The sequence below is a fragment of the Fimbriimonadaceae bacterium genome (assembly GCA_019638795.1).
Classification (GTDB): Bacteria; Armatimonadota; Fimbriimonadia; order Fimbriimonadales; family Fimbriimonadaceae; genus JAHBTB01.
In genome coordinates this window covers 1-45,130 of the sequence record JAHBTB010000015.1, presented here as the reverse complement: position 1 = coordinate 45,130, position 45,130 = coordinate 1, and the positions used below count along the sequence as shown (strand labels likewise).

49 protein-coding genes are annotated in these 45,130 nt (G+C 63.1%); 24 read left to right on the top strand and 25 right to left on the bottom strand.

Annotated elements, in window-relative coordinates:
• Positions 1 to 862, top strand: an 862-nt coding sequence (locus KF857_13035) for an alkaline phosphatase family protein (GenBank protein MBX3112917.1), incomplete at its 5' end; no start/stop codon positions are given.
• A gap of 58 nt (positions 863 to 920) precedes the next feature.
• Here the strand turns inward: KF857_13035 and KF857_13030 are convergent.
• Together KF857_13030 and KF857_13025 are read right to left on the bottom strand one after the other, a co-directional pair.
• Positions 921 to 3,272 (bottom strand): right-handed parallel beta-helix repeat-containing protein, encoded by a 2,352-nt coding sequence (locus KF857_13030; GenBank protein ID MBX3112916.1) that lies wholly within the window; start codon positions 3,270 to 3,272, stop codon positions 921 to 923.
• An 89-nt stretch (positions 3,273 to 3,361) separates the two neighbouring features.
• Complete coding sequence (locus tag KF857_13025) at positions 3,362 to 4,075, bottom strand: outer membrane lipoprotein-sorting protein (protein ID MBX3112915.1); 714 nt, start codon at positions 4,073 to 4,075, stop codon at positions 3,362 to 3,364.
• Between the two features lie 106 nt (positions 4,076 to 4,181).
• Here KF857_13025 and KF857_13020 point away from each other — a divergent pair, with 106 nt between their 5' ends.
• The 5 genes from KF857_13020 to KF857_13000 are packed head-to-tail and all read left to right on the top strand — an operon-like array spanning position 4,182 to position 9,575.
• The gene (locus KF857_13020; protein MBX3112914.1) at positions 4,182 to 5,216 is read left to right on the top strand and encodes a hypothetical protein; all 1,035 of its coding nucleotides are present in this window, start codon (positions 4,182 to 4,184) and stop codon (positions 5,214 to 5,216) included.
• Positions 5,185 to 6,138 carry a DUF4129 domain-containing protein gene (locus KF857_13015; protein MBX3112913.1) on the top strand — a complete coding sequence of 318 codons (954 nt, stop codon included), beginning with the start codon at positions 5,185 to 5,187 and terminating at the stop codon, positions 6,136 to 6,138. Before KF857_13020 ends, KF857_13015 begins: the two co-directional genes overlap by 32 nt.
• On the top strand, positions 6,135 to 7,247 hold the full coding sequence (locus KF857_13010) for a hypothetical protein (GenBank protein ID MBX3112912.1): 1,113 nt from the start codon (positions 6,135 to 6,137) through the stop codon (positions 7,245 to 7,247). Before KF857_13015 ends, KF857_13010 begins: the two co-directional genes overlap by 4 nt.
• A 30-nt stretch (positions 7,248 to 7,277) precedes the next feature.
• Complete coding sequence (locus tag KF857_13005) at positions 7,278 to 7,730, top strand: hypothetical protein (GenBank protein MBX3112911.1); 453 nt, start codon at positions 7,278 to 7,280, stop codon at positions 7,728 to 7,730.
• 6 nt (positions 7,731 to 7,736) lie between these two features.
• Positions 7,737 to 9,575, top strand: coding sequence for a hypothetical protein (locus KF857_13000; protein ID MBX3112910.1), 1,839 nt, complete (start codon positions 7,737 to 7,739; stop codon positions 9,573 to 9,575).
• Here the strand turns inward: KF857_13000 and KF857_12995 are convergent.
• Positions 9,572 to 10,921, bottom strand: coding sequence for a VanW family protein (locus KF857_12995; GenBank protein ID MBX3112909.1), 1,350 nt, complete (start codon positions 10,919 to 10,921; stop codon positions 9,572 to 9,574). The two genes, KF857_13000 and KF857_12995, sit on opposite strands and share 4 nt — an antisense overlap.
• A 102-nt stretch (positions 10,922 to 11,023) precedes the next feature.
• Between KF857_12995 and ilvE the strand changes: the two genes are divergently transcribed.
• Genes ilvE through dnaN form a run of 6 tightly spaced genes read left to right on the top strand, consistent with a single transcriptional unit; the run spans position 11,024 to position 14,972 of the window.
• Positions 11,024 to 11,920, top strand: a complete 897-nt coding sequence (gene ilvE / locus KF857_12990) for a branched-chain-amino-acid transaminase (protein MBX3112908.1) — start codon at positions 11,024 to 11,026, stop codon at positions 11,918 to 11,920.
• Positions 11,901 to 12,161, top strand: coding sequence for a hypothetical protein (locus KF857_12985; GenBank protein MBX3112907.1), 261 nt, complete (start codon positions 11,901 to 11,903; stop codon positions 12,159 to 12,161). The genes ilvE and KF857_12985 overlap by 20 nt, the downstream gene beginning before the upstream one ends.
• Before the next feature lie 13 nt (positions 12,162 to 12,174).
• Positions 12,175 to 12,921: a DUF4397 domain-containing protein gene (locus tag KF857_12980; protein ID MBX3112906.1), complete on the top strand. Its 747-nt coding sequence runs from the start codon at positions 12,175 to 12,177 to the stop codon at positions 12,919 to 12,921.
• Positions 12,922 to 12,981: 60 nt separating this feature from the next.
• The gene (locus tag KF857_12975) at positions 12,982 to 13,563 is read left to right on the top strand and encodes a sigma-70 family RNA polymerase sigma factor (GenBank protein ID MBX3112905.1); all 582 of its coding nucleotides are present in this window, start codon (positions 12,982 to 12,984) and stop codon (positions 13,561 to 13,563) included.
• Positions 13,560 to 13,841, top strand: coding sequence for a hypothetical protein (locus tag KF857_12970; GenBank protein MBX3112904.1), 282 nt, complete (start codon positions 13,560 to 13,562; stop codon positions 13,839 to 13,841). Before KF857_12975 ends, KF857_12970 begins: the two co-directional genes overlap by 4 nt.
• Before the next feature lie 30 nt (positions 13,842 to 13,871).
• Positions 13,872 to 14,972, top strand: a complete 1,101-nt coding sequence (dnaN, locus tag KF857_12965) for a DNA polymerase III subunit beta (protein ID MBX3112903.1) — start codon at positions 13,872 to 13,874, stop codon at positions 14,970 to 14,972.
• 54 nt (positions 14,973 to 15,026) lie between these two features.
• Here the strand turns inward: dnaN and KF857_12960 are convergent, their stop codons facing one another.
• Positions 15,027 to 16,100: a Gfo/Idh/MocA family oxidoreductase gene (locus KF857_12960; GenBank protein ID MBX3112902.1), complete on the bottom strand. Its 1,074-nt coding sequence runs from the start codon at positions 16,098 to 16,100 to the stop codon at positions 15,027 to 15,029.
• Positions 16,101 to 16,167: 67 nt separating this feature from the next.
• Between KF857_12960 and KF857_12955 the strand changes: the two genes are divergently transcribed.
• A complete protein-coding gene (locus tag KF857_12955) occupies positions 16,168 to 16,434 on the top strand; it encodes a hypothetical protein (protein MBX3112901.1) in 267 nt (88 codons plus the stop codon).
• A 22-nt stretch (positions 16,435 to 16,456) separates the two neighbouring features.
• Here the strand turns inward: KF857_12955 and KF857_12950 are convergent, their stop codons facing one another.
• Positions 16,457 to 17,494, bottom strand: a complete 1,038-nt coding sequence (locus tag KF857_12950; GenBank protein ID MBX3112900.1) for a BMP family ABC transporter substrate-binding protein — start codon at positions 17,492 to 17,494, stop codon at positions 16,457 to 16,459.
• 51 nt (positions 17,495 to 17,545) lie between these two features.
• On the opposite strand from KF857_12950, the gene KF857_12945 reads away from it, so the two are divergent.
• Complete coding sequence (locus KF857_12945; GenBank protein ID MBX3112899.1) at positions 17,546 to 18,109, top strand: hypothetical protein; 564 nt, start codon at positions 17,546 to 17,548, stop codon at positions 18,107 to 18,109.
• Between the two features lie 22 nt (positions 18,110 to 18,131).
• Positions 18,132 to 20,480 carry a hypothetical protein gene (locus KF857_12940; protein ID MBX3112898.1) on the top strand — a complete coding sequence of 783 codons (2,349 nt, stop codon included), beginning with the start codon at positions 18,132 to 18,134 and terminating at the stop codon, positions 20,478 to 20,480.
• Here the strand turns inward: KF857_12940 and KF857_12935 are convergent.
• From KF857_12935 to rpsL, 4 genes are all read right to left on the bottom strand, one after another.
• Positions 20,434 to 21,171, bottom strand: coding sequence for a hypothetical protein (locus KF857_12935; protein MBX3112897.1), 738 nt, complete (start codon positions 21,169 to 21,171; stop codon positions 20,434 to 20,436). The two genes, KF857_12940 and KF857_12935, sit on opposite strands and share 47 nt — an antisense overlap.
• Positions 21,172 to 21,178: 7 nt before the next feature.
• The gene (locus KF857_12930) at positions 21,179 to 22,303 is read right to left on the bottom strand and encodes an SLBB domain-containing protein (GenBank protein ID MBX3112896.1); all 1,125 of its coding nucleotides are present in this window, start codon (positions 22,301 to 22,303) and stop codon (positions 21,179 to 21,181) included.
• A 133-nt stretch (positions 22,304 to 22,436) separates the two neighbouring features.
• On the bottom strand, positions 22,437 to 22,907 hold the full coding sequence (gene rpsG, locus KF857_12925) for a 30S ribosomal protein S7 (protein ID MBX3112895.1): 471 nt from the start codon (positions 22,905 to 22,907) through the stop codon (positions 22,437 to 22,439).
• A gap of 3 nt (positions 22,908 to 22,910) precedes the next feature.
• Positions 22,911 to 23,297, bottom strand: a complete 387-nt coding sequence (gene rpsL, locus KF857_12920; protein MBX3112894.1) for a 30S ribosomal protein S12 — start codon at positions 23,295 to 23,297, stop codon at positions 22,911 to 22,913.
• A gap of 291 nt (positions 23,298 to 23,588) precedes the next feature.
• On the opposite strand from rpsL, the gene lysS reads away from it, so the two are divergent.
• Positions 23,589 to 25,178, top strand: coding sequence for a lysine--tRNA ligase (gene lysS, locus KF857_12915; GenBank protein MBX3112893.1), 1,590 nt, complete (start codon positions 23,589 to 23,591; stop codon positions 25,176 to 25,178).
• A gap of 4 nt (positions 25,179 to 25,182) precedes the next feature.
• On the opposite strand, the gene KF857_12910 is transcribed toward lysS, so the two are convergent.
• Positions 25,183 to 25,581, bottom strand: coding sequence for a CBS domain-containing protein (locus tag KF857_12910; GenBank protein MBX3112892.1), 399 nt, complete (start codon positions 25,579 to 25,581; stop codon positions 25,183 to 25,185).
• 15 nt (positions 25,582 to 25,596) lie between these two features.
• Complete coding sequence (locus tag KF857_12905; GenBank protein MBX3112891.1) at positions 25,597 to 26,058, bottom strand: hypothetical protein; 462 nt, start codon at positions 26,056 to 26,058, stop codon at positions 25,597 to 25,599.
• Positions 26,059 to 26,152: 94 nt separating this feature from the next.
• Between KF857_12905 and KF857_12900 the strand changes: the two genes are divergently transcribed.
• Both KF857_12900 and clpB read left to right on the top strand, forming a co-directional pair.
• Entirely contained in the window at positions 26,153 to 26,461 is a 309-nt protein-coding gene (locus KF857_12900; protein ID MBX3112890.1) for a hypothetical protein, read from the top strand.
• Between the two features lie 92 nt (positions 26,462 to 26,553).
• A complete protein-coding gene (gene clpB, locus KF857_12895; protein ID MBX3112889.1) occupies positions 26,554 to 29,154 on the top strand; it encodes an ATP-dependent chaperone ClpB in 2,601 nt (866 codons plus the stop codon).
• A 58-nt stretch (positions 29,155 to 29,212) separates the two neighbouring features.
• Here clpB and KF857_12890 read toward each other — a convergent pair whose 3' ends face one another.
• From KF857_12890 to KF857_12875, 4 genes are all read right to left on the bottom strand, one after another.
• Entirely contained in the window at positions 29,213 to 29,755 is a 543-nt protein-coding gene (locus tag KF857_12890) for a PEP-CTERM sorting domain-containing protein (GenBank protein ID MBX3112888.1), read from the bottom strand.
• A gap of 194 nt (positions 29,756 to 29,949) precedes the next feature.
• Positions 29,950 to 31,101 carry a PLP-dependent transferase gene (locus KF857_12885; GenBank protein ID MBX3112887.1) on the bottom strand — a complete coding sequence of 384 codons (1,152 nt, stop codon included), beginning with the start codon at positions 31,099 to 31,101 and terminating at the stop codon, positions 29,950 to 29,952.
• A 4-nt stretch (positions 31,102 to 31,105) separates the two neighbouring features.
• Positions 31,106 to 32,239 (bottom strand): GNAT family N-acetyltransferase, encoded by a 1,134-nt coding sequence (locus tag KF857_12880; protein MBX3112886.1) that lies wholly within the window; start codon positions 32,237 to 32,239, stop codon positions 31,106 to 31,108.
• Between the two features lie 13 nt (positions 32,240 to 32,252).
• A complete protein-coding gene (locus KF857_12875) occupies positions 32,253 to 32,717 on the bottom strand; it encodes an Lrp/AsnC family transcriptional regulator (protein ID MBX3112885.1) in 465 nt (154 codons plus the stop codon).
• Between the two features lie 122 nt (positions 32,718 to 32,839).
• Here KF857_12875 and KF857_12870 point away from each other — a divergent pair, with 122 nt between their 5' ends.
• From KF857_12870 to groL, 5 genes are all read left to right on the top strand, one after another.
• Positions 32,840 to 33,388 carry a hypothetical protein gene (locus KF857_12870; protein MBX3112884.1) on the top strand — a complete coding sequence of 183 codons (549 nt, stop codon included), beginning with the start codon at positions 32,840 to 32,842 and terminating at the stop codon, positions 33,386 to 33,388.
• A 43-nt stretch (positions 33,389 to 33,431) separates the two neighbouring features.
• The gene (locus KF857_12865; protein MBX3112883.1) at positions 33,432 to 34,454 is read left to right on the top strand and encodes a twin-arginine translocation signal domain-containing protein; all 1,023 of its coding nucleotides are present in this window, start codon (positions 33,432 to 33,434) and stop codon (positions 34,452 to 34,454) included.
• A gap of 181 nt (positions 34,455 to 34,635) precedes the next feature.
• The gene (locus KF857_12860) at positions 34,636 to 35,349 is read left to right on the top strand and encodes a PEP-CTERM sorting domain-containing protein (protein ID MBX3112882.1); all 714 of its coding nucleotides are present in this window, start codon (positions 34,636 to 34,638) and stop codon (positions 35,347 to 35,349) included.
• Between the two features lie 182 nt (positions 35,350 to 35,531).
• Positions 35,532 to 35,849, top strand: a complete 318-nt coding sequence (gene groES, locus KF857_12855; GenBank protein MBX3112881.1) for a co-chaperone GroES — start codon at positions 35,532 to 35,534, stop codon at positions 35,847 to 35,849.
• A gap of 4 nt (positions 35,850 to 35,853) precedes the next feature.
• A complete protein-coding gene (groL, locus tag KF857_12850; protein ID MBX3112880.1) occupies positions 35,854 to 37,455 on the top strand; it encodes a chaperonin GroEL in 1,602 nt (533 codons plus the stop codon).
• Positions 37,456 to 37,527: 72 nt separating this feature from the next.
• On the opposite strand, the gene KF857_12845 is transcribed toward groL, so the two are convergent.
• From KF857_12845 to KF857_12835, 3 genes are all read right to left on the bottom strand, one after another.
• Positions 37,528 to 38,097 carry a DUF642 domain-containing protein gene (locus KF857_12845; protein ID MBX3112879.1) on the bottom strand — a complete coding sequence of 190 codons (570 nt, stop codon included), beginning with the start codon at positions 38,095 to 38,097 and terminating at the stop codon, positions 37,528 to 37,530.
• A gap of 59 nt (positions 38,098 to 38,156) precedes the next feature.
• Entirely contained in the window at positions 38,157 to 38,507 is a 351-nt protein-coding gene (locus tag KF857_12840) for a hypothetical protein (GenBank protein MBX3112878.1), read from the bottom strand.
• Positions 38,508 to 38,654: 147 nt separating this feature from the next.
• Entirely contained in the window at positions 38,655 to 39,128 is a 474-nt protein-coding gene (locus tag KF857_12835) for a hypothetical protein (protein MBX3112877.1), read from the bottom strand.
• Between the two features lie 133 nt (positions 39,129 to 39,261).
• On the opposite strand from KF857_12835, the gene KF857_12830 reads away from it, so the two are divergent.
• Positions 39,262 to 40,287, top strand: coding sequence for a hypothetical protein (locus KF857_12830; protein ID MBX3112876.1), 1,026 nt, complete (start codon positions 39,262 to 39,264; stop codon positions 40,285 to 40,287).
• Between the two features lies 1 nt (position 40,288).
• On the opposite strand, the gene KF857_12825 is transcribed toward KF857_12830, so the two are convergent.
• The 7 genes from KF857_12825 to KF857_12795 form a co-directional block, all read right to left on the bottom strand.
• Positions 40,289 to 41,038: a hypothetical protein gene (locus KF857_12825; protein MBX3112875.1), complete on the bottom strand. Its 750-nt coding sequence runs from the start codon at positions 41,036 to 41,038 to the stop codon at positions 40,289 to 40,291.
• A 32-nt stretch (positions 41,039 to 41,070) separates the two neighbouring features.
• On the bottom strand, positions 41,071 to 41,811 hold the full coding sequence (locus KF857_12820; GenBank protein MBX3112874.1) for a hypothetical protein: 741 nt from the start codon (positions 41,809 to 41,811) through the stop codon (positions 41,071 to 41,073).
• A gap of 26 nt (positions 41,812 to 41,837) precedes the next feature.
• Positions 41,838 to 42,407 carry an RdgB/HAM1 family non-canonical purine NTP pyrophosphatase gene (gene rdgB, locus KF857_12815; GenBank protein ID MBX3112873.1) on the bottom strand — a complete coding sequence of 190 codons (570 nt, stop codon included), beginning with the start codon at positions 42,405 to 42,407 and terminating at the stop codon, positions 41,838 to 41,840.
• 47 nt (positions 42,408 to 42,454) lie between these two features.
• The gene (gene rph / locus KF857_12810; protein ID MBX3112872.1) at positions 42,455 to 43,168 is read right to left on the bottom strand and encodes a ribonuclease PH; all 714 of its coding nucleotides are present in this window, start codon (positions 43,166 to 43,168) and stop codon (positions 42,455 to 42,457) included.
• A complete protein-coding gene (locus KF857_12805) occupies positions 43,158 to 43,892 on the bottom strand; it encodes a 16S rRNA (uracil(1498)-N(3))-methyltransferase (GenBank protein ID MBX3112871.1) in 735 nt (244 codons plus the stop codon). Before KF857_12805 ends, rph begins: the two co-directional genes overlap by 11 nt.
• Positions 43,865 to 44,704, bottom strand: coding sequence for a 50S ribosomal protein L11 methyltransferase (gene prmA, locus KF857_12800; GenBank protein MBX3112870.1), 840 nt, complete (start codon positions 44,702 to 44,704; stop codon positions 43,865 to 43,867). Before prmA ends, KF857_12805 begins: the two co-directional genes overlap by 28 nt.
• The coding region (locus KF857_12795; protein MBX3112869.1) for a J domain-containing protein at positions 44,701 to 45,130 on the bottom strand (430 nt) is incomplete at its 5' end. The genes KF857_12795 and prmA, both read right to left, overlap by 4 nt.

Sequence of the window (45,130 nt, the reverse complement as noted above, 5' to 3'; positions counted from 1 at the left end):
CGCCGACGGACAAAACGTCATCTTCGACTTGACGGAGAAGGCCGTCGTCGCCGACAAGCTCGGCCAACACGCCACACCGGACATGCTGGTCTTGAACCTCGCCTCGAACGACTACGTCGGTCACAGCTGGGGTCCGAACAGCCCCGAGGCCATGGAGATCTGGGCCGTCACCGACCGGCGTCTCTCCCGCCTCTTCAATTTGCTCGACAAGCAAGTCCCCGGCGGCATCGACAATGTCGCGATCGTGGTCAGCGCCGACCACGGGGTCAGCGCGATCCCGTCCGAAATGTCGGATGTCTACAACATCCAGGCGGGTCGGGTGAGTGGCAGCACGATCAAGAAGACGGTGGACGACGCCCTGAGCGCGAAGTACGGTAAGGGCAAGTGGGTCCTCTCCTACAACGGCTGCGACATCTATTTGGACCGGAAGCTGATGGACGCCAAGAAGCTGAGCCATGAGGCGGTCGAAAAGACAGCGGCGGACGCGGCGATGACGGTGAAAGGCGTGTACCGGGCGTTCACCCGCACCGACATCCTTGCCGGCCGTTTGCCTGACATGCGGTATCGGACGTGGATCACGAACGGCCTGAACCCCCTCGTCGGGGGGGACGTCATCGTCCTCGACGGCCCCAACCAGATCGAATCCGGTTCGACCGGCACCACCCACGGCTCAGCCTGGGCCTACGACACTCACGTCCCCATCCTCACCCACTGGGGGGGCCAGAAGGCGCAAAAGGTGGCCCGCCGGGTCTACACCCACGACATCGCCAGCACCCTGTGCACCCTCTTGGGCATCGAGTATCCCAGCGGCAATGTCGGCGAGCCGCTCCGCGAAGCCCTACCCAAGGGCTTCCAACCCTGACCGCGATTGATTCGTCCCCGCCCCCGGCGACCGGGGGCGGGGACGATTCCGCGCGGCGTCAATTCGCGGCGGGTTGCAAATCCACCTGCAACGTTCCGTACCCGTCCAGTTGGAAGTGCCGGACCTCGATCTTGTGCTTGCCTGGCCCGAGTTTGAGGTCCGCCTTGTCGAGTGTCGGGGCATGGTAGGTCCAGTTGTCGATGACGAGCTTCCCGTCGACCCAGACCCTCACGCCGTCGTCACTCGTCACCTTGATCTCGTAGTCACCCGCGGGCACCTCGACCGTACCGACCGCCCACGTCGTCCAATAGACCCCCCTCTGCCCGGGCCCCGGGCGGCGTCCACCGGACAAAAGGAGCTTCTGGGTCTTCATTTCGTAGACCGGAGTTCCGGAAACGGCGTGGTTGAACCCGTCCATGTGGGTCCGGGGGTCCTGCGTGTCGTGGTCAAAGTCGTAGAACTTGACGTCCCAGTCGATAGGCATGAAGAACGCCTTGTAACCAAAGGTGACCGGCTCCCCCTTGTCACGGGCCACACCCCGATAGTCGACGGTCGCCCCTCCTGTGTAGGTCAGCTTCAAATCGACCATCGTGGCTTTGCCCGGGGCGAGTGTTGCGGTCAGGACGCCAGGCACCTGCCCCGATTTGGCGGAGACGGCGGCGACCCCGTCGTCCTGGGCTACCGTCCAAGTGCCCTTCGGCCCGAGGACCTCGAACTCGACGACCCGTCGTCCATCGGCGTCGGTCGTCTGCTTGCGAGGCCACAGCAGCGGCGACTTGAAATCATACGGACCCCACTCGTCGACGAGGATGTAGCGTCGGCCCCGCAACGTGCCGGCCGGAAGGAAGGGGTCCATCCCCCCCTTCAACGGCGGCACACGCTTGGCCAAGACCTGCTTGAGCACGGCGTCGCTGACCGCCGTCGTCGCCCGTCCGCCGATTCCTGGCGACCAATTTGTCTTGAATTGGGCCAGGTAGGTAGCGGTCGGGAGCGAGAGGTCGTCCTTGTTCGCCGACTTCCATTCAGGGGCCTTGATCGTGTTGATCTGCCGCCACAGGTTGTCTTTGCTCCCGGCGGGCCAGGCTTCTTCGGTGCCGTAGCTCTGCACGATGTTGGACTTGGCGACCACCCCGGTCGCCAACTCGCCCAAAGTGAAGACACGCTTGCACAAAAGAACCTTGTTCGCCCGGAAGTCAAAGCCGCTTGTCCTCCGCACTGCGGCGACGGTGTCGCTGACCTGCCTAAACTCGTTGTCGGTCACCACGTAGTCCCGGCTCCGGGTGTCATGACCCTTCGGATAGCCCCAGTTCGGGTCTTGGCTCGGGTTGCTCCAGATGTCAAGGGCCTTGGCGTCTCGGTCGAAGACGTTGCCGACGACATGGTTCGCCTGGCCATGCTCGATCGCCACCCCCACCTCGTTCATGCCGAAGTAGTTGCCCAGGACAGGTGTGTCATAGCTGTAGCCGCCCCAGACTCCGTGCCAGCACTCAAGGACAAGGTTGTTGACGAAGGCGTTCTGGCTGAACGTCGCCTCGATGCCGTTCGTCGGGGCATGGCTGAAGTCGTTGCCATAGAGGAGGTTGTTGTTGCACCCTCCCTTGCCGGTGTCCATCGTCGTCTGACCAGCCCACAGGAAGAAGCCGTCGCCGCCATGGGTCACCGAGTTGTAAGCAAAGGTGTTGTCCATGCACTGCTCGAAAACCAGAATGCCGGCCGAGTCTTGCCCGCGGTTATAGACACCGTGGCTGTAGCCGCGCACACACCAATCGATCTTGTTGTGCATGACCTTGACATGGCTTGTCCGGTACATGCCGACGCCCAATCCGCTGAGGAAGCTGAAGTCGTTGTTCCAGACAAGCCCCCTTTCGCACTTGGTCATCATCAGGCCGCACTGCCCACCGACCGCGGTGCACCCTTTGACCTCGAAATCGGTGACCCGGTCAAGGTAAGCGCCCGCCCCATAACGGAACCACTCGTTGGCTTCGTTGTGGTGGTAACTCATCCAGTCGGATTCGTCCTCTCGCTCCAGCGTCGAGCCCAGGTGCTGCTTCCAGTTGTAGGAGAAGTCGCAGTTGATGAGTTTGAGGCCCTTCACCTGCCGCGCCAGGAGGCCAAGCTTGTAGCCGCGGACGTTGAGGTTCTTGACGGTTATGTCCTCACCTTCCACGATGAGGGCGGTGCCGAGGCGCTTGTCCGGAGGGGTCGTCGCGGGGGTGCCGCGCAGGGTGGCACCTTGGAAATCGATGACGATCCCCTTTCCCTTGACGGTGACGGCCGATGTCCGGCCCGTCTCGTCGTCGTTGGCGAAGTCATATGACCGGCGCACAACGTTGGTCGATTTTGATAGGACGTCACCGGCCTTGAGTTCGTGGTCTTCAAGGACGGCCAGGGCAAGCCACATCACGGGCATGGTGCTATTGTGACGGTTGACTAGGCCGACGGCTCCGTGGCGGCAAGGCTCCAGGAGGAATCCGACCGCCAATGTCCGGAATCGTACGGTCAGCCGATGCGGAACAGGTCTTCGCTCAACCCGCTGTTGGCCCTGACGCCGGAATAGTTGGTCACTCCCGCCACCTTACGCTCGGCGTTGTAGACCGTGGTCTTGGTGGGTATCCACACGCCACCAGACTGCACCGGCTTGTCATAGTGGAAGACGGCCCGGAGGTTGCCTTCTTGGGCGTACCACTCCCTCTTGACAATGTAATGCTTCGACGGGTCGATGAAGACACGCTGGCGCGACGTGTCGTCGAGGGCCTTCGGGAATGTCAGGTCAAAGACGGCGAGCCCAGAATCCCGGTCCATCCTCACGAAGTGCGGGACATAGAAGTCCTTGAACAAACCGGGCGTCAGGAGGCCGAAGTCCAGGAACGTCTGCCGTTTACCGGGCGACCGCGACAAGTTTTGCTTGCCCCCCAGCCCGGCCCGCGGGTAGCGGTACGACTGCGTGGCGCCGTTCAGCACCATGACGATCTTGTTGTCAGGGTCTAGCTCCGATTCGACCCGCAGCTTCATCGGCTCTTTCAGGCGGACGAGGGTCGACTTGATCCGATAAGACTTGGCAAAGTCCTCGTTGATCTTAGCAAGCTCCTTTTGGTTCGCGTCGCCGACCTTGGCGGTGAAAGAAACGTCCTTCAGGTTGGGCTGGACGTAGTCGTAGATCGAGTGGCTCTGTCCCAGGATGAGGCTGACTGCGGCGGTCAATGCGGTCGTCATGGTGGTCGCTTCCCTATAGACGGACGGCACGGCCGCCCTTTGCGCTGGGTAGGCCAAGTTTCCCTCAACCTTTGCGGAGTCCGGCGCGTACAATTGTTCACGAGGCATGGCGGCCCAGACACCCTTTGACCTGTTCCAGGCCCGAATGAGGTCGATTGACAAGCGCCGGCTGTTGAAGCCGATGCGTGACAGCGAGGTCGTCGACGTCGCGACCCGCGTCTACCAGAACCTGGCCGGCCCGATGCTCCGGCAAAGCCTTGTCCCGATGGCGTTCTGCTACGCCGCGATCGTGCAGGTCTATGCCTTCGTCCTCCCCTTGATCTTCCAGACCAAGACCGACCAGCTCGCCGGTCAGGTCGGCGAGGTCGTCGTCGGACTGACCGTGGCCCTGCTGGTCTCCCTCCCGCTCTTTGTCCTCGGGGTGGGCTACACCATGGCCGTGTGCGGCCGCTTGGCCGCTGACTTCGTGATGGGTGACCCGCCGGACGAGAAAGCCGCCGCCTCGTTGGCCATGAAATCCACACCGTCGATGATGCGCCTCATGGGTGACATCACTCTGCGTGCCGCCGGGCCCGTGCTCGCGGGGGTCGCCTTTATGACGGTGAGTGCCGTCATGGGCCAGCGGGCGGGTGACGAGGCGGCCCTGTTGTCGGGCTTTTTGGCCGTCATCGCCTTTCTTTGCTCACTCGTCGCCGTGCCGTGGGCCCTGTACTCATATGCCCTTGCCCCCACCGCCATGGTGTTTGAGGGCGTCAAGGGAAAGGCCGCCCGACAGAGGAGCCGCCTCCTCATGAAGAGCTATCCGTTTCACGGTGCGGCAGGTTCGTCGCTGCTGATCGTCTGGCTGATCATCTTCTTGGTCGGCGTCTCCCTCTTTGCTGGCTTTTCAATCCTCGTCTCTTTGGTCGCGGCCACACCGTTCTACCAAGGCCTCTCATTTTCGGGGACCGGCGGACAGCTGATGAAGACGATGATCGAGATGTTGCCGGCGTTCTTCACCTGCTGGCTCGCCGTACCTCTCTACGCGACCACCACAACCGTCTTATACTTTGACCGTAGGGTACGGATAGAAGCTTTCGACATCAGGACATTGGCCGAGGACATCAAGAATGCAGACCGCAGCACGATTCTTCTTTCTTAGCGCTTGCCTTTGGCTCGCCGCCCTCGTCACGGCAAGCCCGAACACGCTCCGGGACAAGGTGGCGGCGGTCGATTCTGAGGTGGGGTACCGGAGCCTTGTCAACGAACTGAACGAGACGCTTGGGGGTGACTGGTCACCCCACGAGTCCATGGGTGAACACACCGGTGATCGCTCCTGGCGGGAGTGCCGCAAGGAGGCCCTCGTCCAACTCGACAACGTCATCAATGCCGAAAAGGCCGCAAGCGGCCGCTTGCGGGATCCCCAGGCCGAATCGCGAAAGATCTTGTCCAGCCCCGAATACCACGACAATGGGGTCCGGAACGAGAAAAACTGGCTGTCACAAAGTCTAGAGCGAGCCGGACGGTTTATCAGTGATTGGTTCGAAAACTTGCTCAAGAAGCTCTTTGGCAACGCCAAGGGGATGGAGCTGCCTTCGTCTGGGTTCGGGCGGATCAATTTCCAACCTGTAGTCTGGGGAGTCCTCATCTGCGGTCTCCTCGCCTTCGCCGTCTACGCCGTGACCAGGTTCCGCTGGGTGTCGTCCCGGAAGGTCAAAGCCGGCGGGCTACTTGACGATGACGAGCCAGACCGGACGGCAGACGAGTGGGTGGTGCGAAGTGAAGAGCTCACCGCCAACAAACAGTACCGGGAAGCCGTCCGATGCCTCTATTTGGCCAGCTTGGTGCGGTTCGACGAGGCCAATGTCATGAGGTTCCGGCGCGGTGAAACCAACTGGGAGCACCTCCGCCGCTACCAAGAGAGCCCGCGGCGGCCCGAGGGGCTCGACCTTGCCGAAGCGACCCGCGCGTTCGACGTCATTTGGTACGGACAGAGGACACGTGGTCAGGCCGACGTCGATTGGTTCCGCGCCTTCTATGAGCAGGTGATCAAGGTCACCCACCGCACCAAGACTGCCGCATGAAGAAGTTCCCCGGCGGAAAGATCGCTCTCGCCCTGCTGGCCCTCATGGGCCTGTCCTTTGTCCTCCTTGTCTTTGCCAAGGAGGAACCGAGGACGTCCCCGACGATCGAGAGCACGTATCCCAGTGGCCTGGCTGCGTTTGCCGAACTCCTCCGACGGGACGGCTATCAGGTCGTCTTGGACAAGCGTCCTCGGCCCAGATTCACCGCCGGAGACCTTGTCGTGTCGGTCGACATGCCCACTGCCGAGGACATCTTCGGCCAAGGGACGCATGATGACATGACCAAGCAGGCGATCGACACATATCTGGGCGAGGGTGGCGCGGAACTGGTCCTCGGTCTTTCCAATGAGTTTGACTCTGCGTCTCGGCAAATGACTCTGGTGGAGTTGGCCCCCCTCGCCGGTATGGCACCCAAGAAGCTGACGTACGAGAAATCGGCGCTCTACGGCCCAACCTACCGATCTGCATTTGCCGACGCCCACTGGAAGTTTCCCCGTCAGATCACGGTTCCAGAGGCCATTGGAGCGACCAACAGGTTCATCGGCCAAGGACAAAACGCGGAGGTGATGCTGGGATACGTCCACATGTTGGCCGAACCAGGTTCCCGCGTGGTCTTCCCCGAGGCACTGATCGGCAACGCCCAAGACCAAGGGCCCCTCGACACGTTGGGGTCGTGGGCGGTCGCCGGCCGCACCCAGGCGTACATCCTCCTGACCGTCGTGGTCCTGACACTCGCTGTCCGGTTTGGCTCGCCAAGTCAGAACATTGTCCGACAGCGCAGCGCCCGCGACATGCTCGATGCCGTCGCCGAGTTGCTCCGGCGGAGCGGGAAGACGCAGTTCGCCCTCGAAGTCGCCCTGGAAGACGCATACGAGCGGTTTCGCTTAGGCGTCGGGGCGCCCCACGGCACGACTCGGGACAACCTCCGGGAGCGAATGCCTCAACCCCTCCTCAACGCCGTGACGAAAGCAGAAGCCCTGGCGTCGCTCCACCTCGACGACGACTCCCGCCGGGCCCGCGCCAAGACGATGCCGATGGCTCGGGAACTAGACGATAGAGTGACCGACTTTGAGAAGGACACGCGTCTGAAACGCGAGCCCCTGAACTAAGCCTGTCTCAGATGTCGTAATATTTCGTCTATGCGCAAAGGACGATTCCTCTTGTGCGGGCTTTGCGCGGTTCTCGTCGGGGCCTGTGACCAACCAAAGACCGTCGACAAGACGCCGGCCCCGAGTGCCCCGCCCGTGGCCGTCGCGCCGACCAAACCGGCCGACGCGGCCGAAGCCGCGAAGCCAGAGGCGGCCAAGATTCCGGTCGAGGAGCTGGAGAAGGCTTATGAGGCGGCCAAGTCAGCGTACGAAAAGGGCAAGAAGGACGACCAGGCCAACAAGTCGGCCTACCTGAAGGCGACCATGGCCGTGGCCGACGGCTACATGTTCAGCCAGGAAGTCGACACCAAGGTCAAGTACAAGAAGGCCCTCCAGTACTACCGGGAGGTTGTCAAAGTCGATCCCGCCAACAAGCAAGCCCAGGAGAACGCCGACTTGATCGTGTCCATCTACAAGTCGATGGGACGCCCCGTCCCCGAGTAGGCACCCGTGGACACCCTCACCGACGCGACACCAGACCGGGCAGGCCTGATTCGGCGATACACCCTGCTGTTCGCCGGTGCCGCCGTCGTGTTGGCGTTCCTGCCCACCCTCTTCGCCCTGGTCACCGCCCCACCCAACACGCTGTACCTCGGTCACCAGACCAACGTGGACGACCACATGGTCTACGCCGCCTGGATGCGGCAGGCGATGGAGGGCCGAATCCTCTTTGACAACCGGTTCACCACCGACCCTCAACCGGGCCTGACCTTTCACGTCTACTTCCTCTTGCTCGGGTGGGTAGCCAAGGTCACCGGGATCGTCGGGGCGGTCACGTTGGCCCGGGTGTGCTTCTCGTTCCTCTTCGTCTGGCTCTTGGGACGCTGGCTCGAAGCGAGCAATGTCTCGACTTTTGTCGCTAAGTCCGCCCTGACCCTGGCGAGCCTGGGTGGTGGCGTCGGGTTCATGGTCTTCACCTTTTTCGGCCAAGAGATCACGGACAAATCTTCACCAGTTGGCGCCCTCACGGGCGGGTGGTTGCCCATTGACGTTTGGCAACCAGAGGCGTTCGTCTTTCCCTCCATGCTGACGAACTCCTTGTTCATGGTCAGCTTGTGCCTGATCGTGGTGGTCGTCCGGGCGGTCATCGAGGCTAGGGACAGCATGAGACCCGTGCTCGGTGGCGCGCTGGCGTTCGCCGCGCTGATGAACATCCACAGCTACGACGTCTTGCTCGTCACCCTTGTGCTGGTCGGGTTTTTGGCCGCGGCATTGGCCGCCAAGCGGTTCAGCCGCGCATGGGCGGGTCGGGCGGCGCTTATCGGCCTCGGCGCCGTGCCGAGCGCGTTATGGTTCCTCTACGTCCTTGCCAAGGACCCCGTGTTCCAGGCACGGGCCAACACGCTGACCTATTCCCCGACCCTTCAGCAGGTCGTCGTCGGAATCTTGCCCCTGGTGATCCTCGTCGTCCTTGGCTTGGCCTTTAACCGAGACGACGGGCGCAACCGGCTGCGGGCAGGCGCCCTGGCACTTTTCGTCCTTGTCCTCCACCAATGGGCCAATGGCGCCGACCCAGGCAAGATGTTTGCCGGACCGGTCCAGTTTGGGGTGGCGTTCGCCGTGGCTTGCGGCCTGGTCGCGTTCATGGCCGGAGATGACGACTTCCAGAACTTTCTCTGGGCCTGGGCGCTCGTCGGACTGGTCGCCCCCTACTTCCCTGCCCTCTTCCAGCGAAAACTGCTCATGGGTCTGGCCGTGCCATGGGGGCTATTGGCGGCCGTCCAAGCGGGCCGGTGCCTGGAGCGCATGGAGCGGAGCCATCGGAACATCCTCGCCGGAGCGACCCTTCTGGTCTGCTCCCTCACCTCACTCATGTGGCTACAACGGGAGGTCTGGTTTGTCCGGAACGACGTCGCCAGCACGACGCGTCATTCGGTCTACTACAGCCCCGACGTCGTGGAGATCATCAGGCGCCTCAACGAACGGACCGGACGGACAGTGGTGGTCGCCCCTTCGGGCATCCCCTCGCCCAGTGACGTCCCCGGACGGTTCAACAAGCCGCTTCGCAACGATCTGAACGCGATCCTGAGCGGGATGACCGGGGCCTACACCGTGGCAGGACATTGGAGTGAGACGCCGTCCTATTTGGACCGGCTCAAGGACGTCAACACGATCTACTCGTCGCGGGCACCGGTCGAATTGAAGCGCGAGATCATCGCGAAGTACAAGGTGGACTTTGCGGTGGTCCCGGTCGTCCCCGGGGTCAGCATCGCCCCGTTCGACCAACTTGGCGAAGTCGTCTACCTCGGTACGCACTGGGGTCTGGTCAGGCTCGCGGCCGGACGCTAGCCGGCCTTCTTGTTGACCAGGACGACCCTTGGCCCGCCGGTGTAACTGCTCATCCCCAGCGGTTCACGCTTCACGACCTTGCCGTCAAGGGTGACGACTCGCCAACTCATGACCTCGCGCGCGGTACCGCCCTTCTCCATCACGACCTCCTTTCCCGGCGGAAGGTCGGGGTCATGGACGTACTTGACCCCGCGTGACCAAGACCGCACGAGTTTGTTGACGATGGAGACGTCGCCCGGCTCCCTGGTCGCCCCCAGGAGGCGGAACGTCAACTTGCCAGGTTCGTATTCAGTCGTGATCGCCACCGGTTCTTTGCGGTCATTGACAAACTTGAAGTCGGGTTCGGGAAAACTCACCGTCGCGTCTTGGCCGAGAGGCACATAGGCGACGGGAAGCGAGTGCGACGAACGGAGGGCGACCTTGAGCCCAGCCTGGAGCACCGAGTTATAGAGTGTCGTGCTGACTTGACAGATGCCTCCGCCGACGTCGATGTCGTGCCTACCGCTGACGTAGACGCCGGCCTCTTTGAACCCCTTGGCCTTGGTCCGCTGGCCCAGGGTGTCGTTGAAACCAAACGTCTCGCCCGGCATGAGGATGCGGCCGTTGAGCATCTTTGCGGCCAGGGCGATGTTGCTGCACCGGCTCGTGTTCCCCGCGTCAAAGCGCGTCGTGAACTGACCGATCACCGTGCGGATTTGTTCGAGCATGGCGTCGGGCACCTTTTTCGGGCTGGCCTTCAGAGGCAACTCGACATCTGAACCTTCGACCACCGCCTCCTTCCACCGCGCAACCGCCGCGGTGGTGTCAAGGCTATACGCGGCCTGTTCGGGAGTCTTGCTGACGGTCCCATTGGTGAAGGAGACTTTGGCCGGTTGCGGAGGCTTCCGGTTCTTCAGGACCGCCTCTTCCACCGGTTTGAGGCCGCCCCTTTCCAAGAGCAACACCGGCTTCACCTCGCGCTTGGGTGGGCGTTCACCCCGCCATTCGCGGAACATCCGCGGCCAATACGCCTCCTTGGGCAGGGCGGCCACCGTCGCCTCCGAGTCAATCGACATGCCCAGTTCTTGCGGAGTCCACGACCCGGGCTGCCCGGCCAACTCTGAAGAACGGGCCACCATTGGTTTCTGGGCGACGCCCTGCCACCAAGCGTCGACCGCGTCGCGCGCTTGAGGGGCCGTCATTCCGCCAAGGTCGACGCTTGCCACCGTGACGCGGGGCAAAACTGTCGCAGGCATGTTGACGCCTAGATATGCCGCCGTCCCACCACCGGCCAACAAGAGACTCAGGACAGAAACCCAGGCGATCTGGGCAGGCGACACGGCGCCGAGTCGGCTGGGTTTCGGCATGGCTGGCGACGTCAATTCTACTTGCCTGCCTGGACAATTGTCCACCCACATGACTCGGACTGATCCTATTGTCATGACAACCGACCGATGTATTCTTCAGATATGGAAAAGTTGGTCTGGTTCAACGGCAAGGTGACGACCCTGGAAGAAGCGGCCATCCCGGCCGCCGACCACGCCCACCTTTACGGCGACGGCCTGTTCGAGGGCATCAGGATTTATCACTCGAAAGTCTTTAAGCTCGACGCACACCTGGACCGCCTTTACTACGGTTGCAAGATGATGGGCTTCGCCATGGAAGTCAGCCAGGGTGAACTCCGCCAGACCATCCTTGACCTCTGCGCCCAGTCGGGCGTCACCGGCGGCTACATCCGCGTCAACGTCACGCGGGGCACGGGGCTCGGCCTTGACCCACGGGCGGTGAAGACCGCCCCGAACGTCATGGTCATGGTCAGTTCCCTGGCCCTCTATCCGCCCGAGTTCTATGAGACGGGCCTCGACGCGATGTTCAGTTCTGTCCGGGTCATCGCCGCAGACAGCCTGGACCCCCGTCTGAAGTGCATCGGCCGCTACGCCAGCAACATCATGGCGAAGGCCGAGGCCAACCGCGCCGGAGTCGGAGAGGCGCTCCTCCTCAACCACGACGGGTTCCTCACCGAAGGCACCGGCGAGAACATTTTCCTGGTCAAGGACGGCAAGCTCCGCACACCTCATCCCTCTTGCGGCATCCTGCGGGGTATCACCCGGGACACCGTCATGTCCCTCGCCGCCACGGCCGGCATTGCGTGTTCCGAGGAGAATTTGACGCCCTATGACGTCTTCGAGGCCGACGAGTGCTTCTGCACCGGCACAGCCGCCGAAGTCGTCGCTGTCGTCAAGATCAACGGTCAGCTCATCGGCGACGGCAAGCCCGGCCCGGTCTGCCGCAAGCTCACGGACCTCTTCCGTGAACACACCCACACGGGAGTCCCCTTCGCCGCCCATGCCGGCGCGCGTCCGTGACCAACGTGGACTGGAGACGACGGCCGACGGTGACGCCGTCGACCGTCTCACCGGGGTGACCGGTCTCCACCGTCTGCTCCGCCTGATGCGGCCGCTACCCAAGCCGTCGACGGTGTGCCCGGCTTGCGGTGCGACGCTGGAGAAAGTCTTGGCCACGGGCCTGATGGGTTGCGGGCTCTGCTACTCCGTGTTCGCCGACAAACTGAAGCTCACGGGCGGAAGCTCGGATTTGGTATCTTAGGGACGCAATGAAGATGCGCGACGCCGTCACCCTCGTGGCGGCCCTCTTGTTCATGGGTCTGTCCGGTTGCGGCGGCAGCGGCGGCGGATTTGTCGACGCTGACCCGCGGGTCTTCTTCCTGAACGCGTCGACAGACGCAGGGGCCAGCGACTTCTTGGTCGACGACACGGCAAAGGCGACGGGCCTGGATTTCATGGGCAAGTCGGCGGACTGGGTCCAGCTTGGCCTCCAAGACAACACCAGCACGGGTGGCTACGACATCTCTGTCGCCCCCACCGGCGGAGGACTGGACTATGACCGCGTCGCCCAGCAACTGACGGCCAATTCGTCCACCGTCCTCGCCCTCGTCGGCGAAAAGACGCCGGCGGACGGAGACTCGGCGAAGATCCTGCGCCTTGTCAGCTTCACCGTGAACCGCGTCCAACCCAACACGGGCAAGGCGCGCCTCGTCGTTTTCAACGCTTTCAACCGTTCGACGGGCCAAGGCACCCCGGCGATCATCCTCAAGAACCCAGGCGAGAACCCGCAGTTCCAGTCGGGGGCCGTCAATCCCGGCGAGTCGGCGACGATGGAAGTCGACGCGGGGACGTTCACCTGGGAAGCCAAGCGGTCGGACGCTGAAGCGGTCTACGCGACCGCCACGTCGACGGTCGCGTCCGGCAAGTTGTATCTGGTCGTCGTCGCGGGTGTCGAAGGCAACGCCGACGCTGCCAAGCAACCCAAGATCACGTTTGTCCCTCTCTCCGTCAAGACGGACTGACAAGGCGGCCCGGGACGCGGGGAAAACCTCGGACGCCCAGCAAAGGCACTGGGTTATACTTTGCCCCGCGTCCTTTCGGACGCCTTCTCCGTCTCTATGTCGAGCAATCCTCGGGACGACTCGCTTGCTGAAAAGCGTCTGCTGAACGCCCTCACCATGGGCGACCGTAGTGCGCTGACCGGTCTGTACCAGTTGTACGGAGACAAGATTTTCCGCTACACGTACAGAATGCTCGGCAACCGGACCGACGCAGAGGACGCGACGGCAGAGACCTTTTTGCGGGTCGTGCGACGCTCGGCCGAACTTCGCGCCGACGGAGCGTTCCGCACCTGGCTCTTCCGCATCGCCCGAAACCTTTGCATCGACCGCATGCGGCAGCACAAGCTGTTAGAACTTCCCGCAGAGGCGCACTACACAGGGACTGAGGCGCGGTCCGCACTCAAGGTGACCGTCCAACAGGCGTTGGACGAATTGCCGGACGAATACCGCCATCCTTTGATACTCTGTGATCTAGAGGACATCTCCGCCAAGGAAGCGGCAGAGATACTCGGGATCAGTGTGCCGGCTCTGAAGTCGCGGTTGTACCGTGGCCGACGGGCACTGAGGGACCGCTTGGGTGGCTCATTGGAGAAACTGACATGAACAATTCGTTCTATCAAAAGCTGGTGGACATGTATGCCGGAAACGAGCTCACGGAAGAGCTTGTGGCCGAAATGGACGCCGCCGCCACCGCCGACCCCGACCTGCGCCACGATATGGCAAGCCTTAGTCTGACGGTGGACGTGTTGCGAAGCCTGCCCGGCCCCGAGCTCACCGACGTCTGCACCCAAAGGATCTTGCGCCGCATCCTCGACGGCGCCGACATTCCCGCGGAAATCGCCGACCCGGCCGCAATCCGCCAATACCGCCTGTTCCGGTAATCCGACCTGCTAGACTCATCCAGACCCGCAATGAAGGCCACTGTCACTCGCAAGGAACTGTCCGACGCCCTCGCCATCGCCGGCGCGGCCAGCAGCAACCGCTCGTCGCTCCCCGCGCTCATGTCGATCAAGTTGGAGGCAGGAAGCTCGGGCCTCACCTTGACCGGATGCGACGGAGAGATGTGGGCAACGGCGACGTTGCACGCCAACGTCGCCGAACCAGGCTCCGTCTGCGTCCAGGCCCGCCTGCTCGCCGATATCGTCGGCGCCCTTCCTGAGGTGCAGGTCACCCTGGAATTGGCAGGAACGTCGGTCTATCTTCGCGCCCAGCAGTCCGAATGGATGATGCTGGCGATGCCCGCCGAAGAGTTCCCGCCCATCCCCGAGGTCAAGGCCTCGTCGGAGTTGACTTTGCCCGCCGACAGTCTGCGCAACGCCATCGACGGTGTCGCCTTCGCCGTCAGCGAAGACACGAGCCGACCCGTACTCACCGGCGTGCAGTTCAAGTACGACGGCGAGACGCTGACCTTGGTGGCGACGGACACCCACCGCCTTGCCGTGACCCGCGTCCACAAGACCGGGTTAGGCAGTTCTATCGAGGCCGTGGTGCCCGACAAGGCGCTCAGTGCCATCCGGGCCCTTCCCGTCGTGGGTGAGGACCCGCTCACCATCGGATTCGACGAGACTCGTCTGGTCGTCGACATCGGTACGGCCAAGATCGTCAGCCAAGTCCTGAGCGGGACTTATCCGAACTGGGAGAGGGTCGTGCCCAGCGAGTACACCCGCACCTGGACCCTGAACAAGAAGGAGTTCCACGACAACGTCAAGCGGATCATGATCCTCGCCAAGGACAACGCCAACCGCGTGAGGTTCGCCGGAAGCGGCGACCGTATCGTGATCAGCGCCCGGAGCGAGGACAAGGGAGAAGCCAAGGAAGAGGTCGAGGTCATCGGCAAGAACGGTGACCTCGAAATCGCGTTCAACGGCCGCTACGTCATGGACGCATTGGCGGCCATGGAAGGCGACGGTATCCGGGCCGAGATGACCGAGGCCAGCCGCCCCGCCGTCCTCCGACCCGCCGAGCATGGCGAAGACCACTTCTGCGTCGTCATGCCGATGGCGATCGGCTGATTTCAGACTGAGTCATCTGCCGCCCCGACCAGAAGGTCGGGGCGGCAGTTCGCGTCAGAAGGTCAAGTCGATCAGCTCGTCCTTACCCGTCTCACTGCTCTTGTAGAGAGCGTCGAAGACGGCGTTGAGGACCAGGCCGTTTTCTCCGGGGACGGGCGAAGGGTCGCCGTTGGCGATTGCGCGCACAAAGGCCTGCACCTCGGCGGTATGGGCCGACTTCACCTCGGGGATGTTCCGAGGCGACATGTCAAAGAGTTGTTGGTCGACTTCGGTGTAAATCTTGACCGGGTCATTGCCCCACACTTTCACCTCGGCCCCGGCCTTGGTGCCAAAGAGTTGGGTCCGGAATATCTCCTGTTCGACGTTGGACATGAACGAGCTCTCCAGGACGACCACTGCCCCGTTGTCAAAGCGAATGAACCCGACCGCCATGTCCTCGACAGTGAACTTCTTGCGGTCGTAGTCGCCCCAGAAGTTGAACAGGCCCGGGTCTTTGCCCAAGGTGTCCCACGTCTTGCCGCTCGCGCTGACCGGCTTGGGATAGCCCATCAAGAAGAGGGTGAAGTCCAGAATGTGCACACCGATGTCCACGAGCGGCCCGCCGCCCTGCTGCTCCTTGTCGATGAACACTCCCCAAGCGGGGACGCCGCGGCGCCGCAAGGCTTGGGCCCGGGCGTAATAGATGTCGCCCATGTGGCCGTTGGCGATGTAAGACCTCATGAACTGCCCGACACCGCTAAAGCGGTTCTGGAGCGCGACCTGCAGGATCTTGCCGCTGTCCTTCGCAGCCCGGCACATCGCTCTCGCCTCGTCGGCGTCCATCGCCAACGGCTTCTCGCAGAGGACGTGCTTCCCTGCGTTCAGGGCGTCGATCGTCGGCTGCTTGTGGTACTTGTTCGGCGTCGTGACGCTGACCGCGTCGATTTCCTTGTCGGCGAGGAGTTCGTGGTAGTCGTGGGTCACCCGAGGAATGCCATGCTCCTCGGCGACTTTCTTCGCCGTCTCGACGTTCACGTCGCATGCCCAGACGATCTCGCACTCGTCCGGCATGCTCTTGTAACCGGGGATGTGGCACCCTTGGGCGATCCCGCCCGTCCCGATCAATCCGACCTTGAGCTTCTTTGCCATCAGTCGGATCATACCGGGCCCAGGCTCAATTGAACCTGGGGCGGGGCTGTGCCACAATCCACCCGCTATGCCGACCTATGTCTACAGGTGCAACGCGTGCGAGGAGACCATGGAAGTGGACCAGCGCATCACCGAAGATCCGTTGACTGACTGCCCCTGCGGGGCCAAGGGGTCGCTGAAACGCGTCATCCAGCCGACCGCGGTCATGTTCAAGGGCTCTGGGTTCTATGTGAACGACACCGGCAAGTCAAGCGCCCCGAAGGAGAAAGTCAGCGAGGGCCAATGTGGCGACGGCGGCTGCCCGTCGTGCACGACGGACGCCGCCACCGAGTGACCGACCCTCGGGCCACAGGGCGTCACTTGCTCATCAAGGCGTCATACGACGCCTTGTCCGTCGGCACCTTGATTTCGCCGGAGATGATCTTCTTCTTGACCTCCTCCAGCTTGGCGATGTTGGCCTCGCCAATCTTGTCCTTGGTGTAGGTGAACGGCGAGGTGCCGACCCCACCGGCCTTCAGGTCGTAGACCTTGGCACCCGCCGACCAAGCCCCGTCCTTCAGGTCTTTGATCGTCGAGAACACCGCTTCGTCCACCTTTTTGACCATGGAGGTCAGGACGAACCCCTTGGCGACGTCGTCCTGGTCTTTATCGACCCCGATGGCAAACTTGCCCTTCTCTTCGGCTGCGCGGATGACCCCGAGGCCCGCCAGGCCGGCGGCATGGTAAACAACGTCCGCCCCGTCGTTAAAGAGGACGGTCGCGGCGGTCTTTGCCGCGTCGACGTTGTCCCAGCTGCCCACATACTTGCTCGGCAAGACTTCGACGGCCGGGTTCGCCGCCTTGGCACCGGCCATGAACCCATACTCAAACTTCTCGATGAGCGGCAGCTTCATGCCCCCGACGAAGCCGACCTTGTTCGTCTTCGTCGCCAGCCCGGCCGCGTAACCGACCAGATAGCTGCCCTCTTCCTCCTTAAACAGCAACTGCCGGACGTTCGGCGCGTCCACCGAGCCGTCGATGATCGCGAACTTGGTGTCAGGGTGGTCCTTGGCGACCCGCTGCAGGGCGGTCTGCATCGTGATGCCCACCGCCATCACGAGGTCGCATTGCTTGTCAGCCAGGGCCTCCAGGTTTGACTCGTAGTCGCTGTCCGAATGACTCTCGACCGGAAAGGCCTCGACCCCCAGTTCCTTCGCCGCACGGTCCAGACCCGCCTTGGCGCTCTCGTTGAACGACTTGTCGTTCACCCCGCCCTTGTCAAAGACGACGCCGATCTTGAGCTTCTTGCCGCTTGTCGCGCCGCCGCCGGTGTTCGCCGGTGACGGAGACGACGAACCGCACCCCGCCAAGACAAGCAACGCCGCCGCACCAACTAACCAAAACCTGTGACCCATGCCGTTTCCCTCGGACTGGTACAATACCAGCTTCCCACGAGGTCCCCTGTCTTGATCACCTGCAATTTGACAAAGCCCGAGTCGACCTTCGACACGATCCGCAAGACGTACAAAGACCTGAAGCCGACCGACGCGGCCCTGATCGCGACCGCCCTGGTCGAGGCCGGCCGTTCGGCCGACGCCGTTTATGACGGCGAGACGCACACGTGGCCGGATGACTACGACAGCTTGGCCAAGCTGATCGCCCAGGAAGTCCGTCAGGTCCAGGAGGCAGTGGAAGCCGACAAGGCCAAGAAGTCGGCTAAGGCTCCCGAAGAGGAGCCGGTGACCCTGACCGTCCACCTGCGCCCCAGCTACAAGGCAGGAGAGGCGAACCTCCTTGACCGCGAAGACTTACGCACCCTGTTCGCCGATATCGTCGCCGAGGGCGTGGAGTACCTCTATTCCCCGACCGACATCGGCTGGCCTTGGACCCTGGAACGGGTGAACTGGGCCACTTACAGCGGCGGCGAGCTCCGTCGCCGCGTGCGTTTCCGTGCCGAGTTTGAAGGTGGCCACACCGGCGTCGAGCTTGGCCCCGGGGGCAAGAAAAAGGTCACCAAGGCCAAGGCCTGACCTGATCTGTTAGGATAGTCACGTGACCGTCCTTTTCGCGTCCCTGCTCTTGGCGGGGGTCGCCCCAGCTTGGAGCGTCAACCCCAACCACGCCCTGATGTGGGACGACAAGCCGTACGTGCCCGTCGGGGTGCGGATATCCGGCGATCCTGACCGCATCACCAAGGGCTTGGCGGCGGGTGTCCATGACTTTATCGTCGACCTTCCCGCCGACGGCACGGGATGGGACGAGGCCGTCGGTACCCTTGAAAAGGGCAAGGCCCGCTATGTCATTTCGGTGGGGACGCCGTCACCCCGTGCCCAGGTGTTTGCCGTCGAACCGGACGAGTACCGGGTGCCCAACATCGAGGGACCCTACCACTTCGATTTCGCCATCCCCGACGCCGACCGCGCCTTGGTCATCATGGTCCAACAGACGTCGGCGGCGGTCCGGTGGCGCAAGACCATGCCTGTGGTCAACGGCCGGCTGAAGATTGACGACGACCGGGGGCCAGGCGCCGCTTGCGTCCTCCTGATCTATCCGTACATGAAGCGGTCGGAGGTCACCGACTTCTGGGAGCCGTTCGACGGCCATCGCGACATGATCCTCGCGACGCTAGGCAAGTTCAAGGCCGGCCCCGGCCTGCGGGGTCTGCTCAACCCCCTGGGGAAAGTCAAAGCGTTCGTCCCTGAACAACCGGAGTACGTGCCCCAGTCACCGATGTTCCAGGTCGAGCTTGAGGCCTTTCTCCGCAAGAACTATCCCAGCCCGACCGCCCTCGCCCGCGCCTGGTCCATGAGCTTTAACGGCTTGACCGAGTTCAGCGAGTTTGCCAAGCTGCTTCCCCTGTGGAACAGCAAGCGTGGCCTTCCGATGGTCTACGACCCGGCCAATGACCGGCTCTACAGCGTCGAGACCCCTCGGTCCCGCATGTGGAGCGACCTGCGCCAGGTGATGGAGGCCAGCGCAAACCGGCGCTACCGGAACCTGGTCGACGCTGTCCAGCAGGCGGTCGGCGTGCCCGTCATCGAGGAGTGGCGCGGATGGGGCGGCCCTTACGAGGGCGACGTCCCCACCGCCGGTGTCGGTGCCGTGTTGAGTTCGCCGCGCATCGCACCGCTCATGGGCGAGGCAAGCCGCCCAGCCAGCACCGTCCTGCGCAGCCCGGGCCGCTTTGGGTGGGGAACGGACATAAAACTCAGCTCTGACGCGACTTCTGCCTCACCTGGGGACACCCTTGAACTTTTGGAGAGCATCGGCCTGCGCGGTTTCTTCTTCCGCTGTGACAGCGACGCCCAGGTCAAGGCGGTGGCCGCGCTTGCCGAAAAGCATGACGCTGAGTCGGCCCAGTGGAAGCCGAACGCCCTCTACTTTCCCGAAGCGGCCAACGACCCGGCCGCGCCCGGTCGTCTCGGTAGCGGCCTCTGGTGGCTGCCCGCCCCGATCCCGGGCCAACGGCTTGACCTTGGCCCCAATCTCGACGGCTATCTCTTCACCGACTCCGCCGGGCCCGCCATGGCGGTCTGGTCCCCGGGAGGTACCAGAAAGGTCGTGTTCAAGCTCAACAACCCCGACAAGGTGAGCTTCATGTCCACCGACAACGCCTTTGTGACCACCAAGGTCAAAAAGCAACTTCTGGAAGTCGACCTTGGGCCGGCTCCCGTCATTGTCCGGGGCTACGACGCGATGCCGGTGCCGATGGAGGACTACACCCAGTCGCTCCTCGACGTCCGCGCGGCGATCGACAACTTTCCCCGGATCGCCGACACGGAAGGCGACTCGATGTACAAGATCAAGAACATCATGGACGGCTTTGACCGAAACCCTGAGGCGTCCTACCGGCTGCTCAAGGAACTCCAGCGCGAGAAGGCCGTCCGCATCGCGCCTTACATGTGGATCGAGGCGGAGAAGACACCTGACCTGCTGTACGCCAGCAGGGGGCCACGGGCCGGTGCAAGCGAGGGAACGGTGCTCCTCTTAGGAGACATGCTGGGCCTCGGGGGCAGGACGTCCGTTTCCTATAACCTTCGTCCCCGGCAAGCGGGCAACCACGAAGTCTGGGTCACGGCGGCAATCAAGCCAGAAGACCGTGGTGCGGTCACCGTCCGCGTCGGGTCGAAGTCGTTCACTCTGACTGCCACACCGCCAGTCAGCTTCTATGGCGACGGTCTTGGTTGGTACAAGGTGGGTGAGATTGAACTCAACGGACCCGAGACACTGATGCTTTCGACGAACCAACCCGGTGTCAGGGCCGCCGTCGATGTCGTGATGCTCTCACCCGCACCGTTCGTGCCCAAGGGGCCGCGGCCACCGCTTGAGTTCCTGAAGGCCCTGCAGCAGGCGCCTAAGCCTCCGGGGGCTTCTCGAGGAAGGGGTTCGGGCGGCGCTTAGCCGCCTCGTCCCACTCCTTCGTCTGGGTCGCATACAGGCTTTCCGGATAGAGGTCGACCTTGCCATAGACGCAAGAGTCCAGCCCGAGGCGTACCGCCCACCCGGCGTCACCGTAACTGTAGTGCCACCATTCGTCGCGGCAGTTGCTGAACCCCACCCCCATCATCGCGTCGTACAAGACAAACCGGTTGGCCTCGGCCTCTGGTGACAGGCCGAAGGTGAACGTCGGGGCGCCCCGTAGCCTGGCGAACGGCGAAACCACATCGACGATGCGGTTGTCCGCGTCAAGGAGGTTGACGTCCACCGCCGCGCCGGTGCAGTGGCCAGGCGGGGCCTTCTGGTCGACCGGAGCGACAAACCGGCAGACCATGCGGCGGGCTGTCGCATAGGAGACCCCCGGCCGGGCCTCGTGGAGGGCTTTCCACATCCAGTCGTAAATCTTCACCTGGCGGTCGAAGGGTCGCCAAGCGTCGATGACCCCCAGTTTCAGACCCACCGGCAACGACCGGGCCGCCTGTTCCAACATCCCCGCGACCGTCTGCCGGAGATAGGGGATGACGCTCGGCCGCATGATGTGGACGCTGGGCGCGGCCTCTGCCAAGGCGACCAGAGGCTCGCCGTTGTCAGACTCGCGCACGAGGTTCAGCGCCCGGATCGGTTCGGGCCTTCCCTTTGTCCTGTCCCAGCTCATCGGGCCGTCAGATTCCCACGAGGAACAAGAGGAACGCGGCGCCCGCGGCGGTGCGGACGGCGCGTTGGTCGACCTTGCCCTTCTTGTCGGGCACCTCGATCCGCATCCCTTTGCGCATGAGCAGGTCGCCCATGTATCCCCTGTCAATCTCGCCCACGTCAATGACACGGGGCTTCTCCTCGTCAGGGCCATATAGGCGGAGTTTGCTGGTGTCGGCGTCGCTGGTGACGCCACCGGCGGCCCGAAGGGCCTCGGTCAAGGTCATGCCTTCGGTGATCTCCACCTGGCCCGCATGTCGGACAAAGCCGTCGATCTTGACCACGAGCTTCTTGAGTTGCTTGTCCACGAGCAAGATGTCGCCCGGCTTGAGTTCGGTTTCCAGATCCTGCGGCAACTTCAGCTTGCGGTCGGCGTCCCCCACCCGGGTGAGCCGGACATAACCTGACTCCGCCTCGCTGGCAAAGCCTCCGGCCTTCGCCAAGAAGTCTTTGACCTTGAGGCCTTCGACCAAGTCATATTCACCCGGGTTGACGACTTGACCCTCCACCCGCACTTTCCCGATGACGCCGGCCGACTTGGAGATGAACGTGACCGTGTCACCGGGCGACAAGGCGATGTCGTTGGCCTTGGTCGCCGGGTCGTAGGCCGAAAAATCGACGACCCTGGTCTGGCCACCGGTGCTCGTGATGCTCACTCGCGCCAAATCGGCGTCTGCCCGCGGCTTCGCCGCCCTGAGCAGCTCACCAAGGCCAAGCCCTTCATGAAACGCAAGCTCGCCTTCGGCCTCACAGACGCCCCGGAACTTGACCGGTGCGAGCGTGGCGTTCGTCTTAGGCGACGCCCCGGCAAGGGCCACCGTCACGGTCGCCTTCTTCACGATCTTCTCGGAGACCAGCCGGTCGGCGATGGTCGTCGCGGCCTCTTCGGCGGTCAGGCCGGCGACCTTGACCGCACCAAGGAAGTTCACCAACACAAAGCCGTCGTTGGTGACCTTGTAGTCGCGGTTAAGGCTCGTCTCCTCATCACAGGTGATGTGGATCCGGTCGCCCGGCGCGATCTTGTCAGCGCGAGGCGCCGCCCACACGAGTGCCGCCAGCATCACGACAAACAGGAAAAGAACCTTGCGTATCATGGCCCTACAAAATCATGACGTCTGGACGGTGACAGGGGGACCGCCGAGTTTCCCCCATAGTCCCCATGGGCGACTAAACGCCGTCCGGACTATTGTCCGGACGGCGTGTATGTGATCCCTGCCGAGGTTACGGTCAGAACCGGTAGTGGCTGAACGCGCGGTTGGCGTCGGCCATCTTGTGGGTGTCTTCCTTCTTCTTGACCGCGTTGCCCGTGTTGTTGTAAGCGTCGACGAACTCGGCGGAGAGTTTGTCGATCATCGTCTTGCCCGGGCGGCGGCGCGAGAACGTCACCAACCAGCGCAAGGCCAGGGTCCGGCGCCGGTTCGGACGGACGTCCATGGGGACTTGGTAGGTTTGGCCACCGACCCGGCGAGGGCGGACCTCGACGCTCGGCATGATGTTGGCCAAGGCCTTCTCAAAGACTTCCAGAGGTTCGGTCTCCAGCTTGGCGGCGGCCTGTTCCAGAGACTTGTAGACGATGGTCTCGGACTTGCCCTTCTTGCCGTCGAGCATGAGGCGGTTGATAAAGCGTTGAAGAAGTTCGTTGCCGTGGACGGGGTCCGGGAGGACAACGCGGGGCGGGACTGGACCTTTGCGTGGCATCTCTTACTTCCCTGCCGTCTTCTTGGGCCTCTTGGCCCCGTATTTACTGCGGCTCTTCATGCGCTTAGAGACGCCGCCCGTCTGCTGGGTGCCGCGGACGATGTGGTAGCGGACGCCCGGCAGGTCTTTGACGCGTCCGCCGCGGACGAGGACGACCGAGTGCTCTTGCAGGTTGTGCCCTTCGCCCGGAATGTAGGCGGTCACCTCGATGCCGTTGACAAGCCGGACACGGGCGACCTTGCGGAGCGCGGAGTTCGGTTTCTTCGGCGTCACGGTGCGGACAATGGTGCACACCCCCCGTTTGAACGGGTTCTCCTTAAGCGCGGGCGACTTCGATTTGTTCGAAGACTGCTCCCGGCCTTTGCGGACAAGCTGGTTGACGGTCGGCATTCGTTCCTCAGGATCCTAACACTTACTTATCGGTTCGACTCTGCACCCTTCTTGGCCGCGGCCTTCAATTCAAAAGGCCCCTGGCTGCGCCATGGGCCCTTCCGTGCGGACGTTGGTTGCAATGGTCGAGTCGTCAATCATGCTGGTCGTCTGCTCGCAATGGCCGCCTGACAGGCAGTCAAAGTCACGGCACGGTCGCCCGGGCCGGAGTGGAAGTATAGGCTAACGCGGCCCGTGGCGTCAAGGTCCCGGGCCGGTCACGGCCGAAGGCACCCTGCTAAACTGCCGCCAGTGTCCGACGACATCCGCACCCAACGCCTCGCCAAGCTGGCCCGCCTGCGCGAACTGGGCCTCGACCCCTACGCGGTCGAGCGGTTCCCGTTCGAGCGGTCGGCCGACCGGCTCTTGGCCGAGTTCGACGCCCTCGCCCCCCAGTCGGAGGGAGAGCAGGCGACGAAACGCGTGCGGTTCGCCGGGCGCCTGGTCAGCCAACGGCTCATGGGCAAGGCGGCCTTCGCCCACATTTCCGACGGTGACGGACGCATCCAAGGCTACTTCAAGAAGGACGAACTCGGCGAACTCCTTTGGGAGGCGTTCGGACTCCTGGACATCGGCGACCACGTCGGGGTCGAGGGCTACCTTTTTGTCACCAAGACTGGCGAAAAGTCCATCCATGTGACTTCCCTGACCCCGCTCTCCAAGAGCCTGCACACGCTTCCCCTTGGCAAGGAGAAGGACGGCCAGCAGTGGTACGGCCTCAGCGACGTCGACCAGCGCTACCGCCACCGCAACCTGGACTTAGTTTGCAACCCGGCGGCACGCCGTCTCTTGCTCCTGCGGTCAAAGATCGTCCGCGCCGTCCGCGAGTATTTCGACGAGAAGGGCTTTGTCGAGGTAGAAACGCCCCTCCTCCAGCTTGAGGCCGGCGGCGCGGCGGCACGCCCCTTCCTCACCCACTACAACGCCTACGACATCGACGTCAAGCTGCGCATATCGCTGGAGCTCTATCTCAAGCGGATCATTTGCGGTGACGTGCCCAAAGTCTTCGAGATCGGCCGCGTCTTCCGAAACGAAGGGGTCAGCAACCGTCACAACCCCGAGTTCACCCTGCTTGAGTGGTATGAGGCGTACGCAAACCTCGAGGACATCATGGCCTTCGTCGAAGGTCTGATGGCCTTTGTCGCGAAGCAAGCCTTTGGCACTACTGTCGTCACGATGGAGCTCGCCTCGGGCGAGCCGCAAGACGAGGACTGTCCGGCGGAGACGGTCACGATGGACTTCGGGAAGCCGTGGCGCCGGGTGGACCTCATGGACGAGATCGAGCGGCACACTGGCCTTGGCCGCGCCGACTTGGCGACTCTCGAAGACGCCAAGGACGCCCTACGCCGTCGGGAGGTCATCAACCCTGTCACGGGCAAGCGCATCGACCCCGACGCCGAGCAGCACCTGGGAGGCCTCATCGAAAAGCTCCTCGAAGTCTTTGTCGAGCCCACCCTCGTCCAGCCGACCTTTGTCGTCGGCTACCCGCTCGAAACCTCGCCCTTGGCCAAGAAAGACCCCGCCAACCCCGGCATGACCCGCCGGTTTGAAGGCTACATCCGGGGCAAGGAACTCTGCAACGCCTTCAGCGAGATCAACGACCCGCTCGACCAGCGGGAGCGCTTCGAGATGCAGATGGACCACCGCGCCGGCGGCGACGACGAGGCCCACCCCATGGACGAGGAGTTCCTCTTCGCCCTCGAAAACGGTATGCCTCCCACCGGAGGCTGCGGCATCGGCATTGACCGCATGGTCATGCTCATGACCGGTGCCGAGCACCTGCGTGAGATCTTGCTCTTCCCGATGATGCGGCCCGTGGGCCACGACCAGCCCGAGGACTAGTCTCCTAGCTTGCGGCGGCGGCGTCCATTAACAGGGCCTGCAAGAGGTCGACCCGCAGGACGACTCCCAGCAACCGGTCGTCTTGCACGACCGGGAGCAAGGAGATCCCCCGCGACAGCATCAGGTGCAGGGCGTCGCTGATCTCGGTGGTCGGGCCTTCGCAAACGGGGTCGGGGGTCGCGAACCGTACGGCGGGCTCTCCCGACAGCACGAGCGCCCCACCTTGGTCGCCGACCGCACGGCACAAGTCACCCTCGGTCAACACATGGGTCGGCTTTCGGTCGTCGTCGACGACGACCAACGCGGGAAACTGGTAGACGTCCATCTTGTCGACGGCGTCACGGAAGGAACTCTCCCGGCCAAGTGTCGGTATGTGGGCGTGGAGGACCTCCCGCAGGGTCATGCGGGCGAGTCTAACCTACCAAAGGGGAGGAAAGGCGACCGCGTCCCGTTGGCGACGGAAGGAGTTGAGGATCTCGTACTCTGTCGGCTTCCAGCCGTCACGCACCTTCTCCATGGACACCTTGATGACGACGTGCTCTTTCATGCCGATACCGTTGTCCTCACTCGCGACGACATAGGCCTTGGCCTCCTTGTCATTGGCGCTGATCACCCGGTAATAGGCCAGGTCACCCTGGATCTCGGCGTCCTTCACGACCTTCTCGGCCGCCCGGTACATGTCCTTGCCCGCCGTGCGGGTCATCGCCTCAAGGTAGATGTAGGGTGCCGCCGCGGTCAACAGGCCAAAACTGACGACCCACACCCAGGCACGCCACTCGTCCTGCTTCTTCACGCTCCGGAACATGCTGACGACCAGGGTCAGCAGGCCGCCCACGCAAAAGCTGGCGAATAGGTACGCGATCAAGCCCAAGACGCTCATATGCCCAAGGGTTTGTTCCACGTTCCCGCGCAGAAATGGACAACGAGGGGCTTATACTCCAGTCATTGCGGGCTCGGCCCGGTGGAGAAAGACTGTGAAGCAACAACGGGGTTGGGGACACGCCGTCCTCGTCTGCGTGGCGTTTGTGTTGGTCGGGGCGGCCCTCGGTGCCTCGCTGGGCTATCGCGACGGCCAAAACAACCAGGACAAGTACGACTGGACGTACATCAACGGCGAAGGTTATCCCCAGGAGGTGACCGGGGCGATCAGCCTGGGCACAGTCGGAACCCTGGCCGGCCTAGCTTTGGGCGTGGTGTACTTGGTGGGATTTGGCCTGGTACGCGGCAAGCGTGCCCGCCGTGCCGCCGACGAGGTCGCCGCCGAACCACCGGCGACCGGCTGACGTCGCCCTCGACCCACGGGACCAATGAAACGAACGAGCGCATAGGAACGTTATAATGAGTGAGGCACATTACTTGAGCCTCATAGACTCATATGCGTTTTGACAAACTCACGATCAAGGCCCAGGAGGCCTTTCAAGCGGCCCAAGAGACGGCCGTGCGGTTCCAGCACCAGGCCATCGAACCCGAGCATCTGCTCGTCGCCATGCTGGAGCAACCCGGCCTTGCCCGGTCCCTCGTCGAAAAAGCCGGGGCACGGGCGGAAGACATCGTGGGCCAGCTGACCGACGAGACGGGCCGTCAGGCCAAGGTCAGCGGCGCGGCTACCTACGGCACCAATATCGGCAGCCGCCTGACCACCCTATTCAACAACGCATTCTCCCTTGCCGACAAGCTCCAAGACGAGTTCGTCAGCACAGAACATTTTCTCCTCGCCGCGCTCGACGACACCGGCCCGACCGGCCGCACCCTGAAGGCGGCGGGCCTGACCAAGGACGCCCTGGAGGCCGCCGTGTTTGAGGTGCGCGCCGGACGCAAGGTCACGGACCCCAACTCCGAAAGTAACTTCCAGGCGCTGGAGAAGTACGGGATCGACTTGACGGCCCGGGCCCGCCAGGGCAAGCTCGACCCGGTCATCGGGCGCAACGAGGAGATCCGCCGCGCTGTCCAGGTGCTCAGCCGGCGGACCAAGAACAACCCGGTCCTGATCGGCGAACCCGGCGTGGGCAAGACGGCGGTCGTCGAGGGCCTTGCCCAGCGCATCGTGGCGGGGGACGTCCCCGAGGGCCTGCGCAACAAGAGCGTGGTCGCCCTCGACATGGGCGCCCTTGTCGCCGGGGCCAAGTTTCGTGGTGAGTTTGAAGAACGGCTGAAGGCCGTCCTTGACGAGATCAAGCAGGCCGAGGGCCAGATCATCCTCTTCATCGACGAGATGCACACATTGGTCGGCGCAGGGCGCGCCGAGGGGAGCATGGACGCGGCCAACATGCTGAAACCGATGCTCGCCCGAGGTGAGCTCCGCTGCATCGGCGCGACGACTCTGAATGAGTACCGCCAGTACATTGAGAAGGACAAGGCTCTCGAACGCCGCTTCCAGACCGTCCTCGTCGGTGAACCCAGCGTCGAAGAGACGATCTCCATCCTGCGCGGCCTTAAGGAACGCTACGAGATCCACCATGGGGTGCGGATCACCGACAGCGCGTTGGTCGCGGCGGCCACCCTGAGCAACCGCTACATCACCGAGCGCAAGCTGCCTGACAAGGCGATCGACCTCGTCGATGAGGCGGCGAGCCGCCTCAAGATCGAGATTGACAGCGTCCCCCAAGAGCTTGACGTCATCGAACGACAGATGCGCCAGCTGGAAATCGACCGCGAGGCGCTCAAGAAGGAGACGGACCAAGCCAGCCAGGAACGGCTTCAGGTGACCGAACGCAGGCTTGCCGAGGCGAAGGAGCAAGCTGACTCTCTCCGCGCCCAGTGGTCACGTGAGAAGGACAAGATCGAAGAAGTCCGCGCCCTCAAGGAGCAAATCGAGACCTCACGACTGGAACTCCAGGCCGCCGAGCGAGACCTCGACTGGACGAAGGCGGCCGAGCTCATGCACGGCCGGATCCCCCACCTTGAGAAGGCGCTCGCCGAGACCCAGGAGGCGATGGAGGGTGAGTCTGGAGCGTCGCCAATGATGAAGCTTCAGGTCGAGGCCGACGACGTCGCCGAGATCGTCAGCAAGTGGACCGGGATCCCCGTCAACAAGATGATGCAGGGCGAAATGGCCAAGCTCGTCCGGTTGGAAGAGCAACTCGGCCGCCGGGTGATCGGCCAAGACGAGGCACTGCGACTGCTCGCCGACGCCATCCGACGAAGTCGGGCCGGTATCGGCGACCCTAACCGTCCGGTCGGGTCGTTCCTCTTTCTGGGCCCCACCGGTGTCGGTAAGACCGAGACGGCCAAGGCCCTTGCCGAGGTGCTCTTCAACGACGAAAAGTCCATGGTGCGGATCGACATGAGCGAGTACGGCGAACGGCACACTGTCGCCCGTCTCATCGGGGCGCCTCCGGGCTACGTCGGCTACGAGGAAGGGGGCCAGCTCACCGAGCAAGTGCGGCGTCGACCCTATTCAGTCGTGCTCCTCGACGAGGTCGAGAAGGCACATCCCGAGGTGTTCAACGTGCTCCTCCAACTGCTGGACGACGGCCGGCTGACCGACAGCCAAGGCCATACCGTGGACTTCAAGAACACGGTCGTCATCCTCACCAGCAACATCGGCAGCCACTACTACAGTGAAGGGCCGCTGGACGAGGAGAACTTCGAAGAGGTCCAGAAGAAGGTGACGGCCGAACTCCGCCACCACTTCCGGCCCGAGTTCATCAACCGGCTCGACGACATCGTCGTGTTCCGTGCCCTGGGTGTCACTCAGATCAAGGAGATCGTCCGGATCCAGATCGCCCACCTTGCCGAACGGCTGGCCGACCGTCGCGTGACTCTGGAAGTCACCGAGGCAGCCCTGACCGAACTCGCTGCGATCGGGTTCGACCCGGTCTTCGGTGCCAGACCCCTCAAACGGGCCGTCCAAAAGGAGGTCATGAACCCCCTCGCCATGGCCCTCTTGGAGGGCAAGGTGTCCGACGACCAGACCGTCGTCGTGGACTTCGCCGACGGCCGGTTCTCCTTTGAGCCAGCCAAAGTGACGTCCTGACAGGCCGACGGGCCCCCGCCACCAAAGGCGGGGGCCCGTCAATCGGCCGGTTCCGTGATTACTTGCGGTTGCGGCGTCGGGCGACCGCAGCCAGCCCGAGACCGAGGACGGCCATCGTGGCCGGCTCGGGGACCGAATTGACCGGTGCGCTGAAATTGGTGATCGTCAGCATCGGCCCACCGAAGAACCCGTCGAACGAATAGACGTTGAAGCCGATCAACTGGCCGGCGGTGACGGCGACGTCGACATGGCCTGAATCACCGTCTGTGTCCGACAGCAGGGTGAAATTACCCAGGGAGTCGACGACATAGTAGCCACCGTCGAAACCAGGGTCGTCGTCGCAGTTGTAGAGCCAGTCAAAGCTGAAGTTGCCGTCGGCCTCCGCATTGATCCAGTAGTAGTCGTCGCCTCCGGTGTCGGACTCGTCCCCAAGCAGGACAAGGGTGTCCGCGTCCGCCGACACGACGTGACCGTCGCCGCCAGCCAACTGCTCAAATGTCCAGTTGGCATGGTCGTAGTATCCGGTGAAGTTGGCCGATGCGACGGCCGACCCAGCCAGGGTCAACACTGAAAGGGCAAGAACGAGAGAAGTTCGGTTCATGTGAAATGTCTCCTTGCGTATCGAGAATCAGGCGGCCTCACAAATCTGCACCGCACTGAACCATAAAATTATCACATTCTTGCTACCAGGGAGCAAAAATACCGGCGAATCGCTACAATCCTGGTGTAAATGCGGGTCATGCGGCCCCGCAAGCACGTGGCCCGCACAGTCGCGACAAATCACGACGAGACGGTTCAAACGTTGGCCAATGCCTGGTCTAAGTCCGCACAGAGGTCGGCGGCGTCTTCGATGCCCACACTGACGCGGACCAGGTTGTCGGTGATGCCTACCGCTTCCCTCACCTCCTTGGGCATTTCGAAATGGGTCATCGTGGCGGGTTGCTCGACCAGACTCTCGACCCCACCCAAAGAAACCGCCAGCGTGAACAGCTTTGTCGAGGTCAGGAACCGCTTCGTCGCCTCGACGTCGCCCTTCACCCGGAACGAGAGCATCCCCCCGAATCCGGTCATCTGGCGCTTGGCCAGGTCGTGGTGGGGATGGACCGGTAAGCCGGGGTAGAGGACGCTGTCGACCTTGGGATGGGACTGGAGCCACTCAGCGACGTGCTGGGCGTTGGATGCGTGCTGCCGCATGCGGACGCCCATGGTCTTCATGCCACGGATCGCAAGAAAGCAGTCGAAGGGCGACGGAGTCGGGCCTACCGCGTTTTGCAGATACTTCAGCCGTGTGTACGCCTCGTCGTCGTTCGTCATGACCGCCCCCATGATCACGTCGCTGTGCCCGTTGATGTACTTGGTCATCGAATGCATGACGAAATCGACGCCCAACGACAGCGGCTTCTGGAAGTACGGGCTCATAAAGGTGTTGTCCATGGCCGTCCAGATCCCCTTCTCCTTCGCAACCCTCACCACCATGCCGACATCCACCAGGTTCAACAGGGGGTTGGTCGGAGACTCGACCCAAATCAACTTCGTGTTCGGCTTGATCGACGCGCGGAGGACTTCTTCGTCTGCGATGTTGACGAAATCAAAATCGACGCCCCGGTACTTGACGACGTCTTCGAGATAGCGGTACGTGCCGCCGTAAAGGTCGTCGCTGGTCAGGACATGGTCGCCGGCTTTAAGGAGGCCGAAAACGCAGTCAATGGCGGCCATGCCCGAACTGAACGCCAGACCGTACTTTGCCCCCTCGCTGGCCGCGAGCATCGACTGCAACACCGTGCGTGTGGGGTTGTCGGTCCGCGTGTAGTCGTACTGGCCGTATACGCCAGGCGAGGACTGGCTGAACGTGCTCGACTGGAAGATCGGAGGAGTGACCGACCCATGTTCCGGGTCAGGGCGGGAACCCAGCCACACAAGCTGGGTGTCGATACAGTAGTCTGGCATAGCGTCAGTAGAATTCCATACAAACGACGGGCGATGCTGGCATCCATGCCTTCAATTCGTCGGCATGTGACGTCTCTATCGCTAAATCTCCTTCGATCATGAGGTCTTCGAGGCTTGGCTCGCCGAACAGGGCTTGGGCCCAGGCGCTGACCGGGCCGCTCGCATTCGTTTCTGCGTCGGTCCGTCTCGGCGAGGGACCGCAGGCCCACCGACCGTTGTTTTCGGCGATCCATGGGTCGTCTACTTCGACGACAAGCCCTTCGCCGCCGGGGATCTTTGCCACCAGACCCGGCCAGTCCAGCACCCGGGCCATGGTCGGCCGGTGGACGGAGACTTCCGTCCCGTGGTCAATGTGGCGGGCCAGGTAGGGAGACCGGGGCGGTTCGTTCCAAATGACGTGGGTCTGGTTGTTGGCCATCCCCCGGACCACGGCCAGGGCGGCGTTGTAACCACGTCGCGTGGACCAGGCGAACTCGCCGATCTCCAACTCGTTCCAAAAGCCTTGGGGACGCGCCCAAAAGTACGCCTCCACCGGGTCGCCGACCGCATAGATGAACGGCGGCTTCTTCCCCAGACGGTCCTTCCAATCGACCGCGTCGCGCCGGGACGACCCGGAGAAGGTCTCGATGAACTGGCGGTGGCAGGGGCCGAGCACCGTTTCGGCGTCCTCGGGGCGGACCTGCCTTGCCGTCAAGACAGACTCGGTCTTGGGCATGCGCGTCGCCGGCACCTTGATGCGCCACCGCCAGCCACAAGCCGCATAGCCCACCTTGCGATAGAACGAGTCCCGGTAAGCGTAGAGCATGCTCACGTCGAACCCGGCCGACCGGGCCTCGAGGAGCAACTGGTGCATGCAGTGTTGGGCCAAACCCGAGTTCCGGTGCTCGACCAAAGTCGCCACCGCGGCCACCCCCGCGCATTTGAGGGTGAACGGCCAGGGCCGTCGGACGATCTGGTACGTGTGGACCTGGGCCGCCCAGGCCGGGGTGTCGTCACAGTAGCCGATCCAGAAGCTGGTGCCCTCGCCGGGCGGGTCAAGGGCCTCACTCGTGTCGCCGTCACCGTAAACGTGCGCCCAAATGTGGTTGAGGGCATCGTAGTGCCGCTCGTCGGCGAGGTGCATCGACAACCGGGGCATGGCGGCCCGCAGTTTACAGAGGCAGTGCCGTCCCTTGCTTGTTCACCGCCAAAACGAAGCAACTGTTGATCTTGCCCACCGCCTTGATCGAGCTGATGTGGGTGGTCACGATGCGCTCATAGTCGCGCATGTCGTGGGCCACGACCTTGAGCATGAAGTCGTACTCGCCGCTGATGTGGAGGACCTCCAGAATCTCCGGCACCGCCCGGGTGGCGTTGCGGAACTGCTCGATCGACCCCTCCTGGTGCAAGGAAAGGCTCACCATCGCCACGACAAGCAACTGGTAGTTGAGGGCCTCCGGGCTGAGCTCGGCGTAGTATCCCTTGATGTAGCCCGCCTCCTCGAGCTTGCGCACACGCTGGAGCATCGACGGCGGCGACAGGCCGATCTTTCGGGCGAGGTCGGCGTTCGTCATACGCCCGTCGGCTTGCAGCAACCGAAGAATCTTAACGTCTGCCTCGTCGAGCTTGTCCTTCATGAGTGAGAGGGTTCCATTAAACCCGAATCTATGTTAATGATGGGGGTGGGTCGCCGCCTGGGGTTAAATGACCGATATCTGGAACAAATCCAGGACACATCCTCGTATTGAGAGTCATCAAGATGTCCCGCCTCCTCTTCTTGGTCTCGTTTTTGATCCTTGCCGCAGGCGGTTACCTCGCGTGGTCGACCGTCCAGACGACGAAGGTAGAGGACACGAAGGTGACGGCCAAGGCGGCCTTCGTTCAGGAGGACTGGGGACGGGCGGCCCGCGGTTACGAGGCGATGACGCGGTTGCGGCCCAAAGACGCCGAGTCGGTCTTTCTCCTAGCCTTCTCCCATCATAAGTTGGGCCGCTACGAAGACGCCCTCGTCGGCTTCTGGCAGGCCCTCAAGCTCGGTTACAACGAGTCGCTTTGCCTTTATGACGTCGCATGCGCCGAGGCGCGGCTGGGCCGCAAAGCCGACGCCATGGAGCACCTCGTCCAGGCCGTCGACAAGGGCTTCAAGAGTGTCACTTTCCTTGACCAGGACGAAGACCTTGCCATCCTTCGTGGCGAACCGGCGTACAAGGCCCTTTTGGCAAAGATGAAGGGCGACGAAGAAGCGGCCAAGGCCAAGGGTGGGGCACTCATGGCGGCTCCCCCCGTCAAGCTTCGCCAGACGCCATAGAAGCTGTCGACCGATCCCCCACAAAATATGCCAGGATGAGGTCATGGACGACCTGACCAGGCGCCAATTCCTGGGCCGCACGGCAGCAGCCGCCGCCGGGGCGGCGATGGGGCGGATATCGATGGGCGTGACTGACGAAAAGATCATTCTGGGCAAGGGTTCCCACAAGTACGAGTGCATCCATGACTGGCTGACCCCGCCGGAAGGAATGGTCTTCGGCAACACCCATGGGTTGGCCCAAGACTCGGCGGGACGGATCTACCTCTGCCACACCGTCAATAAGGAGAGCAGGATCCGCGACGGCGTGTGCGTCTACACCGCCGACGGACAGTTCATCACCTCTTGGGGCGGCCGGTTCGACGGCGGGTCACACGGCCTGGCCCTGCGTAAGGAACCTGAAGGCGAGTTTCTCTACCATTGCGACACCCACAAGCGCGAGGTCGTCAAGACCACGCTTGACGGTGTCCAGGTCTGGGCTTTTGGAACGCCGAAGGAGCCCGGAGTCTACGATGACAAGCATGCCTTCGTTCCGACCAACGTCGCCTTCTTGCCCAACGGAGACTTCTGCGTCGGCGACGGTTATGGGTCCAGCTACCTTCATTTCTATGACCGGAACGGTCACTGGAAGAAGACCTTTGGGGGGCTCGGGGACGAACCGGGCAAAGTCAACTGTCCGCATGGCCTGTGGCTCGACGACCGGTTCGGGACGCCTGTCCTTGCCGTCGCCGACCGCGCGAACCACCGGATGCAGTACTTCGACCTTGACGGGCAGCACATCAAGTTCGTGACCGACGGGCTCCGTCTACCTTGCAATTTCGACATCCGTGGCAAGGAGGTGGTCTGCCCCGACCTTGACTCGGTCGTGACCATCTTGGACGAAGACAACAAAGTCGTCGTCCAACTGGGCGACGGACATCCCAGTAACTTGCGGGCCGAGCCGCGCTCCAAGTTCATCCCGGGCAAATTCATCAACCCACACCAGGCGATCTACCTGGCCAACGGTGACATTCTCGTCGCCGAATGGGTCGAGGTCGGGCGGGTGACGCTCCTCCGCCGGACCCGTTGATGGCCGACAATTAGTTGACCGGTCAAGAACTCCCCCGGCAATTTCACCAGGAAATCCTTGGGCCCAGTGTTTTTCTGGGCCTTCATATATTATGGTTATAGGCACCTTGCAGATTTGCTTGGTGAAAATGAGGTTCATGGAACCGACTGCGTCGGGTTTATGGATTGGAGTACGAAGAACGATGAAAAGACTAGCCCTCTTGACCACCCTTGCCGCCCTTGGCGCATTTGCTCACGCCCAGCTCTCCGGAAACCTGTATCTGGCCCAGGCCAATGACGGTGGCACCGGTATCGTCGACCAAGAGTTCGGCGACTTCCCTGACTATTCGACGGGTGCCGGCAACGTCGTCACGTTTGCCACCAGTGTCCAACTCGCCGACGTCCAGACGCGACTGACCGACAGCGGAACCTGGATCGCCGACGGTGTCAACAGCGGTCGCCTGACGATCTCCAAATTCGACGGCAGCGCCCCGTCGACCCAGCACACGCCCGGCGGCGCCAGCTCCGGAAGCGACATCGTTTATGACGGTGTCCTGAGTGCCACGATGACCAACGTCAGCGGCACCTTGTTCAACTTCGTCGGCGACGCCTCGTTGGTGCCGGTGATTGACGCCGGTACGTACTTTGTGACCTTCACCGGCATCGCCGACTTCGGCGCCCATGGCCAGGCGTTCCACATGGAGTCGTCCGACACCTCGGTTGACTCGTGGGCCCGCAACCCGGGTGGCTCCTTTGGCTTGTCGGGTGGCACAGACTGGTTCAAGACAAGTCTGCAATCTGGCTGGCCGACCCAGATCAGCCTGGGCATCAACGGTAAGGAAGCCGTGCCCGAGCCGGCGACCATGGCTGTCCTCGCCGCCGGCGCGGCCCTCTTGGCCCGCCGCCGCCGCAAGTAAGTCATTCCGGAGTGGAGACCAACGGCCCGCCTTGCCTGGCAAGGCGGGCCGTCATGTTAGGCGAACACACTGAAATTGGTCCCGGGATTAGCACTCCCGAGTGTAGACTGCCAATCGTCGTGGGCCGGCCATGCCCGCCCGAACCATGCCCCGCCCCGCCGGGGCCAAACGAGAACAAGAACATGAAGCTGCAACCCTTGCATGACCGCATCGTCGTCGAAGCGGCGGCTTTTGAAGAGAAGACCGCTGGCGGCATCCTCCTCCCCGATTCGGCCAAAGAGAAGCCGTTGCGCGGCACTGTCTTGGCCGTCGGCCCGGGCAAGACGCTGGACAGCGGCAAGACCGCCCCGGTCGACGTCAAGACGGGGGACACCGTCCTCTACGGCAAGTACAGCGGCACCGAAGTCACCGTCGACGGCAAGGACTACATCATCCTGCGCGCCGACGACGTTTTGGCCGTGCTGACCGAGGCGAAGGTGCCGGCAGGAGCCAAGAAGTAAGGTCATGGCCGCCAAGGACCTGAAGTTCGGCAACGACGCCCGCGCCCAGATCGAGCGCGGCGTCGACAAGCTGGCCAACGCCGTCAAGGTGACTCTCGGCCCCCGTGGACGCAACGTCGTCCTTGAGAAGAAGTTCGGTTCGCCGACCGTGATCAACGACGGCGTGACGATCGCCAAGGAGATCGAGGTCGAGGACCGCTTTGAAAACATGGGCGCCCAGCTCATCCGTGAGGTGAGCAGTAAGACCAACGACCTCGCGGGCGACGGCACGACCAGCGCCACCGTCTTGGCCCAGGCGATCTTCAAGGAAGGCGTCCGCAACGTGGCCGCCGGTAGCAACCCGCTCCAGATCAAAAAGGGTATCGAGACCGCCGTCGACGCCATCGTCGACGAGCTCAAGAAGCTCAGCACCCCGGTCAAGGGCAAGAAGGGCATGACCGAAGTCGCCACCATCAGCGCCAAAGACGCGGAGATCGGCGAGATGACCGCCCAGGTCATCGACACGGTCGGCAAGGACGGCGTGGTGACCGTTGAAGAGAGCAAGGGCACGGAGACGACGTTCGACATCGTCGACGGCCTGCAGTTCGACAAGGGCTACCTGTCGCCCTACTTCATCACCGACGCCACCCGGATGGAGGCCGTCTACGAGGACCCGATGATCCTCTTCTTCGAGAAGAAGATCGCCGCCGTCCAAGACCTCGTCCCCGTCCTGGAGAAGGTCGTCCGCTCCGGTCGCCCGTTCGTCATCGTCGCCGAAGACTTGGAGAACGAGTGCCTCGCGACCCTCGTCCTGAACCGCTTGCGGGCCAACCTCCCCGTTGTGGCCGTCAAGGCCCCGGGGTTCGGTGACCGCCGCAAGGCGATGATGGAAGACATGGCCATCCTCACCGGTGGCCAGTTCATCACCGAAGACCTCGGGCTCAAGCTGGAGAACGTCGGCCTCGACATGCTCGGCACCGCGAGCAAAGTCGTCATCACCAAGGACAACACCACGGTAGTCGGCGGCAAGGGCAAGAAGGACGCGATCACGGGCCGGATCAACCAGATCAAGCGGCAGATCGAGACGACCGACAGCAACTACGACAAGGAGAAGCTCCAAGAGCGCCTCGCCAAGTTGTCCGGCGGTGTCGCAGTCGTCAAGGTCGGCGCTGCCACCGAGACCGCGCTCAAGGAGCGCAAGGCACGCATCGAGGACGCCCTGGCGGCGACCCGGGCGGCCCTGGAAGAAGGCATCGTCCCAGGGGGCGGCTCTGCCCTCCTCCAGGCCGGCGCGGCCGGCCTCAAGGGCGTCAACCTCGAAGGTGACCAGGCGATTGGTCTGAACATCGTCAGGAAGGCCATCGAGGCCCCGCTCCGGACGATCGCTGAGAACGCCGGCGTCGAAGGCTCGGTCATCGTCGAGAAGGTGAAGACCGGTAAGAAGGGTGAAGGCTTCAACGCCGCCACCCTTGAGTTCGAAGACCTGATGAAGGCCGGCGTCGTCGATCCGACGAAGGTCGTCCGCGCATGCCTCCAGAACGCCGCTTCGATCTCGGCCCTGTTGCTGACGACCGAAGCAGCGATCGCCGAGACTCCGAAGGACGAAGACGAAGGTCACGCCCACTAAAGGCGTCGCCGTAGCAACAGGACGGCCCCCTACTGAGAAGTAGGGGGCCGTTTTCTTTGTCTGAGTTTGGACTCAGGCCTTCTTCTTCCGGCGGAGCGCCAGGGCTCCGAGACCCAAGACAGCCATGCTGGCCGGCTCGGGCACCGACTCCACGCTGACATTGTCGATGTGGGTGATGTGCCCCTGTTCGGAAACGAACGCCAGGTTGGTCGAGGCGTTACTGGCGACGAAATTGAAGGTGTACGGAGTTCGGACAGCCGGGGAGTCAATACCACTGACGATCAGGTTGCCGTCAATCTTCGCGCCGATCGAGCCGCCGTTTCCGGTGTAGACGTCGAACGTGACAAGGTACTGCTGGCCGACGACGGTGGCGAAAGACTGGTCGATGCCGCTGCCCGAGGTGTCCGTGATGCCGCTCAGGTCAAGTTCCTGGCTCGGAGCACTGAGATAGCCGACGCCGATACCGGCGACAGTACCGCCAAAGACATTCCAGCCGGTGAGCGTGGCAGGCGGGACGACGGCGAAGCTGCCGACCGGAAACGCATCGGCTTCAAAGTCGCCGTTCACGACGAGGTTCGCGTTGGCCTGGACAGCCAGAACCGACAAGGCCGCGGTGGTCAAGAGGATGTTGCGCAGACGCATACTATGAGTCAGGTCCATGCAATATGCGTGCCAAACCGGACTCGGGTCCTTACCTGATTTCAGGAGACCTTGAGACGGCGGAGCAGGTTGATCTGGCCCATGTGATAGCTCGCGTGGACCGCAATCTTGAGCAAGGTCGTGGTCGCCTTCTCTTCTGTGACTTCGACGTGCTTCTCGCCTGCGGCAAAAGCACGGGCTACCCGTAGCCCCTCGACAAACCGCTTGCGGAGACCTTCGTATTCCTCGGGCTCGGGGATCCGAAAGTCGTTGTTCCAGAGGTCGGGCCCCGCCGTCTTCACCCCGACAAGCGACTTCAGCCAGGCGTCCTGCCAGAGGACGGCATGGGCAAGGTTGGTGAGCGGCGAGTAAGGGCTCGCCGGATGCCTCTCTGCCGCAACCTCTCTCCGCATGCGAGCGAGACCCGTAGGCTTGGGGATTTCGTAGCCACCAAGGATATGGTCAAAGAGTTCGACGAGGGAAGGGTTTGCTATCTGCATTGGAGTTCAAGGAAATCCGGACTTCCCCTCCCCATCATAGAGGAGGGGAACTTCACGGACTCAGGGGAAGCTCATGTCCCCGTACAGGGTCTGGATGTAGTTGATCTGTCCGGTGTGGTACCGGGCGTTGTCAGCGAAGACGGTCAAGGCGTTGGACCGTGGCGTCGGCCCAGGGGTAAAGAACGTCTCGATCGGTTCGGCAAGTTGCTCGTCGGTCAAGCCAGCCAGCGCGGCGTTGGTCTTGGCGAGGCCCTCCTCAGCCACCTTCTTGCATGCGGCCACCGTGGTCAGGGCCGCCTTTTCCGCCATGAACTGCTCCATGACCTCGTCGGTCATCTCAAACTTGGGGGCACCAGGCATGAAGACCAGCGGCCACGTCGTGCTCAGGGCGACCTCGGCGGCGATATCGAGGACGGAGCGACCGTTGTCAAGAGGCTTCCAACCGGCCTTGTCGGCCGGCACCTTGTCCACGGCAGCGAAGAACTGAGCAGAAACGGAGTTGTTGTTGTCGATCAGATGTTGCTTCAGCGACATGCTCCCATGATACACCAACTAGGTGCTCATGCGTCTACTAGTTTCTCCAATTGACAGAAGTTTACAGAATCCATCCCCCGGGTGGGCCGTAGGTATTGTTTACATATGGTTGTCTTTGCTATACGGAGGTCGCGTGTCTTGGCGTGAAGGGTTCGCGCTGGGGCATGGCGTGGTGCGCGAGATCCACGACACGTTGCGGATCGACGACCAGCACGTCCTTGACGACGTCCATGGGTTCACCTGGTGGCCGGGCGACTTCTGCCAGACCATCAAGACCGACGAAGGAATTTTCCGCCAGTCCACCGTCACATACCGGGTGACCGCGGAGACCGACTTCCTGAAAGGGCGCGGGCACATGCGCGACCTTGCCCTCGCGCTGGAAGACGAGATGGACGACTGCTCGTTCAGCGGGCCGGTCTACGACCAAGCCACGGACACGTTCAAGTTGCACTGCTCCGTGTATCTTGCCGACGAAAACGTCGATTGGCTCCGGCGCACCGTCTTAGCGGCGACGGCCCTCCAGGTATACGACGCCCAATTGATGATCGACCGATTGGTCGAGAAGCTCCACGCGGTCAGAGCGGTCAGCGGCCACCCCACGGCCGGCATGCGCGAAGAGCCCCACCCGCTGCTCAAAAGTGCCCACAAGTTTTTCTGGCAGGCAGGCATGCATCCCAGCCGCTGGATCGACACCGAGGAGTGGCGCGAAGGAACGTGGGTGATGGAACGGGAGGCCGTCCAGTTTGAAAGTGACCGCAGTTCACGCCTAGAAGCAGAGTTTGAGTGGGGCTGCGGCGAAGGCAACATCCACGTGACCGCCCGCACCGACCAGCCGCACAGCTATCTGGGCAACGGGTTGCACATCACCATGACGGTCCCCTTGAAGCTCAGCACCGAGGCGATCGGCCATCTCGTCCTCGACCTCAACGGACTGGAGCGGACCGACTACAAGCGCTGTCACGTGCTCGGTTCCTGGTGCGCCCACGAGGGCAGGCTCGCCTTCCGCGTCTTCGTCCCCAACACGCTCTACACGCCCCAGGTCTTGCCCGACATGCTGGTCAGTGTGTCGACCCGTGCGATCTGGGTCAACGAGTGGTTCTTCCAAAAGAAGTGCGAGGCCGCCCATGCCGCCCCGCCCCCGGCACCGCCACCGGAATAGGTCAGCGCCGCTCGATGTAGACCCGGCCGGTGTGCCGCTCGCGCGGTCGACGGCGTAGGAAAGTCGCGACAAGCCCGCCCCCCGCGGCCACGACGAGGGACGTCGACAGCACCGCCCTCGCCAAGTCGACGTCGACCCCGCGCGACCGCCAAGTCACCGACCGCAGGGTGGCCTGGCACCCGGCACCCGTGCTTGCGTCACCGAAAAAGACGGAACCCGGCTTGAGATATCCGTCGGGCACACCGGCGACAAGGGACAAATCGCGGAGCGGCACACGCCCGATGCGCTGGCCGTCGACCAAGACGGCCGCCGACTGCCCGGCCTCCTCGATGGTGACCTCGTGCCGGCCCGAAGTCCGCAACTGGAGAGACTCGCCCTTGCCAGTCAGGGGATCGTCTCCGGCGAGCCAGGCTTCGCTCTCCCAAAGGTTCACGACGACCGACTTCCCCGCCTTGGTGGTCAGGGCGACGGACAGCCCGGCCCGGTGGCGTGACGCGTGGGACTCTTTGGCCAAATCGACGACCACGACGAGGTCCAACCCGTCTGGAGGGGCGCCGGCCTGACCCAAATCGACCCACCAACCGGACATTTCCCGCCGGTCCGCCATGGTGTCCAGGGTCGATGCCTCCGGCGACCGGCCTCCGACGGCGTGCCATCCCCAGACCGGGTCGACTGGGTCGGGGTTGACGGCCGCATCAAAGAGCTTGCCCGAGCTGGCCAGGCACAAGGCCGGGGCCGCGGTGGTCACCACGGCCCCGACAAACGCGAGGGGCGCGAAGGGTCTCAGGACACCAAGACCATGGAGACCTTCGCGGAGGTCGGCGGTAGTCCCTCTTGGAACACGACGTTTTCGTAGTTCGCCTCGTACTTCACTGGCGTCCCGTCGGCCTGGTCGATCCAGAACGTGCCCGTCGCCCCGAACGGCTTTTCAATCCCGGTCTCGGTGTAGGCGTAGGTCACCTTCCAGCACTTCTTACCCAGCACCACCTCTTCGCCGGCGGCGGTGAACTTGGCGGTGCTCGCCTCGGTGCCCTTCTTCTCGTCCTTCTTGAGCTCCTTGGTCCACGAGTCACCAACTTTCGCCTGGACGTCGGGGCGCCAGAAGAACCCCATGGCCTCGATACGCGGGTTCTGGGGCGGAACCTCCCCCGTGCCCGTGGTCTCCGTGCTCAGGACCTCGCCGGTCTTGAGGCTCCGGACTTGGATCGTCTTGACGTCGGACGGATCGGGGCCACCGGCCTGGGAAGGATCGGCTTCATTACCGTTGAAGGCCATCGTGAACTTCTCGATGCTGCCCTCGGTGGTCACCTTGTCCCCGTCGATCTTCGTCGTCTTGTTGACGTTGATCATGCTGACCTTGATGTCGCCGGTCTGACCACCCAGATCAAGCGACATGTTGACTTCCAGCTTGTACTTCTTGGTCTCGCCGACCTTGGGCTTCCAGGTCAAATCGACCTTGTCTTGGGTTGCGAGGGCCGGGCTGACAAGCAACCCCACGAGCAAAGCGACGCTAAACGCTCTCATGCCACGACTTTACGCTATCGGGCCCGTCAGGTTGCCATGGGGCCCGCCACCAACTGCGGCCAAGCCTCGGCAAAGGCGCGGAGGACCTTGCCCCGATGGCTGACCTCGTGCTTCTCTTCGGCAGTCAGGTCCGCCATCGTGCAACCCCGCTCGACCAGCCAAAAGATGGGGTCGTAACCAAAGCCGCCGGCCCCGCTCGGCTGCTGGGCGATCCGGCCCTCGCAGGTGGCCTCGAAGACCTCCGTCGGACGTCCATTTCGGGCCACTGCGACACAGCAACGGAACCGTGCCCCACGCTGGTCGTCGGGCACCCCATGAAGCCGCTCCAGAATCAAGGACATCTTTTCGGGAAACGGCGTGTCCTCGCCGGCGAACCGCTTGCTGTAGACGCCGAGCTCGCCAGGTAGGGCGTCGATCTCCAGTCCTGCGTCGTCGGCGACGCACCATTCGCCGGTGAAGTCCGCAGCACTTTCCGCCTTGATCACGGCGTTCTCAGCGTAGGTCGTCCCCGTCTCCTCGGGCTCCGGCGCCCCGGGGTAGGCGGCCAGCGTGACGACTTCAAGGTCGGGAAACCGCCCGCTCAGGATGGAGGTCATTTCGCCCGCCTTTTTGGCATTGTGGGTGGCGACGACAAGACGCAAACCTAGTGCCCCAGGACGGCTTCTTGCATGTCGGTGAGTTCGCTGATCCCCTTCTTTGCCAAGGCAAGCAACTTGCCTAGGGTCTCCGCACTGAACGGGTCGGCCTCGGCCGTTCCCTGGACCTCGACGAACTTGCCGCTCCCCGTCATGACGACGTTCATGTCGGTTTGGGCCTTGGAGTCCTCCTCGTAGCACAAGTCCAGGAGTTCGACCCCGTTCACGACGCCGACGCTGACGGCGGCGAGGGAGTCCTTGAGCACTTTCTTCTTCAGCATCCGTTGCTTGCTCATCCAGTCGAGGGCGTCGACCAAAGCGACGTACGACGCGGTGATCGCGGCAGTGCGGGTACCTCCGTCGGCGCGCAGGGCGTCGCAGTCCAGGGTGATGGTCCGCTCACCGAGGGCCTCCATGTCCACCACCGCCCGAAGGGCCCGCCCGATCAGGCGCTGGATCTCCATGGACCGGCCGTTGGGGCCGCGGTTGCCGTCCCTCTGGTTTCGTTGCCGACCGCTCCGGGGGAGCATGGCGTACTCAGCCGTCACCCACCCCTGCCCCTGGCCTTTCAGCCAAGGCGGGACTCGGTCGTCGACGGTGGCCGTCACCAGCATGTGGGTGTCACCCATCGTGATCAGGCAGGATCCTTCGGCAAACTTGGCGAAGCCTCGTTCCAGCTTCGTGGGCCGGAGTTCGTCGGGCTGTCGCCCGTCAATGCGCATGCGCCGATTCTACCGGTCGTGCCAAGGCGATGGCACAGGCCGAGGCGACGGCGGTGTCGACCCGCAAGACACGCGGCCCAAGCGAGACCGCACGGTCGCCGACCATTTCCACTTCCTTTGGAGCCCAGCCCCCCTCAGGGCCGATGACCAACGTCGCTGCCCCTCCCAGTGCCGGCCACTGGGCCGGGGCCGTCTCACTCTCGCTGAGGACGAGCGCGTCGGGCGTCTGGTCCAGCAGCTGCCGTAGAGACATCAGGACGGTGAACCCAGGGAGCATCGTACGGAACGAGACCTCAGCCGCCTCTCTCGCGATGGCCTCCAACCGGCTGAGGCGGCTGGCAAACTTGGCCGGGTCCCACCGGACGACGCTTCGTTCGGCGGGAAACAGGATGAAGTGCGCGGCACCCAGTTCGGTGGCCATACGGACGCTCTCTTCCAATTTGTCTGGTTTGGGCAGTCCTAGTGCGACGGTGACGCGTCGAGCCGCTTCGGTCTCGGGGAACAAGACCTCGGTCGGCACGACCTCTTTACCGTCGAGGGTGCACCTTATCAGTCGGCCGTCGCCGGGAAGAAGGGCTACCTCGTCCCCCGTCCCCAGTCGCAGGACGTGACGAAACTTGCGGGCCTCCGGCTCCGGGAGTTCGACCCGGGCCGGAAGATCCTTGGGCAGTTCAACGAACGCCCGAGGCAACGACCTCAGCGCCGGAACGACGCGGCCAGCCATTCGTTCTCCTGAATCGTGGTCTCCAAAGTGAAGCCTTGCCTTGTCGCGGCCTCGCGGACGGCAGGCCAGTTTGACTCGATGACTCCGCTCACCACCCAGTGCCCACCGGGACGAGTCCGTCGCGCCGCCTCGGGGGCAAGGGCCATGAGCGCGGCGCTGATGATGTTGCTCAGGACAAGGTCGTAGGTCGAGTCATTTGGCAAGGGGTCGAACCCCAACCCCTGACGGGCGTCGACGGTGACGCCGTTGCGTACGGCGTTCTCAAGAGTGGCGGTGACGCTGGGCGGGTCGACATCGACCGCGACGACGCTCTTTGCTCCCAGGAGCATCGCCGCCACCGACAGAACACCGCTCCCGCAGCCGATGTCGGCGACCGCCAGTCCCTGCGGCGACAGCGACTCAAGGATCTCTAGGCAGCCCCGGGTCGTGGGGTGGTCACCGGTGCCGAAGGCCTGGCCAGGGTCCAGGACGATGACGACGTCCCCGTCGCCCGCTTCATAGTCTTCCCAACTGGGGCGGACGACCAACCGCCGTCCGACGCGCCGGGGCCGGAAGAACTGCTTCCAAGATTCTGCCCAGTCCTCTTCGGGAACCAAACGGTCAGCCACACTGACGGCGCCAAAAGACTCCAGTTCGGCCCTTAGGGGCCCTAACTCGTCTTCCCGTCCCGGGGCAAGGTAGCCGCTGATCGTCGGCGGCGTGTCGGTCTGTACCGTCCCGTCGACACCGTGCCGGGTAAAGACCTCGGCCCACAGCGACCAGTCCTCCGGTTCGTCGGGCAGGGTCGCCCTTACCTCCGTCCAAGCCTTCATTTCTTCTTCTTGAACAGTCCGCCGAGGAAGCCGTCACTCTTCTGTCCCTTCGGGACCGGTTCGCCGCTGACTTCGGCGAACTCACGGAGCAAGGCTTCCTGCGCTTCGGTGAGTTTGGTGGGCACCACCACGTTGGTCTCGACGAGCATGTCGCCCCGGGTCCCTCCCTGGAGCCGGGGCAGGCCCTCATTGCGGACGCGGAGGACGTCGCCGGGTTGGGTGCCGGCTGGGACATTGATCTCAATCAGGCCGTCTAACCCTTCGATCTCCAAAGTGTCTCCCATCGCAGCCTGGGCAAACGTGAGATCGACGGCGGTGCGGAGGGTCTGGCCTTCCCGGTCGAACCGGCTGTCGTCCGAAACATGGACGACCACGTACAGGTCGCCCGTGTGCCCGCCTCCCAGTCCGTCGTTACCCTGCCCCGAA

Excerpts from the sequence above, each read along its gene's own strand:
- ilvE (MBX3112908.1), top strand. The coding sequence starts at position 11,024 with ATGGAAAAGTTGGTCTGGTTCAACGGCAAGGTGACGACCCTGGAAGAA.
- KF857_12955 (MBX3112901.1), top strand. The coding sequence starts at position 16,168 with ATGCCGACCTATGTCTACAGGTGCAACGCGTGCGAGGAGACCATGGAA.
- rph (MBX3112872.1), bottom strand. The coding sequence starts at position 43,168 with ATGCGCATTGACGGGCGACAGCCCGACGAACTCCGGCCCACGAAGCTG.
- rpsG (MBX3112895.1), bottom strand. The coding sequence starts at position 22,907 with ATGCCACGCAAAGGTCCAGTCCCGCCCCGCGTTGTCCTCCCGGACCCC.
- groES (MBX3112881.1), top strand. The coding sequence starts at position 35,532 with ATGAAGCTGCAACCCTTGCATGACCGCATCGTCGTCGAAGCGGCGGCT.
- rdgB (MBX3112873.1), bottom strand. The coding sequence starts at position 42,407 with ATGACCTCCATCCTGAGCGGGCGGTTTCCCGACCTTGAAGTCGTCACG.
- KF857_12890 (MBX3112888.1), bottom strand. The coding sequence starts at position 29,755 with ATGAACCGAACTTCTCTCGTTCTTGCCCTTTCAGTGTTGACCCTGGCT.
- KF857_12835 (MBX3112877.1), bottom strand. The coding sequence starts at position 39,128 with ATGTCGCTGAAGCAACATCTGATCGACAACAACAACTCCGTTTCTGCT.
- rpsL (MBX3112894.1), bottom strand. The coding sequence starts at position 23,297 with ATGCCGACCGTCAACCAGCTTGTCCGCAAAGGCCGGGAGCAGTCTTCG.
- KF857_12870 (MBX3112884.1), top strand. The coding sequence starts at position 32,840 with ATGTCCCGCCTCCTCTTCTTGGTCTCGTTTTTGATCCTTGCCGCAGGC.
- KF857_12935 (MBX3112897.1), bottom strand. The coding sequence starts at position 21,171 with ATGAGCTGGGACAGGACAAAGGGAAGGCCCGAACCGATCCGGGCGCTG.
- KF857_12820 (MBX3112874.1), bottom strand. The coding sequence starts at position 41,811 with ATGAGAGCGTTTAGCGTCGCTTTGCTCGTGGGGTTGCTTGTCAGCCCG.
- clpB (MBX3112889.1), top strand. The coding sequence starts at position 26,554 with ATGCGTTTTGACAAACTCACGATCAAGGCCCAGGAGGCCTTTCAAGCG.
- KF857_12880 (MBX3112886.1), bottom strand. The coding sequence starts at position 32,239 with ATGCCCCGGTTGTCGATGCACCTCGCCGACGAGCGGCACTACGATGCC.
- KF857_12845 (MBX3112879.1), bottom strand. The coding sequence starts at position 38,097 with ATGCGTCTGCGCAACATCCTCTTGACCACCGCGGCCTTGTCGGTTCTG.
- KF857_13015 (MBX3112913.1), top strand. The coding sequence starts at position 5,185 with ATGCAGACCGCAGCACGATTCTTCTTTCTTAGCGCTTGCCTTTGGCTC.
- KF857_12905 (MBX3112891.1), bottom strand. The coding sequence starts at position 26,058 with ATGAGCGTCTTGGGCTTGATCGCGTACCTATTCGCCAGCTTTTGCGTG.
- KF857_13025 (MBX3112915.1), bottom strand. The coding sequence starts at position 4,075 with ATGACGACCGCATTGACCGCCGCAGTCAGCCTCATCCTGGGACAGAGC.
- KF857_13005 (MBX3112911.1), top strand. The coding sequence starts at position 7,278 with ATGCGCAAAGGACGATTCCTCTTGTGCGGGCTTTGCGCGGTTCTCGTC.
- KF857_12950 (MBX3112900.1), bottom strand. The coding sequence starts at position 17,494 with ATGGGTCACAGGTTTTGGTTAGTTGGTGCGGCGGCGTTGCTTGTCTTG.
- groL (MBX3112880.1), top strand. The coding sequence starts at position 35,854 with ATGGCCGCCAAGGACCTGAAGTTCGGCAACGACGCCCGCGCCCAGATC.
- dnaN (MBX3112903.1), top strand. The coding sequence starts at position 13,872 with ATGAAGGCCACTGTCACTCGCAAGGAACTGTCCGACGCCCTCGCCATC.
- KF857_12805 (MBX3112871.1), bottom strand. The coding sequence starts at position 43,892 with ATGGCTGGCCGCGTCGTTCCGGCGCTGAGGTCGTTGCCTCGGGCGTTC.
- KF857_12985 (MBX3112907.1), top strand. The coding sequence starts at position 11,901 with ATGCCGGCGCGCGTCCGTGACCAACGTGGACTGGAGACGACGGCCGAC.
- KF857_12840 (MBX3112878.1), bottom strand. The coding sequence starts at position 38,507 with ATGCGGAGAGAGGTTGCGGCAGAGAGGCATCCGGCGAGCCCTTACTCG.
- KF857_12860 (MBX3112882.1), top strand. The coding sequence starts at position 34,636 with ATGAAAAGACTAGCCCTCTTGACCACCCTTGCCGCCCTTGGCGCATTT.
- KF857_12995 (MBX3112909.1), bottom strand. The coding sequence starts at position 10,921 with ATGCCGAAACCCAGCCGACTCGGCGCCGTGTCGCCTGCCCAGATCGCC.
- KF857_12980 (MBX3112906.1), top strand. The coding sequence starts at position 12,175 with ATGCGCGACGCCGTCACCCTCGTGGCGGCCCTCTTGTTCATGGGTCTG.
- KF857_12865 (MBX3112883.1), top strand. The coding sequence starts at position 33,432 with ATGGACGACCTGACCAGGCGCCAATTCCTGGGCCGCACGGCAGCAGCC.
- KF857_12875 (MBX3112885.1), bottom strand. The coding sequence starts at position 32,717 with ATGAAGGACAAGCTCGACGAGGCAGACGTTAAGATTCTTCGGTTGCTG.
- KF857_12960 (MBX3112902.1), bottom strand. The coding sequence starts at position 16,100 with ATGGCAAAGAAGCTCAAGGTCGGATTGATCGGGACGGGCGGGATCGCC.
- KF857_13020 (MBX3112914.1), top strand. The coding sequence starts at position 4,182 with ATGGCGGCCCAGACACCCTTTGACCTGTTCCAGGCCCGAATGAGGTCG.
- KF857_13030 (MBX3112916.1), bottom strand. The coding sequence starts at position 3,272 with ATGCCCGTGATGTGGCTTGCCCTGGCCGTCCTTGAAGACCACGAACTC.
- prmA (MBX3112870.1), bottom strand. The coding sequence starts at position 44,704 with ATGAAGGCTTGGACGGAGGTAAGGGCGACCCTGCCCGACGAACCGGAG.
- KF857_13010 (MBX3112912.1), top strand. The coding sequence starts at position 6,135 with ATGAAGAAGTTCCCCGGCGGAAAGATCGCTCTCGCCCTGCTGGCCCTC.
- KF857_12970 (MBX3112904.1), top strand. The coding sequence starts at position 13,560 with ATGAACAATTCGTTCTATCAAAAGCTGGTGGACATGTATGCCGGAAAC.
- KF857_12885 (MBX3112887.1), bottom strand. The coding sequence starts at position 31,101 with ATGCCAGACTACTGTATCGACACCCAGCTTGTGTGGCTGGGTTCCCGC.
- KF857_12930 (MBX3112896.1), bottom strand. The coding sequence starts at position 22,303 with ATGATACGCAAGGTTCTTTTCCTGTTTGTCGTGATGCTGGCGGCACTC.
- KF857_12910 (MBX3112892.1), bottom strand. The coding sequence starts at position 25,581 with ATGACCCTGCGGGAGGTCCTCCACGCCCACATACCGACACTTGGCCGG.